Origin of the sequence: Micromonospora sp. NPDC047812, from assembly GCF_040704175.1 — a bacterium.
Lineage (GTDB): Bacteria > Actinomycetota > Actinomycetes > Mycobacteriales > Micromonosporaceae > Micromonospora.
The window spans coordinates 1510666-1566338 of record NZ_JBEYRY010000001.1; the positions used below are offsets into that span (position 1 = coordinate 1510666).

At 74.8% G+C, this 55673-nt stretch carries 50 protein-coding genes and 2 riboswitches (1 of these 52 running past the window's edge); of the genes, 26 read left to right on the forward strand and 24 right to left on the reverse strand.

All coding sequences use genetic code 11. The annotated features are described in order from the left end of the window. The 3 genes from pstA to AB0883_RS07015 form a co-directional block, all read left to right on the forward strand. Nucleotides 1-1087, forward strand: a 1087-nt coding sequence (pstA, locus tag AB0883_RS07005) for a phosphate ABC transporter permease PstA (protein ID WP_366640028.1), incomplete at its 5' end; no start/stop codon positions are given. Nucleotides 1088-1107: 20 nt separating this feature from the next. Then, nucleotides 1108-1884 (forward strand): phosphate ABC transporter ATP-binding protein PstB, encoded by a 777-nt coding sequence (pstB, locus tag AB0883_RS07010; RefSeq protein ID WP_121400045.1) that lies wholly within the window; start codon nt 1108-1110, stop codon nt 1882-1884. A 149-nt stretch (nt 1885-2033) separates the two neighbouring features. After that, complete coding sequence (locus tag AB0883_RS07015; RefSeq protein WP_366640030.1) at nt 2034-2447, forward strand: VOC family protein; 414 nt, start codon at nt 2034-2036, stop codon at nt 2445-2447. 82 nt (nt 2448-2529) lie between these two features. On the opposite strand, the gene AB0883_RS07020 is transcribed toward AB0883_RS07015, so the two are convergent. Continuing rightward, entirely contained in the window at nt 2530-3363 is an 834-nt protein-coding gene (locus tag AB0883_RS07020) for an NUDIX domain-containing protein (RefSeq protein ID WP_366640031.1), read from the reverse strand. Nucleotides 3364-3434: 71 nt separating this feature from the next. Here AB0883_RS07020 and AB0883_RS07025 point away from each other — a divergent pair, with 71 nt between their 5' ends. Next, nucleotides 3435-4403: a Gfo/Idh/MocA family oxidoreductase gene (locus AB0883_RS07025; protein ID WP_366640033.1), complete on the forward strand. Its 969-nt coding sequence runs from the start codon at nt 3435-3437 to the stop codon at nt 4401-4403. Nucleotides 4404-4455: 52 nt separating this feature from the next. Here the strand turns inward: AB0883_RS07025 and AB0883_RS07030 are convergent, their stop codons facing one another. From AB0883_RS07030 to AB0883_RS07040, 3 genes are all read right to left on the reverse strand, one after another. Continuing rightward, entirely contained in the window at nt 4456-5460 is a 1005-nt protein-coding gene (locus tag AB0883_RS07030) for an inorganic phosphate transporter (protein ID WP_366640035.1), read from the reverse strand. Between the two features lie 4 nt (nt 5461-5464). Continuing rightward, nucleotides 5465-6091: a DUF47 family protein gene (locus AB0883_RS07035; RefSeq protein ID WP_088998168.1), complete on the reverse strand. Its 627-nt coding sequence runs from the start codon at nt 6089-6091 to the stop codon at nt 5465-5467. 143 nt (nt 6092-6234) lie between these two features. Then, entirely contained in the window at nt 6235-7140 is a 906-nt protein-coding gene (locus tag AB0883_RS07040) for a PPK2 family polyphosphate kinase (RefSeq protein WP_366640329.1), read from the reverse strand. Between the two features lie 284 nt (nt 7141-7424). Here AB0883_RS07040 and sigJ point away from each other — a divergent pair, with 284 nt between their 5' ends. Beyond that, entirely contained in the window at nt 7425-8390 is a 966-nt protein-coding gene (sigJ, locus tag AB0883_RS07045) for an RNA polymerase sigma factor SigJ (protein ID WP_366640036.1), read from the forward strand. 22 nt (nt 8391-8412) lie between these two features. Here the strand turns inward: sigJ and AB0883_RS07050 are convergent, their stop codons facing one another. Beyond that, nucleotides 8413-8919, reverse strand: coding sequence for a DUF402 domain-containing protein (locus tag AB0883_RS07050; RefSeq protein ID WP_121400050.1), 507 nt, complete (start codon nt 8917-8919; stop codon nt 8413-8415). A gap of 284 nt (nt 8920-9203) precedes the next feature. Here AB0883_RS07050 and AB0883_RS07055 point away from each other — a divergent pair, with 284 nt between their 5' ends. After that, nucleotides 9204-11225 (forward strand): ATP-dependent DNA helicase, encoded by a 2022-nt coding sequence (locus tag AB0883_RS07055; protein ID WP_366640331.1) that lies wholly within the window; start codon nt 9204-9206, stop codon nt 11223-11225. Between the two features lie 6 nt (nt 11226-11231). Here the strand turns inward: AB0883_RS07055 and AB0883_RS07060 are convergent, their stop codons facing one another. After that, on the reverse strand, nt 11232-12620 hold the full coding sequence (locus tag AB0883_RS07060; protein ID WP_366640333.1) for an AI-2E family transporter: 1389 nt from the start codon (nt 12618-12620) through the stop codon (nt 11232-11234). A 67-nt stretch (nt 12621-12687) separates the two neighbouring features. On the opposite strand from AB0883_RS07060, the gene AB0883_RS07065 reads away from it, so the two are divergent. Beyond that, nucleotides 12688-13026, forward strand: coding sequence for a co-chaperone GroES (locus tag AB0883_RS07065; RefSeq protein ID WP_121400053.1), 339 nt, complete (start codon nt 12688-12690; stop codon nt 13024-13026). Nucleotides 13027-13126: 100 nt separating this feature from the next. Then, nucleotides 13127-13294 (forward strand): hypothetical protein, encoded by a 168-nt coding sequence (locus tag AB0883_RS07070; RefSeq protein WP_366640039.1) that lies wholly within the window; start codon nt 13127-13129, stop codon nt 13292-13294. A 63-nt stretch (nt 13295-13357) separates the two neighbouring features. On the opposite strand, the gene AB0883_RS07075 is transcribed toward AB0883_RS07070, so the two are convergent. Beyond that, complete coding sequence (locus AB0883_RS07075; protein ID WP_366640040.1) at nt 13358-14851, reverse strand: PrsW family intramembrane metalloprotease; 1494 nt, start codon at nt 14849-14851, stop codon at nt 13358-13360. 22 nt (nt 14852-14873) lie between these two features. Further along, a riboswitch (SAM riboswitch) is annotated at nt 14874-14994 on the forward strand. 46 nt (nt 14995-15040) lie between these two features. Here AB0883_RS07075 and AB0883_RS07080 point away from each other — a divergent pair. Further along, complete coding sequence (locus AB0883_RS07080; protein WP_366640042.1) at nt 15041-16336, forward strand: aminotransferase class V-fold PLP-dependent enzyme; 1296 nt, start codon at nt 15041-15043, stop codon at nt 16334-16336. Nucleotides 16337-16421: 85 nt separating this feature from the next. Here the strand turns inward: AB0883_RS07080 and AB0883_RS07085 are convergent, their stop codons facing one another. Continuing rightward, nucleotides 16422-17360 carry a DMT family transporter gene (locus AB0883_RS07085; RefSeq protein ID WP_366640043.1) on the reverse strand — a complete coding sequence of 313 codons (939 nt, stop codon included), beginning with the start codon at nt 17358-17360 and terminating at the stop codon, nt 16422-16424. On the opposite strand from AB0883_RS07085, the gene AB0883_RS07090 reads away from it, so the two are divergent. After that, complete coding sequence (locus AB0883_RS07090) at nt 17359-18750, forward strand: PLP-dependent aminotransferase family protein (RefSeq protein ID WP_366640045.1); 1392 nt, start codon at nt 17359-17361, stop codon at nt 18748-18750. The two genes, AB0883_RS07085 and AB0883_RS07090, sit on opposite strands and share 2 nt — an antisense overlap. 100 nt (nt 18751-18850) lie before the next feature. Here the strand turns inward: AB0883_RS07090 and AB0883_RS07095 are convergent, their stop codons facing one another. Next, on the reverse strand, nt 18851-20113 hold the full coding sequence (locus AB0883_RS07095; RefSeq protein ID WP_366640047.1) for an FUSC family protein: 1263 nt from the start codon (nt 20111-20113) through the stop codon (nt 18851-18853). A 68-nt stretch (nt 20114-20181) separates the two neighbouring features. On the opposite strand from AB0883_RS07095, the gene AB0883_RS07100 reads away from it, so the two are divergent. Further along, complete coding sequence (locus tag AB0883_RS07100; protein ID WP_366640049.1) at nt 20182-20817, forward strand: metal-dependent phosphohydrolase; 636 nt, start codon at nt 20182-20184, stop codon at nt 20815-20817. Here the strand turns inward: AB0883_RS07100 and AB0883_RS07105 are convergent. Continuing rightward, nucleotides 20814-21233, reverse strand: coding sequence for a DUF4031 domain-containing protein (locus AB0883_RS07105; RefSeq protein ID WP_366640051.1), 420 nt, complete (start codon nt 21231-21233; stop codon nt 20814-20816). The genes AB0883_RS07100 and AB0883_RS07105 overlap by 4 nt on opposite strands. Nucleotides 21234-21300: 67 nt before the next feature. Between AB0883_RS07105 and AB0883_RS07110 the strand changes: the two genes are divergently transcribed. Further along, on the forward strand, nt 21301-22701 hold the full coding sequence (locus AB0883_RS07110; RefSeq protein WP_366640053.1) for an FAD-linked oxidase C-terminal domain-containing protein: 1401 nt from the start codon (nt 21301-21303) through the stop codon (nt 22699-22701). 25 nt (nt 22702-22726) lie between these two features. Here AB0883_RS07110 and AB0883_RS07115 read toward each other — a convergent pair whose 3' ends face one another. Both AB0883_RS07115 and AB0883_RS07120 read right to left on the reverse strand, forming a co-directional pair. Beyond that, the gene (locus AB0883_RS07115) at nt 22727-23257 is read right to left on the reverse strand and encodes a hypothetical protein (protein WP_366640054.1); all 531 of its coding nucleotides are present in this window, start codon (nt 23255-23257) and stop codon (nt 22727-22729) included. A gap of 90 nt (nt 23258-23347) precedes the next feature. Next, the gene (locus AB0883_RS07120) at nt 23348-25165 is read right to left on the reverse strand and encodes a glycerol-3-phosphate dehydrogenase/oxidase (RefSeq protein ID WP_366640335.1); all 1818 of its coding nucleotides are present in this window, start codon (nt 25163-25165) and stop codon (nt 23348-23350) included. Between the two features lie 78 nt (nt 25166-25243). Between AB0883_RS07120 and AB0883_RS07125 the strand changes: the two genes are divergently transcribed. Continuing rightward, the gene (locus AB0883_RS07125; RefSeq protein WP_366640056.1) at nt 25244-27823 is read left to right on the forward strand and encodes a S8 family serine peptidase; all 2580 of its coding nucleotides are present in this window, start codon (nt 25244-25246) and stop codon (nt 27821-27823) included. An 8-nt stretch (nt 27824-27831) separates the two neighbouring features. Here AB0883_RS07125 and AB0883_RS07130 read toward each other — a convergent pair whose 3' ends face one another. Then, nucleotides 27832-28422 (reverse strand): dienelactone hydrolase family protein, encoded by a 591-nt coding sequence (locus AB0883_RS07130; RefSeq protein ID WP_366640057.1) that lies wholly within the window; start codon nt 28420-28422, stop codon nt 27832-27834. Nucleotides 28423-28485: 63 nt separating this feature from the next. Here AB0883_RS07130 and AB0883_RS07135 point away from each other — a divergent pair, with 63 nt between their 5' ends. The 3 genes from AB0883_RS07135 (at nt 28486) to AB0883_RS07145 (ending at nt 30487) form a co-directional block, all read left to right on the forward strand. Beyond that, nucleotides 28486-29166 (forward strand): helix-turn-helix domain-containing protein, encoded by a 681-nt coding sequence (locus AB0883_RS07135; RefSeq protein WP_366640058.1) that lies wholly within the window; start codon nt 28486-28488, stop codon nt 29164-29166. Nucleotides 29167-29268: 102 nt separating this feature from the next. Then, a complete protein-coding gene (locus tag AB0883_RS07140) occupies nt 29269-30198 on the forward strand; it encodes a GNAT family N-acetyltransferase (RefSeq protein WP_366640059.1) in 930 nt (309 codons plus the stop codon). A 91-nt stretch (nt 30199-30289) separates the two neighbouring features. Further along, nucleotides 30290-30487, forward strand: a complete 198-nt coding sequence (locus AB0883_RS07145) for a hypothetical protein (RefSeq protein ID WP_088998151.1) — start codon at nt 30290-30292, stop codon at nt 30485-30487. Between the two features lie 59 nt (nt 30488-30546). Here the strand turns inward: AB0883_RS07145 and groL are convergent, their stop codons facing one another. The 3 genes from groL to AB0883_RS07160 form a co-directional block, all read right to left on the reverse strand. After that, entirely contained in the window at nt 30547-32169 is a 1623-nt protein-coding gene (gene groL / locus AB0883_RS07150) for a chaperonin GroEL (RefSeq protein WP_366640061.1), read from the reverse strand. Nucleotides 32170-32442: 273 nt separating this feature from the next. Next, nucleotides 32443-33522, reverse strand: coding sequence for a hypothetical protein (locus AB0883_RS07155; protein WP_366640063.1), 1080 nt, complete (start codon nt 33520-33522; stop codon nt 32443-32445). A 185-nt stretch (nt 33523-33707) separates the two neighbouring features. Then, nucleotides 33708-33911, reverse strand: coding sequence for a cold-shock protein (locus AB0883_RS07160; protein ID WP_121400069.1), 204 nt, complete (start codon nt 33909-33911; stop codon nt 33708-33710). A gap of 210 nt (nt 33912-34121) precedes the next feature. On the opposite strand from AB0883_RS07160, the gene AB0883_RS07165 reads away from it, so the two are divergent. Then, nucleotides 34122-34655 carry a GNAT family N-acetyltransferase gene (locus tag AB0883_RS07165; RefSeq protein ID WP_366640065.1) on the forward strand — a complete coding sequence of 178 codons (534 nt, stop codon included), beginning with the start codon at nt 34122-34124 and terminating at the stop codon, nt 34653-34655. A 51-nt stretch (nt 34656-34706) separates the two neighbouring features. Here the strand turns inward: AB0883_RS07165 and paaN are convergent, their stop codons facing one another. From paaN to AB0883_RS07185, 4 genes are all read right to left on the reverse strand, one after another. Next, nucleotides 34707-36380, reverse strand: coding sequence for a phenylacetic acid degradation protein PaaN (paaN, locus tag AB0883_RS07170; RefSeq protein ID WP_366640067.1), 1674 nt, complete (start codon nt 36378-36380; stop codon nt 34707-34709). A 52-nt stretch (nt 36381-36432) separates the two neighbouring features. After that, nucleotides 36433-37452, reverse strand: a complete 1020-nt coding sequence (locus AB0883_RS07175; RefSeq protein ID WP_366640069.1) for a GNAT family N-acetyltransferase — start codon at nt 37450-37452, stop codon at nt 36433-36435. Nucleotides 37453-37818: 366 nt separating this feature from the next. Beyond that, nucleotides 37819-39105, reverse strand: coding sequence for a threonine synthase (gene thrC / locus AB0883_RS07180; protein WP_121400073.1), 1287 nt, complete (start codon nt 39103-39105; stop codon nt 37819-37821). Between the two features lie 10 nt (nt 39106-39115). Beyond that, nucleotides 39116-39251: riboswitch (SAM riboswitch) on the reverse strand. Nucleotides 39252-39369: 118 nt separating this feature from the next. Continuing rightward, nucleotides 39370-39798 (reverse strand): DoxX family protein, encoded by a 429-nt coding sequence (locus AB0883_RS07185; RefSeq protein ID WP_366640071.1) that lies wholly within the window; start codon nt 39796-39798, stop codon nt 39370-39372. A 175-nt stretch (nt 39799-39973) separates the two neighbouring features. Between AB0883_RS07185 and AB0883_RS07190 the strand changes: the two genes are divergently transcribed. Next, complete coding sequence (locus tag AB0883_RS07190) at nt 39974-40732, forward strand: hypothetical protein (protein WP_366640072.1); 759 nt, start codon at nt 39974-39976, stop codon at nt 40730-40732. Nucleotides 40733-40753: 21 nt separating this feature from the next. On the opposite strand, the gene AB0883_RS07195 is transcribed toward AB0883_RS07190, so the two are convergent. Continuing rightward, a complete protein-coding gene (locus AB0883_RS07195) occupies nt 40754-41920 on the reverse strand; it encodes a hypothetical protein (protein WP_366640074.1) in 1167 nt (388 codons plus the stop codon). A gap of 553 nt (nt 41921-42473) precedes the next feature. Between AB0883_RS07195 and AB0883_RS07200 the strand changes: the two genes are divergently transcribed. Then, nucleotides 42474-43034, forward strand: a complete 561-nt coding sequence (locus tag AB0883_RS07200) for a DUF4232 domain-containing protein (protein ID WP_366640076.1) — start codon at nt 42474-42476, stop codon at nt 43032-43034. A 13-nt stretch (nt 43035-43047) separates the two neighbouring features. Here the strand turns inward: AB0883_RS07200 and AB0883_RS07205 are convergent, their stop codons facing one another. Then, entirely contained in the window at nt 43048-43923 is an 876-nt protein-coding gene (locus AB0883_RS07205; protein ID WP_366640078.1) for an ABC transporter permease subunit, read from the reverse strand. Then, complete coding sequence (locus AB0883_RS07210) at nt 43920-46787, reverse strand: alpha/beta fold hydrolase (protein WP_366640079.1); 2868 nt, start codon at nt 46785-46787, stop codon at nt 43920-43922. Before AB0883_RS07210 ends, AB0883_RS07205 begins: the two co-directional genes overlap by 4 nt. 363 nt (nt 46788-47150) lie before the next feature. Here AB0883_RS07210 and AB0883_RS07215 point away from each other — a divergent pair, with 363 nt between their 5' ends. The 7 genes from AB0883_RS07215 to AB0883_RS07245 are packed head-to-tail and all read left to right on the forward strand — an operon-like array spanning nt 47151 to nt 55476. Beyond that, the gene (locus tag AB0883_RS07215) at nt 47151-48335 is read left to right on the forward strand and encodes a hypothetical protein (protein WP_366640080.1); all 1185 of its coding nucleotides are present in this window, start codon (nt 47151-47153) and stop codon (nt 48333-48335) included. Next, nucleotides 48322-50889: a nitrate- and nitrite sensing domain-containing protein gene (locus AB0883_RS07220; RefSeq protein ID WP_366640082.1), complete on the forward strand. Its 2568-nt coding sequence runs from the start codon at nt 48322-48324 to the stop codon at nt 50887-50889. Before AB0883_RS07215 ends, AB0883_RS07220 begins: the two co-directional genes overlap by 14 nt. Continuing rightward, nucleotides 50886-51356 carry a roadblock/LC7 domain-containing protein gene (locus AB0883_RS07225; protein WP_366640084.1) on the forward strand — a complete coding sequence of 157 codons (471 nt, stop codon included), beginning with the start codon at nt 50886-50888 and terminating at the stop codon, nt 51354-51356. The genes AB0883_RS07220 and AB0883_RS07225 overlap by 4 nt, the downstream gene beginning before the upstream one ends. Then, nucleotides 51353-51826: a DUF742 domain-containing protein gene (locus AB0883_RS07230; RefSeq protein WP_366640085.1), complete on the forward strand. Its 474-nt coding sequence runs from the start codon at nt 51353-51355 to the stop codon at nt 51824-51826. The genes AB0883_RS07225 and AB0883_RS07230 overlap by 4 nt, the downstream gene beginning before the upstream one ends. Then, nucleotides 51804-52541 carry an ATP/GTP-binding protein gene (locus AB0883_RS07235; protein WP_366640087.1) on the forward strand — a complete coding sequence of 246 codons (738 nt, stop codon included), beginning with the start codon at nt 51804-51806 and terminating at the stop codon, nt 52539-52541. The genes AB0883_RS07230 and AB0883_RS07235 overlap by 23 nt, the downstream gene beginning before the upstream one ends. Before the next feature lie 45 nt (nt 52542-52586). Beyond that, nucleotides 52587-53135 (forward strand): hypothetical protein, encoded by a 549-nt coding sequence (locus AB0883_RS07240; RefSeq protein ID WP_366640088.1) that lies wholly within the window; start codon nt 52587-52589, stop codon nt 53133-53135. Nucleotides 53136-53157: 22 nt separating this feature from the next. Continuing rightward, nucleotides 53158-55476 (forward strand): AAA family ATPase, encoded by a 2319-nt coding sequence (locus AB0883_RS07245; RefSeq protein WP_366640089.1) that lies wholly within the window; start codon nt 53158-53160, stop codon nt 55474-55476. Between the two features lie 75 nt (nt 55477-55551). Here AB0883_RS07245 and AB0883_RS07250 read toward each other — a convergent pair whose 3' ends face one another. Beyond that, nucleotides 55552-55673 carry the 3' end of a gas vesicle protein K gene (locus AB0883_RS07250; protein ID WP_366640091.1) on the reverse strand. Its footprint extends 331 nt past the window's final position, so the window shows 122 of its 453 coding nt (coding positions 332-453); the start codon falls outside the window, past its right edge; its stop codon occupies nt 55552-55554.

Here is a 55673-nt window from a genome sequence, read left to right on the forward strand (position 1 = left end):
GACAACCACCGTCACGTCGCACCGCACCCGTCCGCCCGCCCAGCCGCCCACGCTGCGGGCCCGGCGCCTGCCGAGGTACGCCGCGCCGGCCATCGCGGCAGCCGCCCTGCTGGTCGCCGCCGCGTTCGTGTACGGCACCGGCACCGGCGGCCCGGTGCTGGTCGTGGTGGTCGCCGCGCTGCTCTACCTGGCCGGCCTGTTCACCGCCGCCAACAGGGTCGAGGGGCGGCGTTCGGCTCGCAACCGCACCTGGAGCGCGCTGATCCACTCCGCGTTCGTGCTGGCCGTCCTGCCGCTGGCCTCGGTGGTCTGGACGCTGGTCAGCAAGGGCGCCGAGCGGCTGGACGCCGACTTCTTCCTCACCTCGATGAACAACATCGGCGCGCGGGACCCGAACGGCGGCGCGTACCACGCGATCGTCGGGACGCTCCAGCAGGTCGGCATCGCCGCCCTGATCACCGTCCCGCTCGGCATCCTCTGCGCCATCTACATCGTCGAGTACGGCCGGGGCCGGTTCGCCGCCGCGATCCGGTTCTTCGTCGACGTGATGACGGGCATCCCGTCGATCGTCGCCGGCCTCTTCGTGCTGGCGTTCTGGGTGCTGGTCGTCTCGCCGTGGTTCAACGACGGGCGGCCCAGCTTCTCCGGCTTCGCCGCCGCGCTCGCGCTGAGCGTGCTGATGCTGCCCACCGTGGTCCGCTCCACCGAGGAGATGCTGCGTCTCGTCCCGGCGCCGCTGCGCGAGGGGGCGTACGCCCTCGGCGTGCCGAAGTGGAAGACCATCCTGCGGGTCGTGCTGCCGACCGCCCTGCCGGGCATCGTCACCGGCGTCATGCTCGCCATCGCCCGCGCGGCCGGCGAGACCGCCCCGGTGCTGCTCGTCGCCGGCGGCGGCGCGGCGATCAACTTCAACCCGTTCGAGAACAACCAGTCGTCGCTGGCCCTCTTCGTCTACCAGCAGGCCGGCGACGCGTCGAAGTACGCGCCGGCGCGGGCGTGGACGGCGGCACTCACCCTGGTCGCCCTCGTGCTGATCCTGACCGTCGCGGCGAAGCTGCTGGCCCGTCGCAACCGGCTCGGCCGATGAACCCCGGAGGTACCACCACCATGGCCAAGCGCATCGAAGCCTCGAACGTGACCGCCTACTATGGCGCCTTCAAGGCGATCGAGAACATCAACCTGACGGTCGAGCCGAAGACGGTGACCGCCCTGATCGGCCCGTCCGGCTGCGGCAAGTCCACCTTCCTGCGGTCGATCAACCGGATGCACGAGGTGCTCCCCGGCGCCCGGGTCGAGGGCAGCCTCACCATCGACGACCAGGACATCTACGACCGGGACGTGGACGTCACCGCCGTCCGGCGCATGATCGGCATGGTCTTCCAGCGGCCCAACCCGTTCCCCACCATGAGCATCTTCGAGAACGTGGTGGCCGGGCTGCGGCTCAACGGCGTACGCAGGAAGTCGATCCTGGAGGAGGCGGCCGAGCGGGCGCTCCGCTCGGCCAACCTCTGGGACGAGGTGAAGGACCGCCTCGGCAAGCCCGGCGCCGGGCTCTCCGGCGGTCAGCAGCAGCGGCTCTGCATCGCCCGGACCATCGCCGTCGAGCCGCAGGTGGTGCTGATGGACGAGCCCTGCTCGGCACTCGACCCGATCTCCACGCTGGCCATCGAGGACCTGATGTTCCAGCTCAAGGACAAGTTCACCATCATCATCGTCACGCACAACATGCAGCAGGCCGCCCGCGTCTCGGACCGGACCGCCTTCTTCTCGATCGAGAAGACCGGCGACCCGGGCCGGCTCATCGAGTACGACAACACGCAGAAGATCTTCAGCAACCCCGGCGTGAAGAAGACCGAGGACTACATCACCGGCCGCTTCGGCTGAGCCGCGAGACAGTGGCCCCTTCCCTCGCTCTCCCGGCGGGGAAGGGGCCCTTCCCTTCCCCGCCCGGGCCGTGGCGAGCCCGGCGGCGCACCAGGATCTGTTCTATGGTCGGGTCGGAAAACGCCCACCGGTCGCTGCGGAGGACGGGCATGTCTGAATATCCCCGGTTGCTGCACACCGTGCTCGACAGCACGAACCCACGGGAGCTTGCCGAGTTCTACCGGCAACTGCTCGGGCTGCGGTACCGGCCCGGCGACGAACCGCCGACGGACGGGACGGCCGACGAGCCGGACTGGCTCGTGCTCAGGGACTCCGACGGAGCGGCCCAGCTCGCCTTCCAGCTCGTCGACCGCCTGCCCCGGACCACCTGGCCCCGGCACGACGTGCCGATGCAGTTGCACCTCGACTTCACGGTCCCGGACGCGTCCGAGCTGGAGAGGCAGCGGGAGCGGGCGGAGGCCCTGGGCGCGCAACTCCTGTTCGACCGGTCCGACGACCCGGACGAGCCGCTGTACGTCTTCGCGGACCCGTCCGGTCACCCGTTCTGCATCTTCGTGGCCTAGCGTCGCCACCCCGGCCGCCGAGCCCGGGGAACCACGCCCAGGGTGCGCCGGAGCACCAGCGCCGCGCACCGGGCGACCTCGGTCAGCCCAGCACGAACCTCGGCTCGCCGGTCTCGGGCACGTCGAGGCGGGGCGTGACCGGGGTGGCGGCGTCCCGGCTCGCCGCCGCGCGGGCGACGCCGGCCAGGTCGCCGCCGGCCGCCACCTGGGCCAGGCTCACCAGGGTGGGCGGGAGCATGGTCAGCTCGCCGGCCTCCGCGCGGGCCAGGGCGTCCGCCGGGCGGACCCACAGGGTGTGGTCGGCCTCCCCGGAGACGTCCCGGGTCCGCTGCCCCTCCGGCAGCAGGGCCACGAAGAAGTACGTGTCGAAGCGGCGCGGCTCGAACTCCGGCGTGATCCACCGGCTCCACGGCAGCAGCAGGTCCGACCGGAGGGTGAGTCCGCGCCGGGCGAGCAGGTCGGCGAAGCCGCCCCGGCGCTGCTCCAGCGCCACCCGGTCGGCCTCCCAGTCGTCACCGCTCACGTCGCCGACCACGGTCTGCGCGTCGGGGCCGGCGAGCAGGACCCCGGCCTCCTCGAAGACCTCCCGGGCGGCGGCGCAGACGACCGCCTGCGCGGCCTCGGGGGTCAGCCCCAGGCGCTCACCCCACCCGGCCGGCGTCGGGCCGGCCCAGTCCAGGTGCGCCTGCGAGTCCGAGGGGTCGACCCCGCCGCCGGGGAAGGCGTACATGCCGCCGAAGGCCATCGCGGCGACCCGTCGGATCAGGTACACCTCGAAGTCGTCGCCGGCGGGGCGGAGCAGCAGCACGGTGGCCGCGACCCGGGGCGCCGCCGGGGTGCCGCCCTCGGCGCGGAAGCGGCGGGCGTGCTCCACGAGCGCCGGGGGTGCGGGGAAGCCGTCGGCGTCGATCGTCATGCGCCGAGCCTAGTTCCCGACGGGTGGATCGCCCCCGCCGCCGTCGGGTGATCTTCGCTAGCGTGGCCGGCATGACTCGATGGGGCATCCTGGCCACCGGCAACATCGCCGCCCGTTTCGCCGAGGACCTGCGCCTGGTCCCGGGCGCCGAACTCGCGGCGGTCGGCTCGCGGACCGCCGAGAGCGCGGAGCGGTTCGCGGCCCGGCACGGCGTGCCGCGGGCGTACGCCTCCTGGGCGGAACTCGCCGCGGACGACGAGCTGGACGTCGTCTACGTCGCCACGCCGCACGCCGCGCACCACGAGGCCGCCACGACCTGCCTCGCGGCCGGCCGGGCGGTGCTGCTGGAGAAGCCGTTCACCCTCGACCTGGCGACCAGCGTCGAGCTGGTGGACACCGCCCGCGCGGCGGGGGTCTTCCTGATGGAGGCCATGTGGATGCGGACGAACCCGCTCGTCCGCCGGCTGTGCGCGCTGGTCGCGGACGGCGCGATCGGCACGGTGACCGGCGTCCGGGCCGACTTCGGGGTGGCCGGGCCGTTCCCGCCGGAGCACCGGATGCGGGCCCGCACGCTCGGCGGCGGCGCCCTGCTCGACCTCGGCGTCTACCCCGTCAGCCTGGCCCACCTGCTACTCGGCGTGCCCGACCACGTCCGGTCCTGGGCGAAGCTGAGCCCGGAGGGGGTGGACGAGAACACCGGCATCGTCCTCGGGTACGACTCGGGCGCGGTCGCCACCCTCAGCTGCGGCATGGTCGGGGCGCCCCCGCTGGTCGCCTCGGTCACCGGCACCACCGGCCGGATCGACCTGCCCGAGCCGTTCTTCCGCCCCGGCTCGCTGACCCTGCACCGGGCCGGCGCCGAGCCGGAGACGATCACCGGCGAGCTGGTCGGCGGCGGCTACCAGTACGAGGCGGCCGAGGTCCAGCGCTGCCTCGCCGAGGGTCTCCTGGAGAGCCCTCTGGTCCCCCACGCCGCCACGCTGGAGGTGATGGCGCTCCTCGACACCGTCCGCGCCCAGATCGGCGTCTCCTACTCCTGACGGGAGTACGGAAAAGGGGCCCCTCGTCGCCGAGGGGCCCCTTTCGCCTACGTCAGCTGAACAGGGGGCGGCACAGGAAGTACATCAGGGCGCCGATCGAGCCGGCGGCCGGGAAGGTGAGGATCCACGCCCCGACGATGTTGCCGGCCACGCCCCACCGGACGGCGGAGAGCCGCTTGGTGGCGCCGACGCCCATGATCGCCGAGGTGATCGTGTGGGTCGTCGAGATCGGCGCGCCGAGGACCAGCGCGTTGAAGTAGAGCACCCCGCTGGCCACGGTCTCGGCCGCGAAGCCCTCCGGCGGCCGGAGGTCGATGATCTTACGACCCAGGGTCCGGATGATCCGCCAGCCACCGGCGTACGTGCCGGCGGCGAGCACGGCGGCCGACGTCCAGAACGCCCACTCCGGGATGAAGCTGGGGTCGTCCTGGTAGCCGCCGACGTAGAGGGCGAGCACCACGATGCCGATGGTCTTGGCGGCGTCCTGCATGCCGTGGCCGACCGACATGGCGGCAGCGGACGCGGTCTGCGCCCAGCGGAAGCCCCGGTTGAGCCGGCCCGGGTGCCCCTTCCGGAAGATCCACTGCACGGCGATCATGACGACGTAGCCGAGCACGAAGCCGACCATCGGCGAGAGGATCATCGGGATGATCACGCTCTCCCCGATGCCGGTCCAGAGCACCGTGCCGGACGCGGCGACGGTCGAGCCGACCAGGCCGCCGATCAGCGCGTGCGACGAGGACGACGGCAGGCCGAAGTACCAGGTGACCAGGTTCCACACGATCGCGCCGATCACGCCGGCGAAGACGATGCCGAGGCTCGACGTGCCGGTGGGCAGTTTCACCAGGCCGCTGCCGACGGTCTTGGCCACCTCGGCGCCGAAGTGGGCACCGATGAAGTTGCCGACCGCCGCCATGGCCAGGGCCACCCGGGGTGTGAGCGCCCGGGTGGAGATGCTGGTCGCGATCGCGTTGGCGGCGTCGTGGAAGCCGTTGGTGTAGTCGAACGCCAACGCCACCGCGATCACCGCCAGCACGGCGATGAGTTCGGGACTCACAGGATCAGGACTCCTTGACCGCGATGGTCTCGACGGTGTTGGCCACGTGCTCGAAGGCGTCGCAGGCGGCCTCCAGCTCGTCGGCGACCTCCTTCATCTTCAGCACCGTCAGCGCGTCGTACTCGCCGGAGAAGAGGCGGACCAGCAGCATCCGGTACACCTGGTCGCCGTCGTTCTCCAGCCGGTTGCACTCGATCCAGTAGTCCTCGAGGTCCTTCATCGACTTCAGGCGCGGCATGGCGTCGGCGGTCAGCTTCGCCTGCGCGTCCAGGACGTTGACCATCTCGTGCATCTCGCGGGGCAGCGAGGGGAGCTTGGTCAGGCCGTAGAGGTAGAGCAGGTTGCCGACCGCCTCGAGGTGGTCCATCACGTCGTCGAGCAGCGACCCGAGCCGGTAGATGTCCTCCCGGTCGAACGGCGTGATGAAGGTCGAGTTGATCTTCTTGTACAGCTCGTGGGTGATCTGATCGCTGTCGTGCTCCACCTCGGTGAGCCGCTCGCTGACCGACTGCACCTCCACCCCGGGGAGGGCCAGCTCGTTGAGCAGCTCGGTGCCCTTCACCAGGTTCTGCGCGGCCCTGGTGAAGAGCTCGTAGAAGGCGCCCTCGTTCGGGCGGAAGGAAAACTTCACAGCACGGACCTCGTCGTGTCGGTGGAAGGGTCGCGGTCGCCCGGAGGGTGCCCGCCTGGGAATGCTAGAAAACGACGGAACCGGGAATTGCGCGGCCTCCCCCTGGTCAGGCCACATTCACCGGTCGTTCACCTGTCGTTCATCTAAGCCGTTCTCCCGGGTCCCAGCAGCCGCTCCCGTTCCCGCCGGACGTCGAAACCGGCAGGCGGATACCCGAGATCGAGAGTGTCGAACGTCTCGCGGAGCAGGTGCGCGACGGCCCAGTCGCGGTACCACTTGCGGTCCGCCGGCACCACGTACCAGGGCGCGGCGTCCGTGCCGCACCGGCCCAGGGCCTCGGCGTACGCGGCCTGGTAGTCGTCCCAGCGGGCGCGGGCGTCGATGTCCGAGGGGTCGTACTTCCAGTGCTTGCGCGGCTCGTCCAGCCGCTCCAGCAGCCGCCGGCCCTGCTCCGCGTACGAGATGTGCAGCATCACCTTCACCAGGGCCACCCCGGCGTCGACCTGCTCCCGCTCGAAGGCGTTGATCTCGTCGTACCGGGCCTGCCAGATCGACTCGGGCACCAGCGAGTCGACGCGCGCCACGAGCACGTCCTCGTAGTGCGAGCGGTTGAAGACCCCCACCTGGCCGGGCGGCGGGAGCGCCCGCCGGATCCGCCACAGGAAGTCGTGCCGCAGCTCCTCGGAGGTGGGCGGGCCGAACGAGCGGACGTGCAGGCCCAGCGGGTTCATCGCGCCGGCCACGCGCTTGATGGTGCCGTCCTTGCCGCCACAGTCCATCGCCTGGAGCACCAGCAGCACCCGGCGCCCGGCGGCCGCACCCGGCCCGTCCGCGCCACCGCCCCGGCCCGCCTCCCGGGCCTTCGCGTCGGCGAAGAGCATCTCCTGCTGCCGACCCAGTTCCGCGCCGACCAGTCCGACCTGGCGGCGGGCCCACTCCTTGCGCCGCCGGCCGGTCACCTCGGGCCCGGGCAGACCCGGCGTCGACCGGGGATCGACCGCCCCGAGGTCGGCCACCGCGCCCGGCGTCACCCGGAGCAACCTGCGCATGCTCCCCCCGACCGGCCCCACGACCCCCTCGACCCGCTCCACACCCGCGCCGCCCAGATCCGGCTCATCAGTCGCTCGCACCCCCGGATCATCACCCACCCCCGCCCCTCCCGCCCGCCGACTCCCGCCCCTCGGCCTCGCGATCATGGACTTGTGGTGGGCGGAATCCGCGCCCTCTCCCCTTGTGCGGGGCACCACAACTGCATGATCGACCCGCTCTCGGGACGCGGGGAGCGGGGCGGGAGGATGGGGCGGGTTGGGGCAGGGCGGGTGGGAGGGGTGGCGTGGCGGATCTGGTGGCGGAGTTCGAGGTGGAGCGGGGGCGGCTGCTGGCGGTGGCCCACCGGATGCTCGGCAGCCGCAGCGAGGCGGAGGACGCCGTCCAGGAGACCTGGCTGCGGTACGCCGCCGCGCTCGCCGACCCGGCGGCCCGCGCCGAGATCCGGCACCTCGGCGCCTGGCTCACCACCACCTGCGCCCGGATCTGCCTGGACGTGCTCCGCTCGGCGCGGGTACGGCGGGAGGCGTACCCGGGCCAGTGGCTGCCGGAGCCCGTGGTGACGCCGCTCGACCAGGGCCCGCGTACCGACGGCTTCGCGCCCGACCCCGCCGAGCGGGCGGTCCGCGCCGACCAGGTCGGCACCGCCCTGATGGTGGTGCTGGAGCGGCTCGCGCCGGAGCAGCGGGTCGCGTTCGTGCTGCACGACGTCTTCGCCGTGCCGTTCTCCCGGATCGCCGAGGTGCTCGGCACGACCGACGCCGCCGCCCGCCAGCTCGCCTCCCGGGCCCGCCGGGCGGTGCACGCGTCCGACGCGCCCCGGCACACCGCCGACGCCGTCGAGCAGCGCCGGGTGCTCGCCGCCTTCGTGGCCGCCGTCGAGTCGGGCGAGCTGGACGCGCTGGTGCGGGTGCTCGCCCCGGACGTGGTCGCCATCGGCGACAGCGGCGGCCACTTCCCGGCGGCCCGGCGCCCGGTGGTCGGGGCCGACCCGGTGGCCCGCTTCGTCCTGGGCCTGTTCGGCCGCGCCGGCCGGTACGGCGGCACGCTGCGCGCCCGTCGGGTGCTGGTCGACGGCGTGGAGGGCCTGCACATGGAGAGCCCGCACCCGGACGGCCGGACGCTGCGGGTCGTCGCCGCCCTCGCGGTCGACGACGGCCGGGTGACCGGGTTGTTCCACCAGCTCAACCCGGAGAAGCTGGGCGACCTGCCACCGCTGTCGGACGAGGACGGCTGGCCGCCGCGCTGGTGAGGACCCGTGCCGCCGCCGGTGGTCAGACCACCAGGGCCAGCCACTTCCGGTACGACGTGGCGAACGGCTCGACGCCGTCGCCCAGCGCCCCGAGGAGCCACCGGGCCGCCGCCTCGGCCTGCGTCACCACGTCGTCCGGGTAGCCGAAGCGGGCGCGGTGCTCGGCGAACTCGTCCTCGTCGCGCAGCTCCACCAGGCCGGTGGCCCGCCGACGCACCACGTCGAGGTCGAGGTCGATGAGGTGGACGGTGTCGTCGTTCTCCCAGCGGGCCGGGCTGGCGATGTCGCAGTAGACCTCGCTGGTCCGGGGCGGCGGGTTGAACATGCCGGTCCACCAGGCGTGGTGCGGCACCAGGAGGACGAACGGGATCTGCTCCACCGACGGTCGGCCGTGGTAGACGGACTTCGTGCCCTCGGTCACGCCGAGCCAGACGCCGAGCTCGTCCTCGGCCAGACGGCGGGCCGGGTAGTCACGATGGGCGCTGCCGTCGTACTTGCGGTAGATCACGCGGACCACGTCGCTCGGCATGAGTCGCACCCTAACCGATACCGCCCATCGGTCGCCGCACGGAAGTAACCGGACGCGGTCGGTGGGAGACCGTACCGTGACGACGCCACACCCGGATCGGCGCGGCCGGTGTCGGGGACGGCGGGTACCGTCGCACGGTGACTCCGCGCCTCGCCACCGGTTCCGCCGCCCCATCGCCCCGCACCGGAGGCCGGCGGCGGGGCGCCCGGCCGAGCGGGGTGGAGCTGCTCGCCGCCGCGGTCGGCGCGGTGCCGGGCGGGGCGGCGCGTCCCGGTCAGCAGCAGATGGCGACCGCCATCGAGGAGTGCGTGCAGGCGCGGGAGCACCTGCTGGTGCAGGCCGGCACGGGCACCGGCAAGTCGCTGGCCTACCTGACGCCCGCGCTGACCGTGGACGGTCCGGTGGTGGTCTCCACCGCCACTCTGGCGTTGCAGTCCCAACTGGTCGACCACGACCTGCCCCGGCTCGCCGACGCCGTGGAGCCGGTGCTCGGCCGGCGGCCCACCTTCGCGGTGCTGAAGGGACGGCACCACTACCTCTGCCTGGCCCGGCTGGACAACTCCACCGAGGACGAGCCGGAGGACACCCTCTTCGACGCCCCGGCCGCACGCCCCGGCGGCGGCACCAAGTGGCTCGGCGAGGCGGGTCGGCTCGGCAAGCAGGTCCAGCGGCTGCGCGACTGGGCGGAGAAGACCGACACCGGCGACCGGGACGAGCTGGACCCGGGCGTCGACGACCAGGCCTGGCGGCTGGTCTCCATGCCGGCCCGGGAGTGCGTCGGCGCTTCCCGCTGCCCGTTCGGCGCGGAGTGCTTCGCCGAGGCGTCCCGGGCCCGCGCCCGGGAGGCCGACATCGTGGTCACCAACCACAGCCTGCTCGCGGTGGACATGCTCGCCGGCCGGCACATCGTGCCGCCGCACAAGCTGCTCATCGTCGACGAGGCGCACGAGCTGGCCGACCGGGTCTCCTCCGCCGCGCAGGCCGAGCTGGTGCCGGAGCTGATCGACCGCTCCGCGAAGCGGGCCCGCCCGCTGCTGCGGCCGGACGTCGCCGAGTCGCTCACCGCGGCCGGCGACGCCCTGGCGGTCGGGCTGGCCGAGGCGCCGGCCGGGCGGATCACCTCGGGGCTGCCGTCCGCGCTGCGCGAGGCGTGCACCCTGCTCGACGCGGCGACCCGGGCGGCGCTCGACGCGATCGGCGAGGTCAAGTCCGACGACCCGGACCCGGTGCGCAAGCAGCAGGCCAAGGCCGTGCTCGACGAACTCTCCGCCACCGCGCAGCGGCTGCTGGAGGAGGCCGACCACGACGTCGCCTGGGTGGAGAAGAACGACAACACCGGTCGCCGGGCGCTGGTGGTCGCGCCGCTCTCGGTCGCCGGCACGCTCGCCACCCACCTGTACGAGGAGCGCACGGTGGTCGCCACCTCGGCGACGCTGACGCTGGGCGGCCGGTTCGACACGGTGGCCCGGGCGCTGGGCCTGGAGGCGCCCCCGGCCGACCCGCCGTCGCCGGCCGCCGCCGCCCTGGCCGCCCGTTCCGCCGGGCGCACCGGCGGCACCGGGCCGGCGGAGGGCAGCGGCGCGACCGGGGACGGCGCCGTGACCGGCCCGGCGGGGGCGCCGGCCACCTCGGGGCCGGGGTGGCGCTCCCTCGACGTCGGCTCGCCGTTCGACTACGGCCGGCAGGGCATCCTGTACGTCGCCGCGCACCTGCCGAGGCCCAGCGTCTCCGGGCTGCCCGACGCGGCCGGCGAGGAACTGCTCGCGCTGGTCACCGCGCTCGGCGGGCGTACGCTCGGCCTCTTCTCCTCCCGGCGGGCCGCGCAGCAGGCGGCGGAGCTGCTGCGCGCGCGGACCGACCTGCCGGTCCTGCTCCAGGGCGAGGAGGCGCTGCCGCTGCTGGTACGCCGGTTCCGGGAGGAGAAGTCCAGCTGCCTGTTCGGGGTGATGTCGCTCTGGCAGGGCGTCGACGTGCCGGGCGACTCCTGCCAGCTGGTGGTCATCGACCGGCTGCCCTTCCCCCGGCCGGACGAGCCGCTGGCGGCGGCGCGGGCGGCGGCGGTGGACGCCGGCGGCGGGTCGGGCTTCGCGGCGGTCAGCGTGCCGATCGCCGCGATCAGGCTGGCCCAGGGGGTGGGGCGGCTGATCCGGTCGACGGGCGACAAGGGCGTGGTGGCGGTGCTCGACTCGCGCCTGGAGACCGCCCGGGGCTACGGGCCGTTCCTGCGCCGGTCGCTGCCGCCGTTCTGGTACACCACCCGGCCCGAGGTCGCCCGCGGCGCCCTCGAACGCCTCGCCGGTTCCTGACCCCCGTCAGGGCGCCTGGGAGGCGACGACGACGGCGTCGGGCGGGGTGTCCGGGACGGTGCGGGCGGCGAGCCGGCGCACGGCCGTGTTGAGCACGGCGATCAGCGGCACCGAGACCAGCGCGCCGGTGATCCCGGCGAGGACCACGCCGGCCGCGATGCCGATGATGACCGCGAGCGGGTGGATGGCCACCGCCCGGCCCATGATCAGCGGCTGGAGGAGGTGCCCCTCCACCTGCTGCACCCCGATCACCACGCCGAGGATGATCAGCGCGGTCACCGGGCCGCTGTCGACCAGCGCGACCAGGACCGCGACGACGCCCGACAGGGTCGCCCCGACGATCGGGATGAACGCCCCGAGGAAGACCAGCGCGGCGAGCGGGAAGGCGAACGGGATGTCGAAGATGACCAGGAAGACGCCGATGCCGACCGCGTCGATGAAGGCGACCAGCACGGTCGCCCGGACGTAGGCGACCAGGGTCGCCCAGGACGCCCGCCCGGCGTCGTCGACCTTCCAGCGGGCGGCCACCGGCAGCAGCCGGACCAGGAAGCGCCAGATCTTGTTGCCGTCCCGCAGGAAGAAGAAGGTGGCGAAGAGCACCAGCAGCGTGCCGGTCAGCACCTCAGCCAGCGTGGCGGCCGTGGAGAGGGCGCCGCTGGTGAACTTCTCGGTGTTGTTGTTGATCCACTTCTGGCCCTCCTCGATGTAGTTGTCGAGTTGGCCGTCGGAGAGGTGCAGCGGGCCGGTCTTCAGCCAGTCCTGGATCTGCCGGACGCCCTCCGAGGACTTCTTGCTCAGCTCCGGCACGCCCTGGATGAACTCGTTCACCACCAGGGTCAGCGTGCCGATCACCCCGGCCAGGCCGCCCACCAGGACCACCGCCGTCGCCATGGACCGGGGGAACCGGGCCCGCAGCAGCCAGCCGACCGCCGGCGCGAGCAGCGCCGAGAGCAGCAGCGCGACGGCCAGCGGGATGACCACGATCCGGACCGTGCCGACGATCTTCAGCAGCGCCCAGGCCACGACGCCGATCACGATCAGCCGCCAGGACCACGCGGCGGCGATCCGCAACGCGTGCGGCACGTCCGCGTCGTCCCGGCTGGAGGTGGAGTTGTGCATCGCCCCGGGCGGCGGGGCGCCGACCACGGTCGCCGACGGCGCCGCCGCCGGTCCGGGGGACGTCGGCGAGGCCACGCCGGCCGGCTCGGGGCCGTCGGCCGGGTCCGTACGGCGCGCCCGCACCGACTCCCGGCCCGACTCGTACGCGCGACGGAGCCGTCCGCGTACCTGCTCGAAGCGGCTCAAGCGCACCTCCTGGCAATAGACCGGCCCGCCCACGCCGGTGGGCGGACAGGATACGTCCGACGACGCCACCGTAGGGCAGGTCCGCCACACATTGCCCCCGGCCCCCGGCCCGTAACCGCCCACGGCCGGCCGACCGGGACACGGTAGCGTCTGCGGCGTGACCGCCGACCAGAATCTCGACTCCAAGCTGCCGATCCGCCTGCTGCACGACCGTGTGCTGGTGCGGATGGAGGGGAGCGAGGGTGAGCGACGCTCGACCGCCGGCATCGTGATTCCGGCGACCGCCGCCGTGGGCAAGCGCCTGGCCTGGGCCACCGCCGTTGGCGTGGGGCCGAACGTACGCGCCATCGTCTCGGGCGACCGGGTCCTCTTCGACCCCGACGACCGCTCCGAGGTCGAACTGCACGGCCGCGGGTACGTGCTGCTGCGCGAACGCGACGTGCACGCCGTGGCCGCCGAGCGGGTGGAGAACGACTCCACCGGCCTCTACCTCTGAGCCCACCCCCGCCCCACCCGCCCGGATGAGGGCGCGGGTGCCGTTTGCGTCGCTCCCCGCCGGGAAGCCAGCCGCATCACCGGCCCTGGGGAGGGACGCGATGCCGGTACTCGTGAAGAAGATTCTGCTCTGGGGGAGCGTCGCGTTCCTGATCTACTTCATGGCCTTCCGGCCGGAGGGCGCGGCGCAGATGTTCAAGGCGATCGGGGCGGGACTGATGGCGATGGCGCAGGGCCTCGGTGACTTCCTCACCAGCCTGATGACCTGACGGCCGGGGCCGACCTCACGGGGCGGCCCCGGTCCCGGGGTCAGGAGATGGCCGGCGGCTGCGTCAGGGGCGACCGGGGGGCCACGGCGCCGGGGGCTGCTGGCCGTACCAGCCGGGCGGGCCGAAGTTGGCCGGGTGCGCCGGGGGCGGCGGCGGGACCAGCACCACCGGGATCGGCACGACGGGCTCGTCCGGCGCCTCGACCGTCCGCTGCGTGCCGTCCGGGAACCGCAGGTGGTAGCGGTGTCCGTCCCAGATCCCCGCCGGCGCCTGCGGGTCGCGGCCCACGAAGAACGACCGGTACGCGCCGATCGCCTCCAGCAGCTCCCGTTCCTCCCGCGCGGTCCGCTCCCGGTCCACCGGGCGGCGGTCCAGGCCGCGCAGCGCGCCGTCGCGCAGCAGCGCCAGCCGGGTCGCCGCGAACTGGTAGCCGCGCATCGCCTTCAACCCGCCGTCGCCGGCCACCCGCTTGGCCCACACCCGGGCCGCGTGCCGCCGTCCCAGGCTGCTCAGCGCCGCCACCTCCGGCGGGGTGAGCCAGCCCGCCCGGACGTAGTCGGGCAGGGTCCGCTCGGTGAGCCGCCCCTCCCAGGCCCGTAGCCACACGGCGAGCCCGACCATGCCGAAGAAGACCGGCACCATCACGCCGATGAACCCGTACAGCATGATCAGCGTCTCGCCGGTGGCCTGGGTGAGCGTCGGCAGCAGGTTCCAGAGCCCGTGCAGCATCATCGCCAGGAGCAGGCCGGCGAGGGGCGCGAGCACCCGCACCCACCGGCTGGCGGCGCGCGCGGCGATGCCCAGCCCCACCCCGGTCATGGAGGTGAACAGCGGGTGGGCGAAGCCGAAGAGCAGGATCCGGACGATGAAGATGGCGATGACCTGCTGGGTGCCGGTGGCCGGCCCGTACCGCTCCACGCCGGTGGCGTAGCCGTAGCCGCCCAGGTAGAGGATGTTCTCCACCATGGCGAACCCGATCGCGGAGAGCCCGCAGTAGACCAGGGCGTCGGTGATCCCGGAGAACTCCCGCCGGCGGAAGATCAGCAGCAGGATCGGCCCGAGGGCCTTGGTCAGCTCCTCGATGAACGGCGCGACCAGCACCGCGGTCAGCGCGGTCGGCAGCCCCCGGTCCTCGAACAGCCCGGCGGAGAACTCGTTGACGGTCAGCGAGGCCGCGGTGGAGACGAACGCGCCCCAGGCGAAGCAGAAGACCAGGTACTTCAGGGGCTCCGGCTCGTAGCGGTCGAGCCAGAGGAAACAGCCCACCAGCACCGGAACCGGGAGGATCGCGGCGACCACGCCGATCAGCAGCGCCTCGACGCCCAGGTTCTCGCCCAGCGTGAAGACCATGAACAGCGCGCACGCCGCGATGAACAGGACGGTGCCGGCCAACACCAGGGCCCGACGCCACCCCAGCCGCCGCAGCGGCATCCGGGGCCCGGCCCCGCCGGGCGGCGGAACGGCGGGCGCGGTCGGCGACGGCGGCAGGGATGCGCCGGGCGGGGTGTCGGCCATGCGGTCAGCGTAGCCATCCCCGGCAGCCTGGTCCGGCCGCATTCACCCGGCTATGCTGCGGGCAGGTCACGAGCGCCAGCGTCAAGCCCCGGCTTGCTGGCCGGCAACCCTCGTCGAGTTCGCGGTGGGGTGCCCCGGGTGATGACCGGGCCCGGCCCGAACCGCGTGCCGGGCAAGCGCGGACCCCGCCCGTGTGCGCCCACCCGGGGTCCCTGGACCCGGAGGTCGGCCATGACCGTCACCCTCGTACCCCCGCCCGCGCCGCAGCCGCCCGTCGTCGCCGCCGCGCTCGACGTGCTCGGCGTACCCGGCCAGGTGAACCTCGACTACGCGGCCACCGCGCCCTGCGCGCGGGCCGCGGCCGACGCGGTGGCCGAGCTGCTGCCCTGGTACGCCAGCGTGCACCGCGGCGCCGGGGCGCTGTCGCGGCGCTGCACCCTCGCCTACGAGCGCGCCCGGCAGACGGTCGGCGACTTCCTCGGCGCCCGCGCCGAGGACCACGTGGTCTTCACCCGCAACACCACCGACGCGTTGAACCTGCTGGCCCGGGCGTTGCCCGCCGGCACGACGGTGGTCACCTTCGGCGCGGAGCACCACGCCAACCTGCTGCCCTGGCCGCGGGGCTCGGTCCGGCTGCCGGTGCCTGAGGATCCCGCCGGGGCGGTCCGCGCGCTGGACGCCGCGCTCGGCGAGCTGCGCAGGCCGGACGCGAGGGGCGGTTCGGGTCCCGCCCGCCCCGGCGCCGGACAAGGCCCGCCCGTGCTGGTCGCGGTGACCGCCGCGAGCAACGTGACCGGCGAACGCTGGCCGGTGGCGGAGCTGGCCCTGGTGGCCCGGCGGCACGGGGCCCGGATCGCGGTGGACGCCGCGCAGCTCGCCCCGCACGCGCCGGTGGACGTCGCCGCCCTCGACGTCGACTACCTCGCGCTCTCCGGCCACAAGCTGTACGCGCCGTTCGGCGCGGGGGTGCTCGTCGGTCGGGCGGACTGGCTGGACGCCGCACCGCCGTACCTGGCCGGCGGGGGCGCCACCAGCCACGTCGGGGCGGCCACCCACGACGTACGGTGGGCGACCGGCCCGGCCCGGCACGAGGCGGGCACGCCGAACCTGCTCGGCGCGGTCGCCCTGGCGGCGGTCTGCGCCGCGCTGGCCGACGCCGACCGGGCCGCGCTGCACGACGCCGAGCAGGCTCTGCTGACCCGGCTGCGCGAGGGCTTCGCGGCCCTGCCGCACGTGCTGGAGCTGCGCATGTTCGGGCCGGCGGCGCCCCGGGTGGGGATCGTGTCGTTCGTGGTGGCCGGCCGGGACTCGGCGGAGGTGGCGGCGGAACTGGCGACGGCGTACGGCATCGGGGTGCGCGACGGCCTCTTCTGCGCCCACCCGCTGGCCCGGCGGCTGCTCGACGAGGCGGCCGCCCGCAGCGGCCGGCGGGACCTGCCGCCGACCGCCCTGCGGGCCAGCATCGGCCTGGGCAGCACGACCGGGCACGTGGACCGGCTGCTCACGGCCCTCGCCGCGCTGGCCTGACCGGCCCACGCTCCGCCTTCTCGTGCCGGAGCCGGCGGGGCGGCCGGCTCCGGTACGGGTCCCGCACGCAGCGGCGGGTACCCCGTCAGGCCTCCCCCACCGCCGGTGCCGGCGCGCGGTCGCGGGTGCGCTGGATCAGCACCACACACGCCAGCACGGCCACCGCCGCCGCGATCGAGGCGGGGGTGACGGCCTCGCCGAGCAGCAGCGCCGACCAGAGCAGGGTGAGCACCGGCTGGGCGAGCTGGATCTGGCCGACCTGCGCGATGCCGCCCCGGGCCAGGCCCGCGTACCAGGCGAAGAAGCCCAGGAACATGGAGACCACGGTGAGGTAGCCGAACGCCGACCAGGCGACGGGGTCGGCGCGCGGCGCAGCGGCCACGGCGGCGACGACCACGACGGGCACGGTGACGGGCAGCGAGAGCAGCAACGCCCAGCAGATCGTCCGGGCGCCGCCCAGCTCGCGGGCGAGCGCACCGCCCTCGGCGTATCCCAGGCCGCAGAGCACGACCGCGGCGAGCAGGAACAGGTCGGGCGGGGCGAGGGCCCCGCGTACCGCGCCGCTGGCGCCGAGGAAGGTGAGCACCGCCAGCAGCCCGCCGGCGCTGGCGACCCAGAACAGCAGCGGCGGTCGCTCGCCGGCCCGCAGCACCGCGAACACGGCGGTCATGGCGGGCAGCACGGTGATGACGACCGCGCCGTGCGCGGAGGTCTGGGTGATGAGCGCCAGCGAGGTGAACAGCGGGAAGCCGACGACGACGCCGAGGGCGACGACCGTCAGCCGCCGCCACTGACCGCGCGTGGGCCGCGGGGCGCCGGTGGACCGCAGGTACGCCCACGCCAGCAGCGCCGCGCCGACGGCCCGGCCGAAGGCGACGAACCACGGGTCGAGCTGCTGCACGGCGACGCGGGTCGCGGGCAGCGACATGCTGAAGGCGAGCACGCCCAGCGCGCCGAGGGCGAGACCGACCGTCCGGTCCGCCGTTACCGTGGTCCGGACAGTAGCGCTACTGTTGTCTTTCATGAATGACGGTAACGCAGCCGACCGCGTCGTCCAAGACCTGCGCGCGCTCGCGGCCGTCGCGGAGCCCGGCACGCGGCTGCCCTCGGTGCGCGAGCTGACCGCCCGGCACCAGGCCTCCCCGGTCACCGTCGCCGAGGCCATCCGCCGGCTGGTGGCCCAAGGGCTGGTCGAGACGCGGGCCGGCAGAGGCACCTTCGTGGCCGCCCCGCCGCGCGGGTGGCGCGCCCCCGACCTGTCGTGGCAGACCGTGGCGCTCGGCCCCCGCCGACCGGGCGAGGACGAGATGCAGGCGATACTGGCGTTACCGCCCGCAGGAGCGATTCCGCTATCCGGGGGCTACCTGGACGCGGAGCTGCAACCCGCCGCCGCGCTCGGGGCCGCGCTCACCCGCGCCGCCCGGCAGCCCGCGTCCTGGCAGCGCGGGCCGGCCGAGGGGCGCGAGGACCTGCGCGCCTGGTTCGCCCGCGAGGCAGGGGCCGGCCTGCGCGCCGAGGACATGGTGATCTGCCCGGGCGGACAGGCCGCGCTGTCGTCCGCGCTGCGGGCGCTCGCCGCGCCCGGCGACACCCTGCTCGTCGAGTCGCCGACCTACCTGGGCGCACTGGCCGCCGCCCGGGCAGCCGGCCTGCGGGTGGTGCCCGTGCCCGCCGACGCCGACGGGGTACGGCCCGACCAGCTCGCCGCCGCGTTCGCCCGCACCGGCGCCCGGCTGTTCTACTGCCAGCCGCTGTACGCCAACCCGCACGGCGCGACACTCGCGGACCACCGCCGGGCCCGGGTCGCCGAGGCCGTACGCGACGCCGGGGCCTTCCTGATCGAGGACGACTACGCCCGCGACCTCACCATCGACGGTCAGGCCCCGCCGCCACTGGCCGCCGACGACCCCGACGGGCACGTCGTCTACCTGCGCTCGCTGACCAAGTCGACCGCCCCCGGGTTGCGGGTCGCGGCGATCGGCGCCCGGGGCCCGGCCGGCGCCCGGCTGCGGGCGGCCCGGCTGCTCGACGACTTCTTCGTCGCCGGCCCGCTGCAACAGGCCACGCTCGACTTCGTCACCGCCCCGGCGTGGACGCGTCACCGCCGCGCCCTGCGCACCGCGCTGCGGACCCGCCGCGAGGCGCTGCTGACCGCGCTCCGCCGGCACCTGCCGGAACTGGCCCGGCAGCCGGTCCCGCGCGGCGGCATGCACCTCTGGGTACGCCTGCCGGAGGGCACCGACGACGTCGCGCTGGCTGCCGCCGCGGCCGCCGAGGGCGTCGTCGTCTTCCCCGGCCGCCCCTGGTACGCCGCCGAGCCTCCGGCCCCCCACCTTCGCCTCACCTACACCGCCGCCCCACCCGACCTCATGGACGAGGCCGTCCACCGTCTCGCCCGCGCCCTGCGGGCCTGACCCGGGGCGCACTCGCCCGCGCCCTGCGGGCCCGACCGGGGCGACGCGGGCGCGGGTCACTCGCCCGCGCCCGGCAACCTGACCGGCGACGGGGTGCGGGTCAGCCGAGCGGTGGGGCGGCGGGCGGCTTCGGGGCGTCGTCCCGCTTCCCCTCGCCGCGCGGTCGGTCCTGGTCGCCGAAGGACTGCCGGACCCCGCGGTTCGCCTCCTCCTGGGTGACGCCGGAGGCCACCATCAGGTCGCTGGCGGTGGTCCGCACCTGCGCGATCACCACGCTGCCGGAGAACCCGACCCCCTCGGCGTACGCCCGGCCGGCCTCGCTGACCGCGCGCAGCGCCCGCTCCCGTGCCTGCTCCGGCTCCTCACCGACGGCGAACTCGTGCTTGAGCAGGCGCACCGACTCGGCGAGATGGGCCACCGCGTCGGGCATCGTCTCCGGGATGGGCTCCTCGTCCTCGATCAGGGTCACCGCGCGCCGGGTCAGCGTGCCGGCGTTGCGCATCGCCCGGTCGATCGGTTCGGCGGCCTCGGCGTAGTGGGTGAGCTCGTCCCGCCGGTGCCACCGGGCCGGCGAGAGCATGGCGGTCTCCTTCGCCCCCTCGATGGCCTCGGTGAAGGCGGTCAGTTCCTCCTGGTTGTTGCGGAGCCGGTCCAGGGCCCGCTGGGCCTTGTCCCGGTCCCGTTCCCGCAGGGCGTCCGCGGCCATGTCGAGCTGGGCGGCGAGCAGGTCCAGGGCGGGCCGGGCGGCCCGGTTGATGACCCGCAGCGGATTGAGCGGCAGCAGGATGGCGGTGACCAGCAGCGCGATGCCGCCGCCGACGAACGCGTCGATGAACCGGGGGATCTCCAGGTTCTCGGTCGACGGGCTGAGCGTGACGATCAGCACCGCCGTGGCCGCCGCCTGGATGACGATGGCCACGCTGGCGCCCGCGAAGATGGTCAGCACGATGGCCAGGGTGACCACCAGGCCGAGCTGCCACGGGCCGGTGCCGAGCAGGTAGATGAGGAAGTCACCGACGGCGACCCCGATCGCCACCCCGACGATCAGCTCCACCGTACGGCGGAACCGCTGGCCGACCGAGGCGGCGAGGGTGCCGACCGCGGAGATCGGCGCGAAGACCGGCTGCGGGTTGCCCAGCAGTTCGTGCGCCGCCAGCCAGGACAGACCGGCGGCGAGGCCGGCCTGCACGGCGAGGCCCATCGCCATCCGCAACCGGTGCAGGCGGTCGTGCAGGGTGGTCTTGCTGCGGTGCCGCAGGGTCCTCGCGGCCTGGGCGACCCGGGCCGTGTCGAGTTCCTTGCCCCGGTCGCGCAATATGGCGCGTCGCGCCAGTGAGGGTCGACGGTCCCGGGCCACGGCCATGGCGGGGACTACCCGTGCCGCGCCGGGTGAATCCTCGGCGAGGACGGCGGTAGGGCAGACTCGGCCGGGTGGTCGACCTTCTCGACCGGTGGCGGGCCGCGGCCCGGGGCGCCGGAATGACCGACGCGGCGGAGCTGACCCGGGTCGGCGAGGATCTGTTGACCCGATGGCGGGAGCCGCACCGGCACTACCACGACGCCGACCACCTGGCGGCCGTCCTCGACGTGGTCGACGCGCACGCGCCGGCCGCCGGGCGGCCGGACCTGGTGCGCCTCGCGGCCTGGTGCCACGACGCCGTCTACGACCCGCGCGCCGGGGGCGACGCCAACGAGCGCGACAGCGCGGCGCTCGCCGGCACGCTGCTCACCCGGGCGGGCCTGCCGGCCGACGCCGTGGCCGAGGTCCGCCGGCTGGTGCTGCTCACCGCCGGGCACGCGGTGGAGCCGGGCGACGCCGACGGCGCGCTGCTCTGCGACGCCGACCTCGCCGTCCTGGCGGCGCCACCCGAGGCGTACGACCGCTACGCCGCGGCGATCCGCCGGGAGTACGCGCACGTGCCCGAGGCCGCCTTCCGGGCCGGCCGTGCCCGGGTGCTCGCCGGGCTGCTCGCCCTGCCGGCGCTGTTCCGGCTGCCGCCGCTGGCACGCCGCTGGGAGGCACCCGCCCGGGCCAACCTGACCCGCGAACTATCCACCCTCCACTAACCCCCGGCCCCGCCCCCGCCCCGGCCTCGCGCGTCGATCATGGAGTTGTGGTGGGCGAGAAGCGCCCCTTCGTGGCTTTTGCGGGGCACCACAACCGCATGATCGACGCAGGGTGCGAGGGGCGGGGTGGGGGTGGGGGGTGGTTCGGGGCGGGGGCGGGCCAGGTGCTTGGGGCGGCGCAGCCCGGACTGCCGGAGCAGGCGTACCAGCTCCCGGCTCGGCACCACCCGGGCGCCCAGCCAGACCGCCACCGCGAACCGGTCGGCCGGGATGTCGTAGTGGTCCCGGTCGAACCCCCGGCGGGGCACGCCCAACGTCTCGGCGAAGGCGTGCAGCTCGGCGGGGGAGACGTCGCTGATCAGATGGGACCAGAGCCGTCCCCGCCACGGCCAGGCGGGCCGGTCCAGATAGAGCATGTGGGCCAAGCTACCCCGCACCGGGACCGGTTGGTCATCGCGCGGGACCGACCGTAGCCTCGGCGGCATGGCCGGATCCCCCCTCCTCGACGACCTGCGGGCGGCGCTCGGCGACGACGCCGTCCTGACCGACCCGGACCTGCTGCGGATGCACGAGCGGGACGAGGCCGACCTCTGCGCCGCCGGCACGCCCCTGGTCGTGGTCCGTCCCCGCACCACCGCACAGGTGGCCGCCGCGCTGCGGGCGGCCGCGCGGCACGGCGTGCCGGTGGTGCCGCAGGGGGCGCGCACGGGGCTGGCCGGCGCGGCCAACGCCGTCGACGGCGCGATGGTGCTGAGCACCGTCGCGATGGACGCGGTGCTGGAGATCGACCCGGTGAGCCGGATCGCCGTGGTGCAGCCCGGCGTGGTCAACGCGACGCTCGCCGCCGCCGTGGCGAAGCAGGGGCTGTGGTACCCACCCGACCCGGGCTCGTGGGAGTCGTCCACGATCGGCGGGAACGTCGCCACCAACGCCGGCGGGATGTGCTGCGTCAAGTACGGCGTCACCACCGAGTACGTGCTGGGGCTGGAGGTGGTGCTCGCCTCCGGCGAGGTGCTGCGCACCGGCCGGCGTACCGCCAAGGGCGTGGCCGGCTACGACCTCACCCGGCTCTTCGTCGGCTCCGAGGGCACCCTCGGCGTGATCACCGAGGTGACGGTGGCGCTGCGCCCCGCCCCGGCGCAGTCGCTGACCATGGTGGCGGTCTTCCCGTCCACCGCCGCCGCCGGCGCGGCCGTCGCCGAGATCGCCGCCCGGGGGCTCTCCCCCAGCCTGCTGGAGCTGCTCGACCGGACGCACCTGCGGGCGATCGAGGCGTACCGGCCGATGGGGCTACGGACGGACGCCCAGGCGCTGCTGCTGGCCGCCGCCGACACCGGCTCCCGCGCGGCCGACGACCTGGCCGGCCTGGCCGCGGTCTGCGAGGCGGCCGGCGCCGACGAGGTCTACGCGGCCACCGACGCCGTGGAGGCGGCGGCCCTGCTGCAGGCCCGCCGGCTCGCGCACCCGGCGATGGAGAAGTTCGCGGCGGAGGCCTGTCCGGGCGGCAACGGCGGCCTGGTCATCGACGACGTGGCGGTGCCCCGGGGCGCGTTGGCGGCGCTGCTCGACGGGGTGGCCCGGATCGCCGTGGAGTGCGACGTGCCGATCGGCGTGGTCGGCCACGCCGGGGACGGCAACATGCACCCGAACATCGTGGTGGACCGGGCCGACCCGGCGAGCCTCGAACGCGGCCGCCGCGCCTTCGACGAGATCATGCGGCTCGGCCTGGAGCTGGGCGGCACCTGCACGGGCGAGCACGGCGTGGGCCTGCTCAAGCGCGACTGGCTGGCCCGCGAGATCGGCCCGGTCGGCGTCCGGGTGCACCAGGCGATCAAGGCCGCCCTGGACCCGGCCGGCCTGCTCAACCCCGGCAAGGTCCTCTGACCGGCGCGGTCCGGGCCGGGCGCCGTCAGGCGGTCATCTCGGCCGGGGTGGCCTGGGTGAGCAGCAGCAGGATCTCGTTGGCGATGGGCGGGTGTTCCTCGCCGGGGCAGTCCTGCGACGTGACCAGGCCGGTCGAGGTGAGCAGGCTGGAGGTCAGGGCGTCGATGCAGGTGACCTGGTAGCGCCGGGCCTGGTCGGTCTCCTTCGCCAGCCCCGGGTCGGCGAGCAGCCCCTGGAGCCGGGTGACGTGTTCCGGGCCGAGCACCCCGGTCGACGTCACGCCGTCGCCGGCGCAGTCGACGCACTCCCACCTGCCGTCCGGTTCCACGTTGAGCGTGCGCAGCGGGCCGTCCGTGCCGACCCGCTGGAGGAGGCTGACCTCGCCCTTTCCGGCGGTCGCCGCACCGCCGGGACCCGGCTGCGACAGCCCGGTGCCGGCCGGCTCCGGCGCGGGGCCGTCGTCGGCGCTTCCGGGCAGCGAGCAGCCGGCGAGGGCCGCGGCCAGCAGGGCGGCGACGGACACGCGGACCGGACGCGACCAGGAAGCGGAGGGCACGCGCCGGAACCTACCCCACCGTAGGTAAGGGCCGTAACCGCTGACCGGGGTCGGGCGGGCGAACGTAGGGGGTGACCGGGGCCGGGCCGGTCAGCGGGACGAGGACGGCAGTTCGGCCTGGTCGTCGTCCGCGCCGCGGTCCGCCGCGAAGCCCCGTACGTCGGGTGCGCCGAGCCGGGCGGCGTCGGCGGTGGCGTCGTCGGGCATCAGCTGGGACTCGCGTTCCGCCTCCACCCGGGCCCGGTAGTGCTCCACCTCGCGGGCCCGGGTGGCCCCGTCCCAGCCGAGCACCGCGCCCATCAGCTCGGCCGCGTGGCCCGCCGACTCCAGGCCCCGGTGCGCCGTCTCGAAGGAGATCCGGGTCCGCCGGGTGAGCACGTCCTCCAGGTGCAGCGCCCCCTCGGCCCGGGCCGCGTACGTCACCTCGGCGGCCAGGTACTCCGGCGCGCCGGCCAGCGGGGAGGCCAGCAACGGGTCCGCGTCGATCAGCGCGAGCAGGTCACGGGTGAGGGTGCCGTAGCGCTCCAGCAGGTGCTCGATCACCCCGACCGGCATCCCGTGCCGGCGGGCCAGGTCCGCCCGGTCCCGCCACATCGCCGGGTAGCCGTCGGCGCCGAGCAGCGGCAGGTCGGCGGTGCGGGAGGGGCGTACGGCACCGAGCCGGTGGGCGGCCCGGTCGACCACGTCGGACGCCATCACCCGGTACGTCGTGTACTTGCCGCCGGCGACCAGCAGCAGACCGAGCATCGGCTCGAAGACGGCGTGCTCGCGGGACAGCTTGGAGGTGGAGTCGGCCTCGCCGGCCAGCAACGGCCGCAGCCCGGCGTAGACGCCCTCGATGTCCGCCGTCGTGAGCGGCCGGTCGAGCACCGTGTTGACCTGCTCCAGCAGGTATTCGATGTCCCGCGCGGAGGCCGCCGGGTGGGACCGGTCCAGCCGCCAGTCGGTGTCGGTGGTGCCGATGATCCAGTGCCCGCCCCACGGGATGACGAAGAGCACACTGGTGGCCGTACGCAGGATCAGCCCGGCCTCGCCGGTGATCGCCGACCGGGGCACCACCAGGTGCACGCCCTTGGAGGCCCGGACGCGGATCCCGGGGCGCAGCCCGACGTCGTTCAGCATCCGCGACATGTCGTCGCTCCACACCCCGGTGGCGGCGATGACGGTGCGGGCGCGTACCTCGAACTCGGCGTCCGGGGAGCCGGGGGGCGCCTCGAGGTCGCGGATCCGGACGCCGGTGACCTCGCGGGCCTGCCGGATGAGCCCGACCGCCCGGGTGCTGGTCACCACGGTCGCGCCCAGGCTGGCCGCCGTGCGGGCCAGGGTCACCACCAGCCGCGCGTCGTCGACCTGCCCGTCGTAGTAGCGGATCGCGCCGGCCACCGCGTCGGCGCGCAGGCTGGGGAAGACCCGGCGGGCGCCCTCGCGGGTCAGGTGCCGGTGCAGCGGCATGCCGCGCCCGCCGCCGAAGACCCCGGCGAAGGCGTCGTAGGCCGCCACGCCGGCGCCGTAGTAGGAGCGGCGGAACAGCCGGGCGGGCAGGCCGCGTACGCCCCGCCCGTCGGGCAGCGGAACCAGGATGGGCACCGGCCGGACCAGGTGCGGGGCCAGCCGGGTGGCGAGCAGCCCGCGCTCGGTGAGCGCCTCGTGCACCAGGTGGAACTCCAGCTGCTCCAGGTAGCGCAGGCCACCGTGGATGAGCTTGCTGGAGCGGCTGGAGGTGCCGGCGGCGTAGTCGCGCGCCTCCACCAGGGCCACCTTCAACCCCCGCGAGGCCGCATCCAGGGCGGCCCCCGCCCCGGTGACGCCACCGCCGATGACCAGCACGTCGAAGCGTTCGGCGCGCAGGCGGCGCAGGTCGGCGGCCCGGCGCTCGGGGGAGAGCTGGCCGGCCGTCGTTCGGGACACGTTGGGGTCACGCACCCGTCCACGGTAACCGCCGCCGCCATCCGGCGGGACACGCCGTCCGCGCCGTACTGTCTGGGGATGGAGGTCGGCCCCCCGTTCCCCGCTGGTCAACCCGTCCCACGCCCGGCGGCCACGCCGGGCCGGCCGAGCCACTGGGCGGTGGTGGCCGCGGCGGTGACCGGCTGCTGGACGGTCGGGCTCGTCGTCGTCGGCCAGCTCGGCGGCTGGCTCGCCGACCAGGTCCTGCTGGCCTCCGGGCTGGACCGCGTGGTCTGGCTCTGGCCGGCGACGGTGCTGTTCAGCGTGCTGCTGGTGGGCGCGCCCGCGCTGGCGCTCGCCCTACTGCCCCACTCTGCGGCGGTCCGCACCGCCGGCCGGACCTGGCTGGCGGCGGCGCTCGCGCTCGGCGCGCTGGGGCTGCTCCGGGCGCTGCCACCGGTGCACCACGAGGCGTACCTCGCCGCGCTGGCCGCCACGGCCGCGCTGGCCGCCCTCGTCCTGCGGGCGCTGGCCCGCCGCGCGGCGGTCACGACACCCCGGGTGCGCGCGGCTGTCGCGACGCGCCGGGCGCCCGTGTCGGCCGCCACGCTGCTCGGGGTGGCCGGCGGACTGGCGCTGCTGCTGCCCTGGGCCTGGCTGGGGGCGCTCGGCGGGCTGCTGGAGACGGTGCTCGCCGGCCTCGCCGCCGCCGCGCTGGGCGTGCTGGCCGGGGCGCTGCTGGACGACGCCTTCTGGTCCCGCTTCACCGTCGGCGAGCCGCCCCGGCCGACCCGGTTGGTGCTGGTCGGCGGGCTGGTCGCCGGGGTCGCGCTGCTGCTGCTCGCCGCCGGGGTGGGGCAGTCCGGGGCCCAGCTACCCCTGCTGCTGACCCTGCCGCCGGCCGGCTTCGCGCTGGCGGCCCTGCACGCGGCGGCCCGCCGCCCGACCCTGGCCGGCCCGCCGGGTGCCGCCCCCGTCGGGTCCCCGGGGGCCGCTCCGGCCGACCCATCGGGCCCGCTCCCGGCCGATCCCGGCGGCGCCGACCCCACCGACCCCACCGACGCCGACGGCCGGGAGCTGGCCGGGCGGGCGGGGACCGGTGCCCTCCGGCCCGCGGCCCGTTGGCTGGTCGGGCTCGGCGTGCTCGGCCCGCTGGCCTTCGCCGACCCCGAGGAAGTCACTCTCCTCCTGGCCGGCACCCGCGACGTGCCGTTCTGGGTGGCCGCCGCCGCCGGCGCCGGGCTCGCCGTCGCGGCCGTCCTCGCCGTGGCGTACGGGGTGCTGCTCACCCGGGGCCGGCGGCCGAGCCGGCGGGTCGCCGGGGTGACCGCCGGCGCCCTGCTGGTCGCGGTCGGCGTGGTGGCCGTCGGCGCGGGCCAGCCCGGCCTGCACGGCGAGCGGCTGTTCGTGGTGCTCCGCGAGCAGGCCGACCTCGCCGGCGTCCCGGCGACGACCGGCCGGGCCGGCCGGGACGCCCGGGTCGCCGAGGTCCACCGGCGGCTGGTCGCGACCGCCGAGCGGACCCAGGCCGACCTGCGCCGGGACCTGCGCCGGCTGCGGCTGGACCACACCCCCTACTACCTCGTGAACGCGGTCGAGGTGGACGGCGGGCCGGCGGTACGGGCCTGGCTGTCGCGCCGGCCCGAGGTCGCCCGGGTGCTGGTCAGCCAGCGGGTACGACCGCTGCCCGCGCCGGCCGGCCGCAGTCGCGGCACCGCGCCCGCGCCCGCCGGCCCCGAGTGGAACGTCCGGATGCTCGGTGCGGACCGGGTCTGGTCCCAGCTCGGGGTGGACGGCTCCGGCATCGTGGTGGGCAGTTCGGACTCGGGCGTGGACGGCGGGCACCCCGCGCTGGCGGGCGGCTTCCGGGGCGGCGACGACTCCTGGCACGACCCGTGGGCCGGCACCCGGGCGCCGACCGACCAGGGCGGGCACGGCACCCACACGGCGGGCAGCGCGGTGGGCCGGGGCGGCATCGGGGTGGCGCCGGGCGCCCGCTGGGTCGGCTGCGTCAACCTGGACCGCAACCTCGGCAACCCCGCCTACTACCTGGACTGCCTCCAGTTCATGCTGGCGCCCTTCCCCCCGGGCGGGGACCCGTTCACCGACGGGCGCCCGGCGCGTGCCCCGGACATCCTCACCAACTCGTGGGGCTGCCCGGCGATCGAGGGCTGCGACCCGGGCGTGCTCCGGCCCGCCACCGCCGCCCTGGACGCCGCCGGCATCATGGTGGTGGCCGCGGCCGGCAACACGGGGCCGTACTGCGGCTCGATCGACGACCCGCCCGCCCCGTACGCGGACGTGCTGACCGTGGGCGCGGTGGACCGGCAGCGCCGGGTGACGCTGTTCTCGTCCCGGGGCCCGGTGCCGGGGGCGGCCAAGCCGGACGTTGTCGCGCCGGGCGACGAGGTGCTGTCGGCGATGCCGGGCGGCGGGTACGCCGTTCTGAGCGGCACCTCCATGGCGACGCCGCAGGTGGCCGGCGTGGTGGCGCTGATGTGGTCGGCCGACCCGGCGCTGGTCGGCGACCTGCCCCGTACCCGGCAGATCCTGCGGGACACCGCGACCCCGGCCGTGGCGACGTACGCCTCCCGGACGCAGACCTGCGGTGGCGACGCGAACATCACCGGCGCCGGCCTGGTCGACGCGTACGCCGCCGTCCGGAGCGCGCGGGGGTGAGAGTCGCGTCAGCGCAACCGGTCGAGCAGTTCCCGGGACCGCCGCACCACCAGGGTCGTCGCGTCCGCGTCGTACGACGGCAGCGTGCTGTCGGTGAACAGGTGCTGATCCCCCGGATAGACGAACAGCTCGGCGAGGTCGGAGCCGACGATGCCGACCAGCTCGCGGGCGGCGTCGATGTCGCCCTCCAGGGCGAAGAACGGGTCGGCGTCCATGCCATGGATCTGCACCGGGACCCCGGCGGGCCAGGGGCCGACGGCCCATTCGCCGGTGACGGGCAGGCAGGATTCGTAGAGCAGCGCACCCCGGGCCCCGGGCCGGGTCTGGGCGAGCCGCTGGGCGGTGGCGGCGCCCCAGGAGAAGCCGCCGTAGACCAGGCCCCCGGGCAGGTCGGCCACGGCCCGGTCGGCGCGCTCGCGGAGCGCCTCGCCCCCGATGCGCTTCGTCAGCGCGAAGCCCTCGTCGAGGGTCGCCGGCCGCTCGCCGTCGAACAGGTCCGGCGTGTGCACGGTGTGCCCGCCGGCCCGCAACTGTTCGGCGAACCCGCGCACCCCGTCGGTGACCCCACGCAGGTGGTGGAACAGGACGACGTCGGCCATCTCTACACTCCTGTCAACAGACGACAACGATCGAATGATCCATGATTCTGGAACGGTCGAGAAATGTCGAGCAATGAGCGGATCCCGGACTACGACCTCGACGAGATGCTCGTGGTCACCGCGCCCGCGCAGCTCCGCGCGCTGGCCGATCCCCTGCGCGCGACCCTCCTGGAGCTGCTCCTGGAGCGGGCCGCCACGGTGAGCGAGCTGGCCCGGGCGGTCGATCGGCCCAAGAGCAGCGTCGCCTACCACGTGAACGCCCTCGTCGACGCCGGCCTGCTCCGGGTGGTGCGGACCCGGCGGGTGCGGGCGATCGACGAGCGGTACTACGGCCGGGTCGCCCGCACGCTCTACATCGGCGCGCTGACCCGCCCCGAGGACAAGCGGGTCGCGACCGCAGTCAACGGGCTCGCGGAGGCGGTCGCCGAGTCCGCCGCGGCCCACGCCGCCGACGACCTGCGCTGCACCCTCGTCCACGCCCGCATCCCGGTCGAGGAGGTACGCGCGTTCTGGGCCGAGGTGCAGGCGCTGGCCCGCCGCTTCGCCCAGATCCCCCGGTCCGGCGATCAGGTCTACGGCTTCGTCGCCGGCCTCTACCCCACCAACGCGCCGACCCTCCCCGAGCCCGAGCCGAAACCGGAACCGGAGGCGGAGGCGAAGCCGGAACCGCGACCGCAACCGGAGGCGAAGGCGGAACCGCGAGCGGAACCGGAGGCGAAGGCGGAACCGGAGCCGGCCGGCTGACGCGACCGGGGCGGTCGTGGCACGCCACGGCGGCCCGCCGGCCGGGCGGCGCCGGCAAGGCCCCTACCGACGGAACGCTCCGGTGATCTAGGGTCGGCGTCCATGGACCTGGAGATCGTCGAGCTGGGGCCCGACCAGCGGCCCGCCGTGGTGGAACTCTGTGGGCGGGCACTCGACCTGCCGGAGGACGCGGCCGAGGCGCCGGCCGTCGTGGACACGCTCTGGGCGCGCGCCGCCATCCACCGTCCGGTGCTCACGTGGGGCGCGTACCGGGAGGGGCGCCTCGTGGGCGTGCTCGTCGGCTCCCTCGCCGCCAGCGACGGCGACGCCCGTGGTCACGTCGACCTGGTCGCGGTGGCGCCGGAGCAGCGGCGGCAGGGTCTCGGGCGGGCGCTGCTGTCGACCGCCGAGCGGGCCCTCGCCGGCCTCGGCGCGGCCGAGCTGCTGCTCGCCGGGAATCCGCCGTACTACGCCTGGCCGGGCATCGACGTGCGCTACACCCCGGCGGTCTGCGCCGCGCTGGCGCTCGGCTACCGGCAGGACCGGACGGCGTGGAACATGACCGCCGACCTGTCGTACGACGGCTCCCCCGCGCTGCGCCCGACGGAGGCCGCGGAGACGCGGCTGGCCGGGCGCGGGGTGACGGTCCGCCGCGCCGAGGCGGTCGACCTGCCGGCGCTGGTGGAGTTCGCCCGCGCCACCTTCGGCGGGGCCTGGGACGCCGAGCTGGCCGGCTCGGTGGGCCGGGAGGGGGCGGGTTGCCACCTGGCCGAACGCGACGGCGAGGTGCTCGGCTTCGCCGCGTACGGGTCGTCGCGGCCGAGCTGGTTCGGCCCGATGGGCACCGCCCCGGCGGCCGAGGGCTCGGGTATCGGCGGGGTGCTGCTGCGCCGGTGCCTACGCGACCAGCGGGCGGCCGGCGTGACGGCGGCGCAGATCGGCTGGGTGGGGCCGGTCCCCTTCTACTCGGGCAGCGCGGGTGCCCGGATCGAGCGCGTCTTCTTCCTGTACCGCAAGGCACTCGGGGGCTGAGAGCGGGGCGAAGGGGATATAGACCCTCATAACGCCATTCGCCCGCATTGGTGATCGTCGCGCCCTACCGTTTCCGGTAGAGGAGGCAGCCATGACCACGGACGACGAACGCCCCGGCCCATTGCCGTTCGACCGGCTCGACTACGGCGACGCCGAGCAGCAGGCGGAGATGGCCGGCGTCGACGAGCCGGCCGACGAGCCGGTGACGCTGGTCGACGAGCCGGTGCAGATCCCGCAGCCGTACGACCGGGCGCAGAAGAGACGCAACCAACGGCCACTGCCGACGTGACAGCGAAAGGGGCGGACCGCTGACGCGGCCCGCCCCTTTCGGCGTTGTTGGAGCTGGACTCAGAAGTCCATGTCCCCGCCACCCGGACCAGCCGGGGCGGCCGGGGTCTTCTCCGGCTTGTCCGCCACGACGGCCTCGGTGGTGAGGAAGAGCGCCGCGATCGACGCGGCGTTCTGCAGCGCCGAGCGGGTCACCTTGGCCGGGTCGATGATGCCCGCGGCCAGCAGGTCGACGTACTCGCCGTTGGCGGCGTTGAGGCCGTGACCCGGGTTGAGGTTGCGGACGTGCTCGACGACCACGCCACCCTCGAGACCGGCGTTGACGGCGATCTGCCGCAGCGGGGCGTCCAGCGCGATCTTGACGATCTGCGCGCCGGTCGCCTCGTCGCCGACCAGGTCCAGCTTGTCGAAGGCGGACTTGCCGGCCTGCACCAGCGCGACGCCACCACCCGGGACGATGCCCTCCTCGACGGCGGCCTTCGCGTTGCGGACGGCGTCCTCGATGCGGTGCTTGCGCTCCTTCAGCTCGACCTCGGTGGCCGCGCCGACCTTGATCACCGCGACGCCGCCGGCCAGCTTGGCCAGCCGCTCCTGCAGCTTCTCGCGGTCGTAGTCGGAGTCACTCCGGTCGATCTCGGCCCGGATCTGGTTGACCCGGCCCTGGATCTGCTCGGCGTCGCCGGCACCGTCGACGATGGTGGTCTCGTCCTTGGTCACCACGACCTTGCGGGCGCGGCCCAGCATGTCGAGGCCGACGGCGTCCAGCTTGAGGCCGACCTCCTCGCTGATGACCTGGCCACCGGTGAGGATGGCGATGTCGGCCAGCATGGCCTTGCGGCGGTCACCGAAGCCCGGCGCCTTGACGGCGACGGACTTGAAGGTGCCCCGGACCTTGTTGACGACCAGGGTCGCCAGGGCCTCGCCCTCGATGTCCTCGGCGATGATCAGCAGCGGCTTGCCCGACTGCATGACCTTCTCCAGGATCGGGAGCAGGTCCTTCACCGACGAGATCTTGCTGTTGACGATCAGGAGGTAGGGGTCGTCGAAGACGGCCTCCATGCGCTCCGGGTCGGTCATGAAGTAGGCCGAGATGTAGCCCTTGTCGAAGCGCATACCCTCGGTGAGCTCCAGCTCCAGCCCGAAGGTGTTGCTCTCCTCGACGGTGATGACGCCTTCCTTGCCCACCTTGTCCATCGCCTCGGCGATGATCTCGCCGACGCTGGTGTCACCGGCGGAGATGGAGGCGGTGGAGGCGATCTGCTCCTTGGTCTCGACGTCCTTGGCGAGCTTGAGCAGCTCCTCCGAGACGCTGGCCACGGCGGCCTCGATGCCCCGCTTCAGGGCGATCGGGTTGGCACCGGCGGCCACGTTGCGCAGGCCCTCGCGGACCAGGGCCTGGGCCAGGACGGTCGCCGTCGTCGTGCCGTCACCGGCGACGTCGTCGGTCTTCTTCGCGACCTCCTTGACCAGCTCGGCGCCGATCTTCTCGTAGGGGTCCTCGAGCTCGATCTCCTTGGCGATGCTCACACCATCGTTGGTGATGGTGGGGGCACCCCACTTCTTCTCGAGCACGACGTTGCGGCCCTTGGGGCCGAGCGTCACCTTCACGGCGTCGGCGAGCTGGTTCATGCCCCGCTCGAGGCCGCGGCGCGCCTCTTCGTCGAACGCGATCATCTTGGCCATACGGCGTTGTCCTCCTGGACACTCACGGGCCACCCGAGTGTGTGTCCCGGATGGGCCGCCTGGTGTACGCACCTTGGGACGTCGCCACCTGGCGACGACGACGTCTCCTCGGCCGGGCCGGATAGCCCGCGACGACCGGCCATGTGCCGCAGCCGCGTCTGGACGCCGCTACGACCGTGGCCCTACCGCCCCGACCGTTGGCACTCGCGGTATGCGAGTGCCAATGACTTGTTTAGCACTCTCCCCTGTCGAGTGCAAGCACGATGGCCCCGGTCAGCCGAGTTCACCGGTCAGCCGCGCGCTGTCCACCGGCCCCTCGTGGGCACGCTGCTCGGCGTAGGTGACGACCAGGCCGACCAGTTGGGCGAGGTGGGTGGGCAGGGCCAGCACCGCGCCCACCAGCGTCACCGCGAGCACGCCGACCGCCGTGCCCGGCGACTCCAGCGGGGTGGTGCCGAACGGCAGCGTGCCGATGCCCTCCACCATGCCGGCGGCCCCGCTGCCGACGACGACCGCCGCCGCCACCAGCGCCACCCGGCCGAGCAGCAGACCGAGCCGGTCGTGGAACATCCGGAAGGAGCGGCCGATCGGGTGCTGCCGCTCGAACAGGTAGACCGGGCCGGCCATGCTCAGCGCGAAGGCGAAGTAGATGCCGGGAATCACGCAGAGACAGACCCCGAGCCCGATGATCACGCTCATCAGCAGGGTCCAGCCCCAGAGGCCGAGCGCCCGGCGCGCCCCGTAGGAGAGGGCCGCGCCCACGCTCACCGGTTGACCGGCCGCCTGCCGGGTGACCACCCAGGTGCCGGCCGCCCAACCCAGGCTCTGCACGAAACCGAAGATGAGGGCGCTGCCGAGCACCACGGACAGCAGGACGCCCGTGTCGGCCAGGAAGGTGTCGGGCAGCGCGGCGGGGTCGTCGGCCATCGACTCCTCCCACTTCGCCGACGGGTCGACGACGAGCGAGAGCACCGACACCACCAGGGCCGGCAGCACCTGGGTGAGCAGCAGGATCGGCAGCAGCAGCCGCCAGCCCCGGCGCACGGCGCCGACGCACCGGCCGAACCAGCCGTTGACGCCGGCGCCGGGCGGGGTGACGAGCAGGTCGGCCGGATCGAGGCCGTGCCCCGGCGGGTACCACGGCTGCCCGGGATAGGCGACCGGGGCGCCCGGGTACCACGGCTGCCCGCCGTACGGGCCGGAGCCGACCGGGTACCCGCCGGTGGGCGGGAAGACCTGGCCCTGCGGCTGGTGCGGGCCCGCCGGCGCAGCGCCGCCCGGGCCGACGGGTGGCGTCGCGGAGGGGTCGGGGTCTCCCGGGGGCGGCGCGGCCTGGGGCGGCTGGTCGGACATGAACCCTCCTCAGCGATGGCTGGAACGGCTCACGATCCTCCCCTGCCGACGCAACCGGGCCGAAGCCCGCCCCCGTGGGGCGGGCCGGCCGACGGCTGCCCGGCCTTGCCGGACCACCCCCGGCCGGCGCCTCACGACCGGTGGCCGGGAAGTCGGTCGGCGCGGGGGCGTGGGAGAGACGCCCGTCAGGCGATGACGCGCACGCGCTCGGCCTGGGGACCCTTCTGGCCCTGGGCGATCTCGAACTCGACCCGCTGGCCGTCGTCCAACGCCTTGTAGCCGTCCATCTCGATCGCCGAGAAGTGGACGAAGACGTCCTGCCCGCCGTCGACGGCGATGAAGCCGTAGCCCTTCTCGGAGTTGAACCACTTCACGGTGCCCTCTGCCACGGTGCACTTCCTCACTCTGCGCGGCGTTCCACGACCCCGGAGGCCGGGCGGGCCGGCACCGGAGGACCACCGGATCGGCGATCGACGAGGGCCGCTGAAACGGTGACCGAAATCGCACGCTACACGAAGCGTGACGACGGCGCACGACCACAAATCGGACATACTTCGATCGCCCGCCATCGGCGGTCATCGCTGTGATAGGCATTCGTCATGACGAGCACGCCCGGCGGTTCGGGGCCGACGCGGCGGGCGGAGATCCGGCGGGTCAGGCCCCGGGACGCGGCCCGGATGCGGGCGCTGCGGCTGGAGATGCTCGCCGACGCCCCACTGGCCTTCCTGGAGACCCTCGCCGACGCGGCGGCCCGGTCGCACGCGGACTACGCGGCCCGCATCGCGTCCGTCTCCGTCGGGGCGGGCACCGCGCAGTTCGTCGCGGACCCGGGCGGCCGGCTCGTCGGGCACGCCGGCGGCACGGCGGCCCCCGGGGAGCCGGGGCTGACCGTGGTGTACGCCGTCTACGTCACCCCGCCCTGGCGGGGCACGGGCCTCCTCGGCGGCCTGGTCGACGCGGTCGCGGCCTGGTCCCGCGCCTGCGGGCGCCCCGAACTGATGCTGGAGGTCGTGGTCGGCAACGACCGGGCCTACCGCGCCTACCGGCGGCTGGGCTTCGTCGACACCGGCGTACGCGTCCCGCACCCCACCGTTCCGGCGCTCACCGAACTCCAGATGCGCCGCCCGGCCTGACCCGGCCGCCCGGACCGACCCGGGCAGGGCCGGTCCGGGCAGCCGGACGGATCACGCGTGCCGGCGGGACTGCACGATGCGGAACCGGTTTGCCACGTAGGCGCCGTCGGTCAGCGCCGAGTTGGCCGCCGCGTTGGCGCCGCTGCCGTGGAAGTCGGAGAAGGCCGCCGACTGGTTCACGAAGACCCCGCCGGTCAGGTTGCAGGACAGGTGCACCCCGACCTCGATCGCCGCAACCTCGGCCGCGTCGAGGACCGCCTCGTCGGTGGAGTAGACCGCCGCGGTGAGCGCGCCCTTCTCGCCGACCGTGGAGCGCAGGATCTCCAGGCTGTGCGCGGTGGAGTCCGTGGCGATCGCGAACGAGATCGGCCCGAACCACTCCTTCGAGTAGGTCGCGGTGTCGTCGGCCGCCAGCCTGACCACCGTCGGGGTGCGGACCACCGCGCCGGGGAAGGCGGGGTGCTCGACCGTACGCGACTCCAGCACCGCCTCGCCGACCTTGGTGACCTCGTCGAGGCGCTCCAGCACCCCGTCGTTGACGATCGCGCCGGTCATCTCCACCCCGCGCGCCGGGTCGGCGGTGATCTTGGCGACCGCCGCGGCGATCCCGCCCGCCACCTCGTCGAAGCTCTTGTGCCCCTGGTCGGTCTCGATGCCCCCGGAGGGGATCAGGATGTTCTGCGACGTGGTGCACATCTGGCCGCTGTAGAGGCTCAGGGTGAAGCCGAGGTTGCGGCACATCCCGGCGAAGTCGTCGGTGGAGTCGATCACCACCGTGTTCAGCCCGGCCTTCTCGGTGTAGACCGCGGCCTGCCGGGCGTTGGCCTCCAGCCAGTCGCCGTACTCGGTGGAACCGGTGAAGTCGATGATCTTCACGGCCGGGTGCAGGGCCAGCGTGGAGGCGAGCTTCTCCCCGGGGGCCTCGGGGGCGAGCAGCACCAGGTTCGGGTCGAAGCCGGCCTCGGCGAGCACCTCGCGGGCGTACTTCACCGTGATCGCCAGCGGCAGCACGGCGCGCGGGTGCGGCTTGACGACCACCGGGTTGCCGGTGACCAGCGAGGCGAACAGCCCCGGGTACGAGTTCCAGGTCGGGAAGGTGTTGCAGCCGATCACCAGCGCCACGCCACGGGGCACCACGTGGAAGGTCTTGGTCATCCGCAGCGGGTCGCCCTTGCCGGCCGCCTTCTCCCAGCCCGCCGTCCCCGGGTGCCGGGTCATTTCCGCGTACGCGTAGGCGACCGCCTCCAGCGCGCGGTCCAGCGCGTGCGCGCCGCCGGCCTGGAAGGCCATCACGAAGGCCTGGCCGCTGGTGAACTGCACCGCGTTGGCCAGCTCGAAGATGTGCTTGTGCAGCCGGTCGAGGATCTCCAGGCAGACCCCCACCCGGGCCTGCGGGCCGGCGTCGCGCCAGCCGGGCAGGGCGGCGGAGGCGGCGGCGACCAGCTCGTCGGCGCCGGCGTGCGGGTAGCGGACGTTCAGCTCGACGCCGAACGGGCTGGTCTCGGTGGCGACCCGGTCGGCCGCGCCCGGCTGGTCGAGGGGGAAGTCACCGCCGAGGTACGCCTCGAAGGCGGCCTTGCCGTCGGCGGCGGCGGTCTCCCCGTAGACCCGGGGGCTGGGCGACTCGGGGTAGGCGGACCAGTACCCGCGCTCCGTGATGGCGGTCAGCGCCCGGGTCAGGGTGTCGGCGTGCCTGTCGTACAGGGGGTGCGGGGTCTCCGTCATGCCCGCCATCATGCAACAGAAAGCACCAGGATCAGTAGGGCCGTGTCACAACTCAGATCGTGAGCTGCCAGTCGGTCCAACCGTCGACGGGGCGGAACCCGAGCTGCTCGTTGATCCGCACCATGTGGGCGTTCTCGGCGGCGTTGAAGGTGTCGATCGCGCGTACCGCCGGCTCGTGGGCCAGCAGGTGGCGCAGGTTCTCGCCCTTGGTGAGCAGGCCGAGCCGGTGGCCGCGGTGCTCCGGGTCGACGATGGTGATCTGCTGGAACGCGTGCCAGTCGACCGACGGCCCCACGTCGAGCAGGGTCCAGGCGACCACCCGGCCGGACGCCTCGTGGCGCGCCGCCGTGTGGTAGCGCCGCCGCCCCCGCACCTCCAGCGCCCGCTCGATGCCACGGACCCGTTCGACGTCGATCCGCTCCGGTTCCCACTCCACGTCGCCCAGGGGCGCGTCGGCCATCAGCCGGCCGTCGAGGTAGGCGATGTCGGCGGCGTACTCCTCGGGGGTGTTCCCCTGCCAGCGTAGGAGCCGGTAGCCGGCGGCCCGGCCCCGGGCCTCGGTCAGGGCGGCGTCCAGGCCGTCCTGGTCGAGCCGGGTGGTGTCGAGCCGGCGGCGGACCTCCGCCAGCGCGGGCCGGGCGCCGGTCGACGCGGCGAAGGCGGCGGCGGCCCCGGAGCGGGCCGGGCCGCCGGGCAGCGCGGAGACCGCCATCGCCAGCACCCGCTTGCGGCCCCGCTCCCGCAGCAGGCGTACGGCGTGGTGGTGCAGCGCACGGCCGACGCCGCGACGCCGGCACTCCGGGTGCACGACCACCTCGGCCGTGGCGTTCTCGGTGTTGTCGAGCTGCGGAAGGTCCAGCGCGAGGTAGCCGGCCGGCACGCCGTCGAGCCGGGCCAGCGCCCAGAGCGGCTCGTTGCCCGGCATCGGGTGCCGGATCGCCGCCTCGAAGCGCCGCCGGCAGAGGGGCGGGAAGTCCGGCAGGTCGACCTCGTTGGCCGCCGCGCCGATCCGGTACGCCTCGTCGATCGCGGCCTGGTCGGCGGCGTCGAGCGGCGCGATCGCGATGCTCATCGGCTGAGGGTGCGCCAGACGACGACGATCGGGCCAGCGAATTAACCGCTGGCCCGATCGGAAGTTGGTCGGGAGGGACGCTCGCACAACGCCTCCGGCGTTGGGTCGCAAGAACTGAAAGTCTCCGGCGAAACGCCCTCCCGCACGGAGCATCTTGCGCCGTGCGGTTCCTGCCGTCAAGTCCTTGTCGGCGCGTTTTCCGCACTCACAGCGAAAACCCAGTTACCCCCCGAATCCCCCACCCACCCCGGGCCGGCCCCGGCCCTCGGCCCCTCGGGCGTCGATCATGAGGTTGGCGGCACTGTTCGCGATCGACTTCGCCGCCAACCTCATGATCGACGCGGAAAAGGTGGGGGGTGGGGGTGGTCAGCCGAGGAGGCCGGCGTCGCGGGCGGCGCGCAGGGAGGGCTTGATGCGGTGGGTGGGGCCGACCTCGCCGGCCACCGCGTCGAGGGTCTTGAGGCCCTCGCCGGTGTTGAAGACCACGGTCTCCGCGGTCGGGTCGAGGCGGCCGGACTCGACCAGCTTGCGCAGTACGGCCACGGTCACCCCGCCGGCGGTCTCGGCGAAGACGCCGGTGGTCCGGGCCAGCAGCCGGATGCCGGCGCGGATCTCGTCGTCGTCGACGTACTCCATCCAGCCCCCCGTGCGGCGCACCGCCTCCAGCGCGTAGACGCCGGCGGCCGGGTCGCCGATGTTGAGGGACTTGGCGATGCCGGTCGGCTTGACGGGCGTGATGGTGTCGGTGTCGGCGTGCAGGGCGGTGGCGATGGGGTTGCAGCCGGCCGACTGCGCGCCGAACACCTTCCAGCCGCCGGCCGGCGCCTCGACCAGGCCGATCTCCACCAGCTCGGCGAACGCCTTGTCGATCTTGGTGAGCAGCTCGCCGGAGGCCATCGGGATCACCACCTGCGCGGGGATCCGCCAGCCGAGCTGCTCGGCGACCTCGTAGCCGAGCGTCTTCGAGCCCTCGGCGTAGTAGGGGCGCACGTTGACGTTGACGAAGGCGGTGTCCTCGAACTCGTCCGTCTCCACCAGCTCGCCGCAGAGCCGGTTCACGTCGTCGTACGAGCCGTCGATGGCGACCAGTTCGCCGCCGTAGACGGCGGTGGTGACGACCTTGCCCTGCTCGAGGTCGCCGGGGATGAAGACCACCGACGGCGCGCCGGCCCGGGCGGCGTGCGCGGCGACCGAGTTGGCCAGGTTGCCGGTGGAGGCGCAGGCGTAGCGGCTGAAGCCGAGCGCACGGGCGGCGGTCAACGCGACCGAGACCACCCGGTCCTTGAACGAGTGGGTCGGGTTGGCGCTGTCGTCCTTGACCCAGAGCGGGGCGGTGATGCCCAGCTCGGCGGCGAGGTGCGGGGCGGCCACCAGCGGGGTGAAGCCCGGGTCGAGGGTGACGCGGGTGGCCGGGTCCTGACCGGCGGGCAGCAGCGCCGCGTACCGCCAGATGTTCTGCGGGCCCGCCTCGATCTGCTCCCGGGTGACCGTCGCCAGCGCGGCGGCGTCGTAGTCGACCTCCAGCGGGCCGAAACACTCGTAGCAGGCGTGCTGGGCGGCGAGCGGGTAGCGGGCCGAACAGGCGCGGCAGACCAGGGCGCGGGCGGGGCTGGCGGCGGTGTCGATGCCGGAGGGGGCGAACGTCGACGTCATGTCGAGGGTCCTCTCATCTTTCCCCGCATCGCACCCTGCGGCGGGGACGGAATTGGCACCTGCCCCGCCGGTCGCTCTGCGGTGAGCGCGCGGGGTGGTTGCCGGGGCGTCGTCGGGCCGTATCCCTCAGCCCCTCTGGATGAGGTATGCAGTTGTGCCGTCGAGTCTAAGCACTGACGCCGCCCGGATCGACGGGAGATCCCACGCTGTGAGCGATCCCGCAGCCGCCGTCGGGCGGGCGGGATCTTCCACGACGGTACGGATTCAGGCGGTCACCGAGCGGGAGTCGGCGGGGCGCCGGGCGCGCAGCACGGTGTCGACCGCCCACGCGCCGGGACCGAACACGGCGATCAGCAGGAACGACCAGCAGAACAGGACGGCCAGCTCACCGCCGTTGCGCAGTGGGAGCAGCGCGTCGGGCTGGTGCACCACGAAGTACGCGTAGGCCATCGAGCCGGACGCCAGCAGGGCCGCCGGTCGGGTCAACAGTCCGACGAGCACCAGCCCGCCGCAGACCGCCTGGATCAGCGCGGCCCACCACCCCGGCCACTCGCCGAGCGGGACCGCCTCGCCGGTGCCACGGCTGCCGCCGAGCACCCCGAGCAGCGAGGCCAGGCCGTGGCAGAGGAAGAGCAGGCCGACGACGGCACGGAACAGGGACAGGGCCGGGCCACCGATCCGGTCAGTGAGCATCAGGGCACCTCCGGGCAGGACGACGGGACGACACCAGAATGCCGTCGGACATTCGACGGTGTCGATTGAATCCCCCTCCTTGGGAACGCTCCCACGGCATGCCGGCGCCACCGTCCACAAGGGCGCTGGCGCGGGCCCGTTACGGTGCGGGGACATCGACGGAAGGGAACGCGCGATGCGTCGCAAGCTCGTCCCGGTGGTGGCGCTCTCCATGGCCTGCCTGCTGGCGCTCACCACCGCCTGCTCCACCGGCAACCGCAAGAAGCGGAACCGGTCCGCCGACCGGCCCGCCGGCACCGCCGCGAAGCGGGACGACGTCGACGCCACCCCGGCGACCACCCGGGCGACCCCGAGCCCCCGTCGCACCGGCGACCGGCTCACCTGCCTCGAACTGCGCGACACCCAGGTCGGCAGCAGGAAGGTCCGCTACCGGGGGTACGCCGCCCCGATCCGCCTCACGGACGGGCGGTGGGCCGACCGGAACGGCACGACGGTGGAGTTGCAGAGGCCGTGCGCCGTCGGCGACCTCGACGGCGACGGAGCGGGCGACGCGATCGGCGTGGTCATGCTCGACGGCGGCGGCACCGGCCGCTTCTTCACCCTCGCCGCCTGGCGCAACGTTGACGGCGAACCGGACTACCAGGCCCAGGTCGACCTCGGCGACCGTACGCCGGTGGAGAGCGTCAGCGTGCGCGACGGCAGGGCGACGGTGGTCTACCTGACCCGGCCGGCGGACGGCCCGATGGCGGAGCTGAGCATCCGGCGCACGGCCGTCTACCAGCTCAGGGGCACGACGCTGGCCGAGCTGAGCCACACCGACGCCCGGGTGACCGGGGCGTCCGGCGACGGGGGCACCGCCGAGGCCGCGGGCGCGGGGGACACGGTCCCCGACGCCGACTCCCCCACCCGCAAGCGCAGGTCCCGCTCCCGCTGACCTCCCCGCGACCGGGCCGCCTCAGTCCGGGACCGGTCGGTGGACTGGTGGCCTCGGCAGCCGCACGCTCCCGGTGGCCGGGCAGTTCTGCTGACTCACCTTGCCGAGGCAGCCCCATCCCGAGGTTGGCACGCGCTCGAAGTACTGCATGGGCTGCGACGGGACGGCCTCGGTGGTGAACGTACCGGTGCCGCTCGGGATGCGTTGCTCGTGGGAACCGGTCGTGTCGGTGTACGAGGCGACGATGTGCCACTCGCAGGTGTGGGTGGACACCTCCGGCTGGATGCGGAACGCAATGTTCGACTGACCGTTGCCCAGTTCGACGACGTTGCGACGGAAGTACAGCTGGCCCTCCTGCGGCTCGCCCTCGTCGAGGACGTACGGGCCGTGCGGTTTGTCCGTCGGCCCGCCGGTCAGGTCCCACAGCAGGCCCTGCCGGGACTCGGCACCCGCCGGGGGGATGACGACGACGGTCTGCGCGGTGGGTGCGTGGCACGAATCCTTGACGGCGGTCATGTTGTTGATCGTGAGTCCGGCGGCACGGTCGCTGTTGAGGTTCAGGTCGAACGTCTGGGCATCGCCGCGATTCTCGTTGCCGTCCTCGAAGGGCGCCACATAGGACGCGTCCTCGACGATCCGGCCGCCGAGCGGCTTCATGAACTCCCACACCCGCGACGCGTCGCCGTTCAGGGCGGTCAGGGTGGCCTGCTCGCCCTCGGTCAACGGCCGGTCGAGCAGCACGGTGAAGGCCTCGGGCAGGTACTGGTCGTAGTCGAGAGGGGTGACGGTAGCCACGAACGCGGACCGCTCCCGGTCGACCGCCTGCTGGGCCTGCCTGTCCGAGCGGGCCCGATCGGTGGCCGTCGACCGGTCCAGGAGAAGGTTGGCGTGGTAGGCGAACAGCACGCCGAGCACGACGACGACGGCGGCGACGGTCGCGTACACCGCACGCTGCTTCGGCGGAAGCCCGCGAAACCCGGGCAGGCGCTGATCCGCCAGCACGGCCCAGGCACTCCCCCCGGGCGACGGCCCGGGCGGCTGCGCCGGTGACGGCACGGGCGGGGACACTGACGACGGCACCGGCGAAGACACGGACGACGACTCAGCCTGCGGCACCGACGGGGACGCGGACGACGACTCAGCCTGCGGCACCGGCGGGGATGCAGACGACGGCTCGGCCAGCGGCACGGGCGAAGACACGGACGACGGCTCGGCCGGCGGCTCAGGTGCCGGCTCGGCGGGAGAAGTGGCCATACCCGATTCTCACTCACCGGCGCCATGCCCTCACTCAGGGCATCCGGACGACGTCCGGCCAGGAGCGCCGCACCCGCCGCCATCTCGCCCGGTGTTCCGGGCCGGGTGATGTCGTAGGCGATTCAGTTCGACAGGAACCGCAGGGGTGACCCGCTCCGGCCGGTCGCACCGACGGGGCAGCTCGGCAGGGCCCACCGAACCTCCCACCGGGCGGGTGTCTGCGGACCTCCACCGGTCGGTGTCTGCGGATCGGTGGCGCGCCGGCCGGTGCGATGATCGGACGATGGCACTCCCCGCGCGCCGACCCGCACGCCGTTCCGCACGCCGGCCCGCAGCGGGCTCTCGCGGCGGCGTTCCAGGTCCGGCACGGACGGTCGGGCTCGCGATCGCCGGCCTCGTCCTGCTCGGCGCCTGTGCGCCGGCGACCGCCCCGTCGTCGGCCGACCCGCCGGCGGCCGATCCGGTGCCGACCACGATGCCGGGCACGATGCCGACAGCGTCCGCGTCGGCGACGGCGTTCTGGGCCACTCCCACCACCGAGTGCCCGGCATCCGGCGTCCGGATCAGTTCGCCGGGCACCAGCGCCGCGATGGGTCTGCGCGCGCTCGGCCTGGAACTGGTCAACTGCGGCACGAAGCCCTACCGGCTCGACGGCTACCCCGTGCTGCGCCTGTTCGACGGCGACGGCGACCCCATACCGGTCCGGGTGGTCGACGGGGCCAAGGAGATCACGTCGGGCTTCGACGACCCGCCCCGGCCGCTGACCCTGCGGCCCGGCGAGCGGGCCGGTGCCGCCGTGCTCTGGCGCAACCTGGTCACCGATTCGACGGTCGTCGCCACCAACGGCGAGCGCCTGGAGGTCGCGCCCGCCGTGGGCGGGCCCGCGCAGGTCGTCGGCCTGGACGGGCCCATCGACCTCGGCAACACGGGCCGGATCGGCGTCAGCGCCTGGAAGAAGAGGGCGCCCGACCCGGCGCCGACGCCGGCCCGGCCGGACAGCCCGGTGCCGAGCAGGGCGGCGCCGGGCAGCCCGGTGCCGCTGCCGTGAGGCGCCCGGCGTCTCAGCTGGTGACGTCCTTGCGGGTGAAGCGCCAGAAGGCGAGCCCCCAGAACAGCGTCGCGTAGCTGATCGCCGAGATCGCGCCGCGCACCACGTCGTCGGTCTGCACCGGCGTCGACAGCAGGCCCAGCCAGGCGGTGCTGTAGTGCGTCGGCAGGAACGCCCGCAGCGCGCCCAGGGCGGTGATCTGGTCGAGGATGCTGGAGAGGATCCAGAGCAGCACCGCGCCGCCGACCGCGCCCAGCGCGGCGTCCGTCACCACCGACAGCAGGAACGCCAGGCCGGCCACCACCAGGAGTACGACCGCCAGGTAGCCGAGCACGCCCAACAGCCGCAGCAGCCCCTCGCCCGGTTCGAGCTGGGCCGCCACGGTGCTGCGCAACGGCTCCCAGCCGTAGCGCAGCGTGCCGATCAGCAGGGCGGTGCCGGCGAGCAGCAGCAGCGCCAGGGCCGAGTACACGAGCGCGACGAGCAGCTTCACCGTCAGCAGGCGGGCCCGGGGCACCGGCACCGCCAGCAGGTAGCGCAGGCTGCCCCAGCTCGCCTCGCTGGCCACCGTGTCCCCGCAGAACAGCGCCACCACCACGACCATCAGGAACGACGCCGAGACGAAGATGGTGAAGAGTGTGAAGTTCAGCCCGCCCGACGTGGCGAACTCCACCAGGCTGCCGAACTCCCCGCGCCCGTTGTCGTCGTCGTCGCCCGTGTCGAACTGGAACGCGATCAGGATGATCAACGGCAGCAGCACCATGAAGCCGAGCGCGAGCTGCGTACGCCGCCGGGAGGCCTGCCGCCGGAACTCGGCGCCGAACGGCAGGGTCGCCGAGGGCCGGTAGCCGGCCGCCGCTCCCACCGTGGGTGACGTGCCCGCCATCATCGGTCCCCGCTTCCCCGAGAGTTCTCGCCCACCAGGGCGAGGAACGCGTCCTCCAGGCGGCGCCGTGGCACCACCCGGTCCACCCCGATGCCGGCCCGGACCAGCTCGGCGACCACCTCGCTGCGGGCGGTGCCGTTGGTGTCCACCACGAGCTGCCCCTCGCCGTCGGGAAGCACCCGCACCCCGTCCAGGCCGTCCAGCACCGCCCGGGCGGCCTCCGGGTCGGTCACGTCGAAGAGCACGCTGGGCGACTCGCCCACGATCTCCTCGACCGGGCCCGAGGCGACGATGCGGCCCTTGTTCACCACCACCGCGTGCGTACAGGTCTGCTCCACCTCGGCGAGCAGGTGGCTGGAGACCAGCACCGCCCGGCCGTCGGTGGCGTAGCGCTGGAGCACCCGGCGCATCTCCGCGATCTGCGGCGGATCGAGCCCGTCGGTCGGCTCGTCGAGCACCAGCAGCTCGGGCAGGCCCAGCATCGCCTGCGCGATGGCGAGGCGCTGTTTCATTCCGTGGCTGTAGTTCTTGATCCGCCGGTGCACGGAGTCGCCCAGGCCGGCGATCTCCAGGGCCTCCTCGAAGTGCGCGTCCTCGGCGGGCCGGCCGGTGGCCCGCCAGTACGCCTTCAGGTTCGCAAGCCCCGACAGGTGCGGCAGGAAGCCCGGCCCCTCGACCAGCGCGCCGATCCGGGACAGCACCGGCGACCCGGGCACCAACCGGTGCCCGAAGACGTAGATCTCGCCGGCGGTGGGCTGGGTCAGCCCCATCAGCACCCGCAGCGTGGTGGTCTTGCCCGCGCCGTTCGGGCCGAGCAGGCCGACGACCTGACCGGGGTGCACCTCGAAGTCCACGTTCGACACGGCGACGAAGCCGTCCGCGTACTCCTTGCGGAGCTGCCGCACGGCCAGTGGGACGCCCGCGTACGCCGGGTGCACGGAGCTGTCCTGGCGGCGGTGCCGGCGGCGGACCACGGCGACGACCACGACGAGCCCGACGGCGATCGCCGCGACCAGTCCGGCCAGCACCCAGCGCCACACGGTCGCGGAGGTGGGGATCGGGTCGCCGGCGACGGTCGGCAGGCTGACCGTGCCTCCGCCGGCCGAGACGGTGTGCACCGCCGGCTCGACGGGAGTCGCGTACGCCTGGTCGGAGGTCGCCACCACCACGCGCAGCCGGTGCCCGGCCTCGAAGCGCCGGACGATCGCCGGCAGGGTGACGGTGACCGGCCGCGCCGCGTCGATCGTCGGCGGCAGGCCGGTGAGCCGGACCGGGGCGACCAGGCCGTTGGGCAGGGTGGCCGCGCCGTTGGGGTCGACGTCGTAGAGCTTGACGAAGAGCACCGCCTCCCCCGTCGGCGACGCCGCCCGGACGTCGACGGTCGGGGCGCCCACCACGTCCACCGCCTCGGCCAGCGGCTCCGACTCGAACCGGGCGTGCTGGCCGGGGATGTCCCCGGCCACGCCGCCGAGCAGCGACGACAACTCACCGGCGAAGGGCACCGAGGAGATGGCGGCCGGGTTGCGCGACGGCGGGTTGGCCACGGGCTGGGCGGGGCCGGCCACCGGCACGTCCCGGCGGGCCGTGCCGGCGACGCCCGGGTAGTCGGCGTAGCGGTAGCCGGTGGCCACCAGTCCCCGGTCGAGGGCGTCGAAGCCGGCGATGCGGGACCAGGTGAAGTCGTCGCCCGGTGCGTCGCCCTCGCCCTTGACGTAGTGGTCGAGCCACTGCACGGTCAGGAACTTCACCCGGTCCGAGTCGGTCTTCGGGCCCTCGCCGCCGTCGTGCCCGCCGGTGAACCAGGCCACCCGGACGGGCGTGCCGGCGGCGGCGATGCCGCGCGCGTTGGCGTCCGCCTCGCCGAGCGGGAAGAGGGTGTCCGCCTCGCCCTGCACCAGCAGGGTCGGCGCCTTGATCCGGTCGAGCACCCCGGCCGGGCTGGAACGGCGCAGCAGGTCCACGGCGGCCTGGTCGGCCTTGCCGGTGGTGGCGATCCGCAGGTACGCGGCGCAGATGTCGGCGGCGAACCGGCCGCAGGCCGGGTCGGCGGCCCCGGCGGGGGTGCCCCCCGGACCGGTGCCCGGACCGGCGCCCGGCCCCGGGCTGGGCGGGCCGGCGGAGGCGGGCGCCCCCTCGGGCTGGGCGGCGCTCGTCCCGGAGAGGCCGGCCGGACCGGAGCCGACGTTGCCGCCGCCGCCGAAGAAGAGGCCGGCCCAGCCGGACTTGAACACGCCCTCGGTGGGCTCCTTGCCCGTGCTCTCCGGCAGGAAGGAGCGGGACAGGTCGTTCCAGGTGATCATCGGCACGATCGCGTCGACGCGCTGGTCCTGCGCGGCGAGCAGCAGCGCCAGGCCGCCGCCGTACGAGCCGCCGACGACGCCGACCTTCGGGTCCCCGGCGGCGTCGGTGCGGATCTCGGGCCGGGCGGCGAGCCAGTCCAGCAGACGTTCGGCGTCGCGGACCTCGTAGTCCGGGTGGTCCAGGTGGATCTGCCCGCCGCTGCGGCCGAAGCCCCGCGCGGTCCAGGTGAGCACCGCGTAGCCGCGTCCGGCGAACTCCTCGGCGTCGGCGCGGACGGACTCCTTGGTGCCGCCGAAGCCGTGCGCCAGCAGCACCGCCGGCACCTTGTTCGCCGCCGAGGCGTCCTCGGGCAGGTAGAAGGTGGTGTCCAGGTCGACGGGCTCGTTCCCGGCCGGCCCGGAGCGGACGTTCACGAACGCCGCCTCGGTGCGGACGGCCGGCTCCTGCGGCAGGACGGCCCAGGTCACGGCGGCGGCGAGCAGCACGACGACCACCGTCGCGGCGACGGCGCGTCGGCGGGTGGGCAGGGCACGCCGGATCCACGCGGCCGACGACGGCGATCTCATTCGGCACACGGTACGGCCCGGATCCTGAGCGTTGGCTGAGATCCTCCGTACGTCCGTCCGGCTGATCCGATCGGCGTCGCACCGGCGCGGTCCAGACCGTCCCACCGAGATGAATTCGGATCACGTGAATTCCGATGTTCGTCGGAAATCCGCTCCGATCCATCCTTGTCACTCTCTGGCCTGGCACGCACGGTGCCCGACGGGTGACCCAGCGGTTACTTCGGGCTTCATGACGCAAAGCTGACCGTCCGGCGGCCGGAACGGTCCCCGCTGGTCGGTTAGTTTTCCGGTCCGGTGCACGGGACTTCACCGTCGACCCCCGACACCCCCACCGATCCCGTGCTCCCGCCGGAGGAGACAGACATGACCGTCCCCGCACCGCCGGCCCCCCGGCGGCCCACCGCGGTGGGCCGCGTACTGCCGCTGTTGCTCCTCGTCGCCCTACTCGCGCCGATGACGCTGCTCCTCGTCCAGACCTGGCGGCTCACGGCCGACGACCGGGACCTGGCCGGGCGGGAACGGCTGGGCGTGGAGTACCTGCGCGCCCTCGCCCCGGTCACCCACGCCCTGGTCGACGCCCAGTCCGCCGCCGTCGCCGCCCGGCCCGTCACCAGCGAGGCGCTGACCCGCGCGGTCGAGGCCGCCGCCTCCGTCGACGCGCGGATCGGCGACGAGTTGCGCACCCAGGAACGCTGGGCGGGCCTGCGGGCCAGGATCGAGGCGCTGGGCGCCCGCGGCCCCGCCGACCCGGAGGCGGCATTCACCGCGTACGGCGAGGCCACCGACCTGCTGCTGGCCCTGCACGGCAAGGTCCGGGAGACGTCCGGGCTCGTCCGCGACCCCCGGCCGGACTCCTTCTTCCTCCAGCATGCGAGCCGGGACCTGCCCGAGACGGTGGTGGCGACGGGACGGCTGGCCGACCTGGCCGTGCTCGCCGCCCGCCGGCCCGCCGCCGACCGGAACCGCACCGCCGTCGAGATCGCCGCCCTCCGGGTGAACGTCCTCACCCCGGCCGGCGACCTGGTCACCGACCTCCGGGCCGCCGTGGACAGCTCGGAGAGCGCCGACCTCGGCCCGAGCGTGCTGAACCCGCTCGACACCTACCAGCGGGCCGTCGAGGCGTTGGCGGCCCACTCCGCGCCGGCCGGTCGCGACGCGGGGACCGACCAGGCGCGGATCGCCGGCGCCCGGCTGAACGCGCAGACCGCCGCCGAGCAGCTCCAGCCCGTCATCCTGGACGAACTCGACGCGCTGCTCGCCGGACGCGTCCGCGACCTGGACCGGGACCGCTGGCTGACCGTGGCGGCCGGGGTGCTGGCCGTCCTGCTGTGGGCGGCGCTGGGCGCGGTGTGGCTCACCGCCGGCCGGCGGGCCCCCGGGCGCGCGGCACAGGCCCGGCGCGGGCGGTACGGCGCCGACGCCCCGTCGGAGGACACGCCGTGGCAGCCGGGCGCCGCCCGGGGTACGGAACCGCGTCAGCTCCAGCCGGCGGGTTCGGCCCGCGAGCCCGGGAGCGCGCAGTGGGGGACCTTCGATGCTGCTCGCTAGGCTCCGCATCCGGGGCAAGCTCGCGCTGCTCGTGGTCATCCCGCTGCTGAGCATGGTGGCGCTGGCCGTGCCGGCGGTGCTCGACCGCGTGGCTGCCGCGCAACGGGCCGGCGAGACCGCCGACCGGGTCCGCGTCGCCAGCCGGATCGGCAGCCTCGTGCAGGACCTGCAACAGGAGCGCGTCCTCTCGGTCGGGCTGCTGCTCGGCCGGGTGACCCGCAGCGAGCTGATGCAGAAGACCGCCGGCGTGGACGACCGGGTAGCCGACCTGCGGGCCGCCCCGGCCGGCCTGCTGCCGCCGGAGGTGACCGAGGCCCTGCACGGCGTACGCGGGCTGACCGACCTGCGTGCCGCGGTGCTCGCGGGCACCGCCACCCCGGACGAGATCATGGCCGCGTACGGGCCGGTCAGCACGGGACTGATCGACGCGCTGCGGCTGCCGTTCGGGGTGGACACCGGCACGGCGGCCGGGCGGCAGGTGCTGGCCCTCGACGGGTTGCTCCGCGTCGACGAGGCGATGGGCGCCTGCGCCACCCTCATCGTGCTCGTCAAGGCCACCGGCTCGCCCCGGGCGAGCGCCTCGTACGTCGCCTGCATGGCGGGGCTGCGGGCGGACAACCAGGGGTTCCGCAGCCTGATCACGCCGGAGCAGCTGAAGCTGGTGACGCTCAACGACGCGGCCGTGGCCGCCCGGACCAGCACCGACTTCCTCACCAGGAGCGCGCTGGACCCCGCCGGCGCGACCCGGGACATCACGCTGGACGCGCTCTTCCCGTCGGTCCGCTCGATGATCACCTTCGGGCAGTTCATCGAGAAGAAGCTCGTCGCCGACGTCATCGCCGAGGTGAGCGGTCAGCAACGCCGGGCGCTGACCGAGGCGTACCTGGTGGGCGGGATCGTCACCCTGATCCTCGCCCTGGTGGTGCTGCTCAGCGCGGCCGTCGCCCGGACGGTGGCCCGGCCGCTGACCCGGCTCACCCGCTCCGCCGACCGGGTGGCCCGGGTCGCCGAGGCGGAGCTGACCCGGGTCGCCGACGACGAGACCGAGGGCGCCGCGCCGGTACGCCTCGACCCCGTCGACGTGCGCGCCCGCGACGAGATCGGCGACCTCGCCCGCGCGTTCGACCGGGTGCAGAGCACCGCCGCCCGGCTCGTGGAACGGCAGGTCGCCGGCCGACGCAACGTGGCCCAGATGTTCGGCCACGTCGGCCGCCGTACGCAGAACCTCGTCGGCCGGCAGATCGCGCTGATCGACCGGCTTGAGCGGCAGGAGACCGACCCCGGCCGGCTGGAGCACCTGTACCGGCTCGACCACATCTCCAGCCGCCTGCGCCGCAACGCCGGCAGCCTGGTGGTGCTCTCCGGCTCGGCCGGCGCCGACCCCCACGTGGCGCCGGTGCCGCTCGGGGACGTGGTCCGGCTGGCGCTCGGCGAGATCGAGGACTACACCCGGGTCGACGTGCAGGTCCCGCCCGGCGTGTCGGTGGCGCCCGGCACCGTCGGCGACCTCGTCCTGGCGCTGGCCGAGCTCATGGAGAACGCGACGGTCTTCTCCCCGCCGCACACCCGGGTCACCGTGGGCGGCGAGCCGACCGGCTCGGGCGCCCGGCTGACCGTGGTCGACCGGGGCATCGGCATGGCCCCGGAACGGCTGGCGGAGGAGAACGCCCGGCTCACCCGGCGGGAGCGGCTCGATCTCGCGCCGACCGAGGTGCTGGGGCTCTTCGTGGTGGGCCGGCTGGCCCGCCGGCACGGCTGGGAGGTGCGGCTGACGCCGACCGCCGGCGGCGGGGTGACCGCGCACCTGGACGTCCCGGAGACGTCGCTGGTGGTCCACCGCGCCGAGCGGGCCGGCGTGACCGTGGCCCGGGCCGCCGTACCCGCCCGCGACCGGCGCCCGCCCGCCGCGCCGGACGCCGCCCGGCCCCGGGCGGTGGTCGGCGCGGCGCCGGCCGGGTCCGAAGCGGCGGTCGGCGCGGCGCCGGCCGGGTCCGACGCGGTGGTCGGCGCGGCGCCGGAGTCCGCGCCGTCCGGGTTCGACGCGGCGCTGCTGAGCCGTGCCACCCGCAGCCTGGAGTCCGGCGCCTCCTGGGACGCGTTCAGCTCCGGTGGCGAGCCGGCCGGCGTCGAGCTGCGGACACCGGCCGGCACCGGGCCGCACGCACCGGCCGCAGCCGCCGGGCGGGGCATCCGGCAGCGGGTACCGGGCGCCACCCTGCGCCCGGCCGGGCCGCCGGCCGCCCCGCCGAAGCCCGGACCGGTGGAGGTCACCGACGCGGACCCGGCCGCCGCCCGCGCCCTCGTCGAGGCCGTCGAGTCGGGCGTACGCCGGGCCGAAGTGGGCCGGCGTACGCCGGACGGCGCCGCGCCGGCCGGGCTGACCCGGCGGGTGCCCGGGGCGAACCTGACCGCCACGCCGGCCCGGCAGCCCGACCGCCCACCGGAGGACCCGGACGCGGTCCGCGACCTCCTCACCGCGTTCGAGGCGGGCGTCGCCCGCGCTCTGCGTGAAGTCAGCCAAGACCGCCGCTACGAAGAGGGAACATCACGGTGACCAGCCCCTTCCCGCACGACAACGTCGACCACCAGAACCCGGGCGCCGGGGACCTGAGCCCGGAGGCGCGCACCTTCAACTGGTTGCTGGACTCCTTCACCTCCAGCACGGCCGGCGTGCTGGAGGCCATCGCCGTCTCGTCGGACGGGCTGCTGATGGCCATGTCGGCGATCAAGGACCGCTCCAACGCGGAGCGGCTCGCCGCGGTGGTCTCCGGCATGACGAGCCTCGCCGGCGGCGCCGCGAGCTGGTACGCCCTCGGCGGGCTGAACCGGGTGGTCGTGGACATGGCCGAGGGTTACCTGCTGATCAGCGCGATCAGCAGCGGCTCCGTGCTCGGGGTGGTCGCCGACCGCTCGGCGAACCTCGGCACCGTCGCCTACGAGATGACGCTCTTCGCCGGGCGGGCCGGTGGCGCCCTCACCCCGAGACTGATCGCCGAACTGAAGAACGCCGCCCAGCAATGACCTCCGAGGTCGCCGGCGAGGGGCCGGACCCGGAACCCACGGTCCGGATCCGGCCCTACCTGCGGGCGTCGTCCCCGCACGACGCCCGGCCCGGCCTGCCGGCGACCACGGCCGCGCCGGCGGCCGAGGACGGGCCCGCCGGCCCGCGCCCGTTCGTGCTCACCGCCGGGCGGGTGGCCGGCGCCGACCCGGCGATCGGGCTGGAGACGCAGGTGACCGCCCGGCCGGCGGCCGACCGTCCGGGGCCGCCGACCTGGCTGGCGCCCGAGTTGCAGGCGATCGTCTCGCTCTGCGACGAGCCGATCTCGGTCGCCGAGATCTCCGCCCGTACCCGGCTGCACTTCGGCGTGACCCGGGTGCTGGTCGGCGACCTCCGCGCCGCCGGCCACCTGGACGTGCACGAGGGCGCCGACGCCCTCGATCCCGACATCATCCTGCGAGTGATTGATGGACTCCGTGCGATCTCCTGAATGGCCGGTCGCCCCGCTGGGCGGGATCGCCGCCAACAGCGCCGCCACCCGGTACGGCTCCCCCACGGGGCCGCAGCCCGCCGCGTCCGCTCCGCCGCCGCACCGGGCGCCGGCCACCGGGGTGGCCGCCGTGCCCCGGCCGGCACCGGCCGCCGCACCGCCTATCCCGGTCAAGATCCTCATCGCCGGCGGCTTCGGGGTCGGCAAGACCACCACGGTCGGCGCGATCTCCGAGATCGCCCCGCTGACCACCGAGGCGGAGATGACCACCGCCGGGATCGGCGTCGACGACCCGGGCGTACGCTCCGCGAAGACCACCACCACGGTGGCGATGGACTTCGGCTGCGTCACCATCGACCGCAGCCTGAAGCTGTACCTGTTCGGCACGCCGGGGCAGGCCCGGTTCGGTTTCATGTGGGACGACCTGGCCCGGGGGGCGCTCGGCGCCCTCGTCGTGGTGGACAGCGCCCGGCTGGACGACTGCTACCCGGCGATCGACTTCTTCGAGCGGGCCGGCCTGCCCTTCGTGGTCGGGGTGAACGCCTTCGACGGGCGGCTGGCGCACGACCTCGACGCGATCCGGTGGGCGCTGGCCGTCGGCGACCACGTGCCCCTGGTGCAGTTCGACGCCCGGGACCGGCTCTCGGTGCGGGACGCCCTGCTGGTCGTCCTGGACCGCGCACTCGAGCGGGCCACCCGGGAGGGGAGGTCCTGAACCGTTCCGGCGGTTCGACCCGTTTCACGAGAAGGGGTGGTCGTGATGAGAGGTGGACTGGACGAGACACTGGCCCGGATGGCCCGCCGCGAGGAGGCGCTGCGGCGGCGGGCGGCCGACGCGGAGGCGACGGGCGGGGAGGCCGTCGCGGCGGCGGAGGCGCGGGGCGGATCCGACCCGGGGCGCGCCGACGTCCGGGGCGAGGGACGCAACGCCGGACCCGGCTGGGCCGACGCGCGGCGGGGCGCGGAGCCCCGTGACCCCGTGGCGGAGATCGCCGAGGCGGTCCGCCGGGTGGTGGCCGGCCATCCCGGCACGGCGGTCAGCATCCGGGTCGAGCACGACGGGCAGGCGTACCCGCTGCGGGTCGCCTGGACCGACGCGGGCGTGACGGTCGACGCGGAGGCCCCCGCGCCGCCGCCGGCGTGGCCGATGTCGGTCAAGACGGTGCCGGCCTGGGCGCCGGCCCAGGAGGGGCTGACCCCCGACCCGGCGGCGCGGCTGGCCGAGCTGATCCGCCGCGACCCCTCCCTGCTCGGGGACGGTGACGCTCCTCGCGGAGCACGGAACGCGCCGGGGACGGGCAGGGCGTGACCACGGCGGCTAGGGTCGGGCGGTGGCGGAACCCGACCTGACCCTGACCGCGAGCCTGCGGCCGGCGGCCCTCGACGCCCGACGGGGCGTCGTCCGGCTGCACCCGGAGGTGCTCACCGCGCTGGCGCTGCGTCCCGGCGACCCGGTGCGGCTGGCGGGCCGGCGGGTGACCGCCGGCATCGTCGCGCCGGCCGAGCCGACCGCCAGCACCGCGCTGCTCTACGCCGACGACCTGATGCTGGGCAACCTCGGCATCCGCGACGGCGCCCAGGTGACGGTGAGCCGCCTGCCGGTCACGCCGGCCCGCCGGGTGCTCCTCGCCGGTCCGGCGCAGATCGCCGCCGTGGTCTCGCCCGAGATGCTCCGGCTGGCCCTGCTCGGCAAGGTGGTGACGACCGGGGACGACGTGTCGCTGCTGCCGCAGGACGTGCTGCCCGACGCCTCGGTGCGCAGCCTGGTGGAGGCCGCCCGGCGCAGCCTCTCCAACAGCGTCGGGTACGCCTGGACCAGCACGCTGCTCGCCGTGGTCGCCGCCGAGCCCGACACCGGCTCGCTGGTCACCATGGACACGGTGGTCGGTTGGGAACACGGCCAGGCGACCCACGGCTCCGCCGGCACCGGACCCGCCGCGCGGGGGCGACGCCTCGACGCGGCCGGCCCGACGGCGAACGGGACCGCCCCGGGCCGGGCACCCGCCACGGGCGCCGGCCTGGCGGACGTACGCCCCCCGGGCGCCGTGGACGCCGCCGGGCGGACCGTCGGGAGCGCCGACGACGCGCCGCCCGCGGTGGACGAGCTGCCCGGGCTGCGGGCGCAGGCCGAGGAGCTGACCGAGCTGCTCGACCTCGGCTTCCACCACCGGGAGGTGCTCGGCCGGCTGGGCACGACCGTCTCGCTGGGCGTGCTGATCGCCGGGCCGGCCGGCTCCGGCAAGGCGGCGCTCGTGCGGGCCGTGGCCGCCCGGGTCGGGGCCCGGGTCAGCCCGCTCTGGGCCCCGGAGGTGGCCGCGCTGACCAACCAGGCCGCCGCCGACCGGCTGCGCGCCGCCGCCGCCGAGGCGCGCGCCGACGGCCCCGGGGTGCTGCTGGTCACCGACGTGGAGGCGCTCGCCCCGGCGGACGGGCCGGGGCCGGTGGCGACCGTGTTCCGGCAGGTGGTCGCCGAGACCGTACGGGCGGGGGCGGCCGTCGTCTGCACCACCGGCCGGCCCGAGGCCGTCGACCCCGCGCTGCGCGCCCCGGACCTGCTCTCGCTGCGGATCAGCGTGCCGCTGCCGGACGCGGCCCTGCGCCGGGAGCAGTTGACGGTGCTGACCCGGCAGGTCCCGCTCGCCGACGACGTGCGGCTCGACGAGGTCGCGGGGCGTACCCCCGGCTTCGTCGCCGCCGACCTGGCCGCGCTGCTGCGCGAGGCCGGGGTGCGCGCGGCGCTGCGGCAGAAGTCGGCCGAGACGCCGACGGTGGCGATGGCCGACTTCACCGCCGCGCTGGAGGTGGTCCGTCCGACCACCATGGCCGCCTCCACCCTGGAGCTGGCCTCGGTGACGCTGGACGACGTGGGCGACCTGACGGAGGTCAAGGAGACGCTGACCGAGTCGGTGCTCTGGCCGCTGACCTACCCGGACACCTTCGCCCGGCTCGGCGTGCAACCGCCGCGCGGGGTGCTCCTCTACGGACCGCCCGGCTGCGGCAAGACCTACCTGGTCACGGCGCTGGCCGGCTCGGGACGGGCGAACGTGCTCTCGGTGAAGGGTGCGGAGCTGCTGTCGAAGTGGGTCGGCGAGAGCGAGCGCGCCGTCCGCGAGCTGTTCCGCCGGGCCCGGGAGGCCGCCCCCACCCTGATCTTCCTGGACGAGGTGGACGCGCTCGCCCCCGTACGCGGCCAGGCCAGCGACGGCGGCACCACCGACCGGGTGGTGGCCGCGCTGCTGACCGAGCTGGACGGCGTGGAGACGCTGCGCAACGTGGTGGTGGTCGGCGCGACGAACCGCCCCGACCTGGTCGACCCGGCGCTGCTGCGCCCGGGACGGCTGGAACGGCTGGTCTACGTGCCGCCGCCGGACGGGCCGGCGCGGGCGGAGATCCTGCGCGCCTCGGCGCGGAACGTGCCGCTGGCGCCCGAGGTGGACCTCGTGGAGCTGGGTGGGGAGCTGGACGGCTTCTCGGCGGCGGACTGCGCCGCGCTGGTGCGGGAGGCGGCCCTGGCCGCCATGCGGGAGTCGCTGACGGCGTCCGCGGTCACGGCCGCGCACGTGGCGGCGGCCCGCGCCCGGGTCCGCCCGTCCCTGGACCCGGCCCAGGTCGCCTGGCTCGCCGCGTACGCCGAGAAGCGGGGCGGCTGAGCGCCGGCTTCCACGGGCCCGGCCGGGGGCTGGGTGTGCCCGCCGGGCCGCCGGGCTGATGTCGTGGACGATCCGTCAGTCGGTGGGCAGGAGGGGGCCGAGGGGCCCCAGGTCGAGGTTCAGGTCCTCGGGGGTGAGGCCGAAGTACTCGCGCAGCCCCGTCATCTGCTCCTCGAGGGCCATCAGCGTCGTGCCGA

Excerpts from the sequence above, each read along its gene's own strand:
- AB0883_RS07210 (WP_366640079.1), bottom strand. The coding sequence starts at position 46,787 with ATGAGATCGCCGTCGTCGGCCGCGTGGATCCGGCGTGCCCTGCCCACC.
- AB0883_RS07090 (WP_366640045.1), top strand. The coding sequence starts at position 17,359 with ATGAATGACGGTAACGCAGCCGACCGCGTCGTCCAAGACCTGCGCGCG.
- AB0883_RS07085 (WP_366640043.1), bottom strand. The coding sequence starts at position 17,360 with ATGAAAGACAACAGTAGCGCTACTGTCCGGACCACGGTAACGGCGGAC.
- AB0883_RS07050 (WP_121400050.1), bottom strand. The coding sequence starts at position 8,919 with ATGCCGAGCGACGTGGTCCGCGTGATCTACCGCAAGTACGACGGCAGC.
- AB0883_RS07140 (WP_366640059.1), top strand. The coding sequence starts at position 29,269 with ATGGACCTGGAGATCGTCGAGCTGGGGCCCGACCAGCGGCCCGCCGTG.
- AB0883_RS07080 (WP_366640042.1), top strand. The coding sequence starts at position 15,041 with ATGACCGTCACCCTCGTACCCCCGCCCGCGCCGCAGCCGCCCGTCGTC.
- AB0883_RS07240 (WP_366640088.1), top strand. The coding sequence starts at position 52,587 with ATGAGAGGTGGACTGGACGAGACACTGGCCCGGATGGCCCGCCGCGAG.
- AB0883_RS07055 (WP_366640331.1), top strand. The coding sequence starts at position 9,204 with ATGGCGACCGCCATCGAGGAGTGCGTGCAGGCGCGGGAGCACCTGCTG.
- AB0883_RS07165 (WP_366640065.1), top strand. The coding sequence starts at position 34,122 with ATGACGAGCACGCCCGGCGGTTCGGGGCCGACGCGGCGGGCGGAGATC.
- AB0883_RS07015 (WP_366640030.1), top strand. The coding sequence starts at position 2,034 with ATGTCTGAATATCCCCGGTTGCTGCACACCGTGCTCGACAGCACGAAC.
- AB0883_RS07235 (WP_366640087.1), top strand. The coding sequence starts at position 51,804 with ATGGACTCCGTGCGATCTCCTGAATGGCCGGTCGCCCCGCTGGGCGGG.
- AB0883_RS07125 (WP_366640056.1), top strand. The coding sequence starts at position 25,244 with ATGGAGGTCGGCCCCCCGTTCCCCGCTGGTCAACCCGTCCCACGCCCG.
- thrC (WP_121400073.1), bottom strand. The coding sequence starts at position 39,105 with ATGACGTCGACGTTCGCCCCCTCCGGCATCGACACCGCCGCCAGCCCC.
- AB0883_RS07020 (WP_366640031.1), bottom strand. The coding sequence starts at position 3,363 with ATGACGATCGACGCCGACGGCTTCCCCGCACCCCCGGCGCTCGTGGAG.
- pstB (WP_121400045.1), top strand. The coding sequence starts at position 1,108 with ATGGCCAAGCGCATCGAAGCCTCGAACGTGACCGCCTACTATGGCGCC.
- AB0883_RS07215 (WP_366640080.1), top strand. The coding sequence starts at position 47,151 with ATGACCGTCCCCGCACCGCCGGCCCCCCGGCGGCCCACCGCGGTGGGC.
- groL (WP_366640061.1), bottom strand. The coding sequence starts at position 32,169 with ATGGCCAAGATGATCGCGTTCGACGAAGAGGCGCGCCGCGGCCTCGAG.
- AB0883_RS07130 (WP_366640057.1), bottom strand. The coding sequence starts at position 28,422 with ATGGCCGACGTCGTCCTGTTCCACCACCTGCGTGGGGTCACCGACGGG.
- AB0883_RS07175 (WP_366640069.1), bottom strand. The coding sequence starts at position 37,452 with ATGAGCATCGCGATCGCGCCGCTCGACGCCGCCGACCAGGCCGCGATC.
- AB0883_RS07070 (WP_366640039.1), top strand. The coding sequence starts at position 13,127 with ATGCCGGTACTCGTGAAGAAGATTCTGCTCTGGGGGAGCGTCGCGTTC.
- AB0883_RS07110 (WP_366640053.1), top strand. The coding sequence starts at position 21,301 with ATGGCCGGATCCCCCCTCCTCGACGACCTGCGGGCGGCGCTCGGCGAC.
- AB0883_RS07220 (WP_366640082.1), top strand. The coding sequence starts at position 48,322 with ATGCTGCTCGCTAGGCTCCGCATCCGGGGCAAGCTCGCGCTGCTCGTG.
- AB0883_RS07075 (WP_366640040.1), bottom strand. The coding sequence starts at position 14,851 with ATGCGGCCGGACCAGGCTGCCGGGGATGGCTACGCTGACCGCATGGCC.
- AB0883_RS07205 (WP_366640078.1), bottom strand. The coding sequence starts at position 43,923 with ATGATGGCGGGCACGTCACCCACGGTGGGAGCGGCGGCCGGCTACCGG.
- paaN (WP_366640067.1), bottom strand. The coding sequence starts at position 36,380 with ATGACGGAGACCCCGCACCCCCTGTACGACAGGCACGCCGACACCCTG.
- AB0883_RS07135 (WP_366640058.1), top strand. The coding sequence starts at position 28,486 with ATGTCGAGCAATGAGCGGATCCCGGACTACGACCTCGACGAGATGCTC.
- AB0883_RS07185 (WP_366640071.1), bottom strand. The coding sequence starts at position 39,798 with ATGCTCACTGACCGGATCGGTGGCCCGGCCCTGTCCCTGTTCCGTGCC.
- AB0883_RS07145 (WP_088998151.1), top strand. The coding sequence starts at position 30,290 with ATGACCACGGACGACGAACGCCCCGGCCCATTGCCGTTCGACCGGCTC.
- AB0883_RS07155 (WP_366640063.1), bottom strand. The coding sequence starts at position 33,522 with ATGTCCGACCAGCCGCCCCAGGCCGCGCCGCCCCCGGGAGACCCCGAC.
- AB0883_RS07095 (WP_366640047.1), bottom strand. The coding sequence starts at position 20,113 with ATGGCCGTGGCCCGGGACCGTCGACCCTCACTGGCGCGACGCGCCATA.
- AB0883_RS07190 (WP_366640072.1), top strand. The coding sequence starts at position 39,974 with ATGCGTCGCAAGCTCGTCCCGGTGGTGGCGCTCTCCATGGCCTGCCTG.
- AB0883_RS07040 (WP_366640329.1), bottom strand. The coding sequence starts at position 7,140 with ATGCGCAGGTTGCTCCGGGTGACGCCGGGCGCGGTGGCCGACCTCGGG.
- AB0883_RS07025 (WP_366640033.1), top strand. The coding sequence starts at position 3,435 with ATGACTCGATGGGGCATCCTGGCCACCGGCAACATCGCCGCCCGTTTC.
- AB0883_RS07230 (WP_366640085.1), top strand. The coding sequence starts at position 51,353 with ATGACCTCCGAGGTCGCCGGCGAGGGGCCGGACCCGGAACCCACGGTC.
- AB0883_RS07105 (WP_366640051.1), bottom strand. The coding sequence starts at position 21,233 with ATGCTCTATCTGGACCGGCCCGCCTGGCCGTGGCGGGGACGGCTCTGG.
- AB0883_RS07200 (WP_366640076.1), top strand. The coding sequence starts at position 42,474 with ATGCCGACAGCGTCCGCGTCGGCGACGGCGTTCTGGGCCACTCCCACC.